At 55.1% G+C, this 55,228-nt stretch carries 62 protein-coding genes and 1 pseudogene (2 of these 63 running past the window's edge); 29 read left to right on the forward strand and 34 right to left on the reverse strand.

What is annotated here, in order from left to right; all coding sequences use genetic code 11:
* From traM to ALFI_RS01120, 10 genes are all read left to right on the forward strand, one after another.
* Positions 1 to 296 carry the 3' end of a conjugative transposon protein TraM gene (gene traM, locus ALFI_RS01070; protein ID WP_014774424.1) on the forward strand. 712 nt of this gene lie to the left of the window's left edge, so 296 of the gene's 1,008 nt are visible here — the last part of the coding sequence; its start codon lies beyond the left edge, outside the window; it ends in the stop codon at positions 294 to 296.
* Complete coding sequence (locus ALFI_RS01075) at positions 293 to 1,141, forward strand: DUF4138 domain-containing protein (RefSeq protein WP_014774425.1); 849 nt, start codon at positions 293 to 295, stop codon at positions 1,139 to 1,141. The genes traM and ALFI_RS01075 overlap by 4 nt, the downstream gene beginning before the upstream one ends.
* Positions 1,142 to 1,279: 138 nt before the next feature.
* Positions 1,280 to 1,813 (forward strand): hypothetical protein, encoded by a 534-nt coding sequence (locus ALFI_RS01080; RefSeq protein WP_042493074.1) that lies wholly within the window; start codon positions 1,280 to 1,282, stop codon positions 1,811 to 1,813.
* 130 nt (positions 1,814 to 1,943) lie between these two features.
* The gene (locus ALFI_RS01085; protein ID WP_014774427.1) at positions 1,944 to 2,150 is read left to right on the forward strand and encodes a hypothetical protein; all 207 of its coding nucleotides are present in this window, start codon (positions 1,944 to 1,946) and stop codon (positions 2,148 to 2,150) included.
* Positions 2,140 to 2,469, forward strand: coding sequence for a hypothetical protein (locus ALFI_RS01090; protein WP_014774428.1), 330 nt, complete (start codon positions 2,140 to 2,142; stop codon positions 2,467 to 2,469). Before ALFI_RS01085 ends, ALFI_RS01090 begins: the two co-directional genes overlap by 11 nt.
* A gap of 38 nt (positions 2,470 to 2,507) precedes the next feature.
* A complete protein-coding gene (locus ALFI_RS17305) occupies positions 2,508 to 2,870 on the forward strand; it encodes a hypothetical protein (RefSeq protein WP_244264991.1) in 363 nt (120 codons plus the stop codon).
* Between the two features lie 11 nt (positions 2,871 to 2,881).
* Positions 2,882 to 3,436 (forward strand): ORF6N domain-containing protein, encoded by a 555-nt coding sequence (locus tag ALFI_RS01100; protein WP_014774430.1) that lies wholly within the window; start codon positions 2,882 to 2,884, stop codon positions 3,434 to 3,436.
* 3 nt (positions 3,437 to 3,439) lie between these two features.
* Entirely contained in the window at positions 3,440 to 4,018 is a 579-nt protein-coding gene (locus ALFI_RS01105; RefSeq protein ID WP_014774431.1) for an ORF6N domain-containing protein, read from the forward strand.
* Positions 4,019 to 4,062: 44 nt separating this feature from the next.
* On the forward strand, positions 4,063 to 4,608 hold the full coding sequence (locus tag ALFI_RS01110) for a hypothetical protein (protein ID WP_014774432.1): 546 nt from the start codon (positions 4,063 to 4,065) through the stop codon (positions 4,606 to 4,608).
* A 457-nt stretch (positions 4,609 to 5,065) separates the two neighbouring features.
* The gene (locus ALFI_RS01120; RefSeq protein ID WP_014774433.1) at positions 5,066 to 5,281 is read left to right on the forward strand and encodes a hypothetical protein; all 216 of its coding nucleotides are present in this window, start codon (positions 5,066 to 5,068) and stop codon (positions 5,279 to 5,281) included.
* 283 nt (positions 5,282 to 5,564) lie between these two features.
* Here the strand turns inward: ALFI_RS01120 and ALFI_RS01125 are convergent, their stop codons facing one another.
* The 17 genes and pseudogenes from ALFI_RS01125 to ALFI_RS17215 all read right to left on the reverse strand — a co-directional run bounded on the left by ALFI_RS01125 (position 5,565) and on the right by ALFI_RS17215 (position 20,833).
* On the reverse strand, positions 5,565 to 8,072 hold the full coding sequence (locus ALFI_RS01125) for a DUF4906 domain-containing protein (protein WP_014774434.1): 2,508 nt from the start codon (positions 8,070 to 8,072) through the stop codon (positions 5,565 to 5,567).
* A 191-nt stretch (positions 8,073 to 8,263) separates the two neighbouring features.
* A complete protein-coding gene (locus tag ALFI_RS01130) occupies positions 8,264 to 9,592 on the reverse strand; it encodes a hypothetical protein (protein ID WP_014774435.1) in 1,329 nt (442 codons plus the stop codon).
* 7 nt (positions 9,593 to 9,599) lie between these two features.
* Positions 9,600 to 10,316 (reverse strand): hypothetical protein, encoded by a 717-nt coding sequence (locus ALFI_RS01135; RefSeq protein WP_014774436.1) that lies wholly within the window; start codon positions 10,314 to 10,316, stop codon positions 9,600 to 9,602.
* A 19-nt stretch (positions 10,317 to 10,335) separates the two neighbouring features.
* Positions 10,336 to 11,679: a hypothetical protein gene (locus ALFI_RS01140; RefSeq protein ID WP_014774437.1), complete on the reverse strand. Its 1,344-nt coding sequence runs from the start codon at positions 11,677 to 11,679 to the stop codon at positions 10,336 to 10,338.
* A 22-nt stretch (positions 11,680 to 11,701) separates the two neighbouring features.
* Positions 11,702 to 11,776 (reverse strand): annotated as a pseudogene (locus tag ALFI_RS01145).
* A 38-nt stretch (positions 11,777 to 11,814) separates the two neighbouring features.
* Positions 11,815 to 12,870, reverse strand: a complete 1,056-nt coding sequence (locus ALFI_RS01150; protein WP_014774438.1) for a DUF4906 domain-containing protein — start codon at positions 12,868 to 12,870, stop codon at positions 11,815 to 11,817.
* 61 nt (positions 12,871 to 12,931) lie between these two features.
* On the reverse strand, positions 12,932 to 13,810 hold the full coding sequence (locus tag ALFI_RS01155; protein ID WP_014774439.1) for a FimB/Mfa2 family fimbrial subunit: 879 nt from the start codon (positions 13,808 to 13,810) through the stop codon (positions 12,932 to 12,934).
* 4 nt (positions 13,811 to 13,814) lie between these two features.
* Positions 13,815 to 14,387 carry an ORF6N domain-containing protein gene (locus tag ALFI_RS01160; protein ID WP_009597046.1) on the reverse strand — a complete coding sequence of 191 codons (573 nt, stop codon included), beginning with the start codon at positions 14,385 to 14,387 and terminating at the stop codon, positions 13,815 to 13,817.
* A 1-nt stretch (position 14,388) separates the two neighbouring features.
* On the reverse strand, positions 14,389 to 16,173 hold the full coding sequence (locus ALFI_RS01165) for a tetratricopeptide repeat protein (RefSeq protein ID WP_014774440.1): 1,785 nt from the start codon (positions 16,171 to 16,173) through the stop codon (positions 14,389 to 14,391).
* Positions 16,170 to 16,463, reverse strand: a complete 294-nt coding sequence (locus ALFI_RS01170; protein ID WP_014774441.1) for a zinc finger domain-containing protein — start codon at positions 16,461 to 16,463, stop codon at positions 16,170 to 16,172. The genes ALFI_RS01165 and ALFI_RS01170 overlap by 4 nt, the downstream gene beginning before the upstream one ends.
* Positions 16,464 to 16,475: 12 nt before the next feature.
* Positions 16,476 to 17,018, reverse strand: a complete 543-nt coding sequence (locus ALFI_RS01175; protein ID WP_014774442.1) for a DUF3575 domain-containing protein — start codon at positions 17,016 to 17,018, stop codon at positions 16,476 to 16,478.
* Between the two features lie 20 nt (positions 17,019 to 17,038).
* Positions 17,039 to 17,665 (reverse strand): M23 family metallopeptidase, encoded by a 627-nt coding sequence (locus tag ALFI_RS01180; protein ID WP_052312770.1) that lies wholly within the window; start codon positions 17,663 to 17,665, stop codon positions 17,039 to 17,041.
* Positions 17,662 to 17,934: a hypothetical protein gene (locus ALFI_RS01185; RefSeq protein ID WP_014774444.1), complete on the reverse strand. Its 273-nt coding sequence runs from the start codon at positions 17,932 to 17,934 to the stop codon at positions 17,662 to 17,664. The genes ALFI_RS01180 and ALFI_RS01185 overlap by 4 nt, the downstream gene beginning before the upstream one ends.
* Entirely contained in the window at positions 17,931 to 18,167 is a 237-nt protein-coding gene (locus ALFI_RS01190) for a hypothetical protein (protein ID WP_014774445.1), read from the reverse strand. The genes ALFI_RS01185 and ALFI_RS01190 overlap by 4 nt, the downstream gene beginning before the upstream one ends.
* A gap of 2 nt (positions 18,168 to 18,169) precedes the next feature.
* Positions 18,170 to 18,931 carry a ParA family protein gene (locus tag ALFI_RS01195; RefSeq protein ID WP_014774446.1) on the reverse strand — a complete coding sequence of 254 codons (762 nt, stop codon included), beginning with the start codon at positions 18,929 to 18,931 and terminating at the stop codon, positions 18,170 to 18,172.
* 4 nt (positions 18,932 to 18,935) lie between these two features.
* Positions 18,936 to 20,072, reverse strand: a complete 1,137-nt coding sequence (locus tag ALFI_RS01200; RefSeq protein WP_014774447.1) for a replication initiation protein — start codon at positions 20,070 to 20,072, stop codon at positions 18,936 to 18,938.
* A 410-nt stretch (positions 20,073 to 20,482) separates the two neighbouring features.
* Positions 20,483 to 20,833, reverse strand: coding sequence for a hypothetical protein (locus ALFI_RS17215; RefSeq protein ID WP_042493080.1), 351 nt, complete (start codon positions 20,831 to 20,833; stop codon positions 20,483 to 20,485).
* A 330-nt stretch (positions 20,834 to 21,163) separates the two neighbouring features.
* Here ALFI_RS17215 and ALFI_RS16140 point away from each other — a divergent pair, with 330 nt between their 5' ends.
* The 10 genes from ALFI_RS16140 to ALFI_RS01255 all read left to right on the forward strand — a co-directional run bounded on the left by ALFI_RS16140 (position 21,164) and on the right by ALFI_RS01255 (position 31,442).
* Positions 21,164 to 21,613, forward strand: coding sequence for a helix-turn-helix domain-containing protein (locus ALFI_RS16140; protein ID WP_052312771.1), 450 nt, complete (start codon positions 21,164 to 21,166; stop codon positions 21,611 to 21,613).
* 507 nt (positions 21,614 to 22,120) lie between these two features.
* Positions 22,121 to 22,675 (forward strand): 30S ribosomal protein S16, encoded by a 555-nt coding sequence (locus tag ALFI_RS16325; RefSeq protein ID WP_014774449.1) that lies wholly within the window; start codon positions 22,121 to 22,123, stop codon positions 22,673 to 22,675.
* 212 nt (positions 22,676 to 22,887) lie between these two features.
* Positions 22,888 to 23,553, forward strand: a complete 666-nt coding sequence (locus tag ALFI_RS01220) for a ribosome maturation factor RimM (RefSeq protein ID WP_014774450.1) — start codon at positions 22,888 to 22,890, stop codon at positions 23,551 to 23,553.
* Between the two features lie 15 nt (positions 23,554 to 23,568).
* Positions 23,569 to 24,885, forward strand: a complete 1,317-nt coding sequence (mnmA, locus tag ALFI_RS01225; protein WP_014774451.1) for a tRNA 2-thiouridine(34) synthase MnmA — start codon at positions 23,569 to 23,571, stop codon at positions 24,883 to 24,885.
* A gap of 99 nt (positions 24,886 to 24,984) precedes the next feature.
* Positions 24,985 to 25,359 carry an MmcQ/YjbR family DNA-binding protein gene (locus ALFI_RS01230; RefSeq protein WP_014774452.1) on the forward strand — a complete coding sequence of 125 codons (375 nt, stop codon included), beginning with the start codon at positions 24,985 to 24,987 and terminating at the stop codon, positions 25,357 to 25,359.
* Between the two features lie 175 nt (positions 25,360 to 25,534).
* Positions 25,535 to 25,762: a helix-turn-helix domain-containing protein gene (locus ALFI_RS01235; protein WP_014774453.1), complete on the forward strand. Its 228-nt coding sequence runs from the start codon at positions 25,535 to 25,537 to the stop codon at positions 25,760 to 25,762.
* A gap of 10 nt (positions 25,763 to 25,772) precedes the next feature.
* Positions 25,773 to 26,723: an endonuclease/exonuclease/phosphatase family protein gene (locus tag ALFI_RS01240; protein ID WP_014774454.1), complete on the forward strand. Its 951-nt coding sequence runs from the start codon at positions 25,773 to 25,775 to the stop codon at positions 26,721 to 26,723.
* A 172-nt stretch (positions 26,724 to 26,895) separates the two neighbouring features.
* The gene (gene ppdK, locus ALFI_RS01245) at positions 26,896 to 29,625 is read left to right on the forward strand and encodes a pyruvate, phosphate dikinase (RefSeq protein ID WP_009598846.1); all 2,730 of its coding nucleotides are present in this window, start codon (positions 26,896 to 26,898) and stop codon (positions 29,623 to 29,625) included.
* A 189-nt stretch (positions 29,626 to 29,814) separates the two neighbouring features.
* Complete coding sequence (locus ALFI_RS01250; RefSeq protein ID WP_014774455.1) at positions 29,815 to 30,303, forward strand: porin family protein; 489 nt, start codon at positions 29,815 to 29,817, stop codon at positions 30,301 to 30,303.
* A 554-nt stretch (positions 30,304 to 30,857) separates the two neighbouring features.
* Complete coding sequence (locus ALFI_RS01255) at positions 30,858 to 31,442, forward strand: porin family protein (protein WP_009598916.1); 585 nt, start codon at positions 30,858 to 30,860, stop codon at positions 31,440 to 31,442.
* Between the two features lie 80 nt (positions 31,443 to 31,522).
* On the opposite strand, the gene ALFI_RS01260 is transcribed toward ALFI_RS01255, so the two are convergent.
* The 9 genes from ALFI_RS01260 to ALFI_RS01300 all read right to left on the reverse strand — a co-directional run bounded on the left by ALFI_RS01260 (position 31,523) and on the right by ALFI_RS01300 (position 38,932).
* Positions 31,523 to 32,410 carry an IS3 family transposase gene (locus ALFI_RS01260; RefSeq protein ID WP_117615371.1) on the reverse strand — a complete coding sequence of 296 codons (888 nt, stop codon included), beginning with the start codon at positions 32,408 to 32,410 and terminating at the stop codon, positions 31,523 to 31,525.
* Positions 32,397 to 32,864 carry a transposase gene (locus ALFI_RS01265; protein ID WP_244264992.1) on the reverse strand — a complete coding sequence of 156 codons (468 nt, stop codon included), beginning with the start codon at positions 32,862 to 32,864 and terminating at the stop codon, positions 32,397 to 32,399. Before ALFI_RS01265 ends, ALFI_RS01260 begins: the two co-directional genes overlap by 14 nt.
* 86 nt (positions 32,865 to 32,950) lie before the next feature.
* Positions 32,951 to 33,496, reverse strand: coding sequence for a peptide deformylase (gene def, locus ALFI_RS01270; protein WP_009598912.1), 546 nt, complete (start codon positions 33,494 to 33,496; stop codon positions 32,951 to 32,953).
* Positions 33,493 to 33,906, reverse strand: coding sequence for a Holliday junction resolvase RuvX (gene ruvX / locus ALFI_RS01275; RefSeq protein ID WP_009598783.1), 414 nt, complete (start codon positions 33,904 to 33,906; stop codon positions 33,493 to 33,495). The genes def (ALFI_RS01270) and ruvX overlap by 4 nt, the downstream gene beginning before the upstream one ends.
* Before the next feature lie 10 nt (positions 33,907 to 33,916).
* Positions 33,917 to 35,461 carry a glycine--tRNA ligase gene (locus ALFI_RS01280; protein ID WP_009598779.1) on the reverse strand — a complete coding sequence of 515 codons (1,545 nt, stop codon included), beginning with the start codon at positions 35,459 to 35,461 and terminating at the stop codon, positions 33,917 to 33,919.
* 422 nt (positions 35,462 to 35,883) lie between these two features.
* Positions 35,884 to 36,519, reverse strand: a complete 636-nt coding sequence (locus ALFI_RS01285) for a JAB domain-containing protein (RefSeq protein WP_009598873.1) — start codon at positions 36,517 to 36,519, stop codon at positions 35,884 to 35,886.
* Between the two features lie 93 nt (positions 36,520 to 36,612).
* Positions 36,613 to 37,311, reverse strand: coding sequence for a ribonuclease III (gene rnc / locus ALFI_RS01290; protein WP_009598778.1), 699 nt, complete (start codon positions 37,309 to 37,311; stop codon positions 36,613 to 36,615).
* A 95-nt stretch (positions 37,312 to 37,406) separates the two neighbouring features.
* Entirely contained in the window at positions 37,407 to 38,654 is a 1,248-nt protein-coding gene (gene fabF / locus ALFI_RS01295; RefSeq protein WP_009598902.1) for a beta-ketoacyl-ACP synthase II, read from the reverse strand.
* A gap of 41 nt (positions 38,655 to 38,695) precedes the next feature.
* A complete protein-coding gene (locus ALFI_RS01300; protein ID WP_014774459.1) occupies positions 38,696 to 38,932 on the reverse strand; it encodes an acyl carrier protein in 237 nt (78 codons plus the stop codon).
* Positions 38,933 to 39,110: 178 nt separating this feature from the next.
* Here ALFI_RS01300 and pepE point away from each other — a divergent pair, with 178 nt between their 5' ends.
* The 4 genes from pepE to ALFI_RS01320 all read left to right on the forward strand — a co-directional run bounded on the left by pepE (position 39,111) and on the right by ALFI_RS01320 (position 42,446).
* Positions 39,111 to 39,812 carry a dipeptidase PepE gene (gene pepE / locus ALFI_RS01305; RefSeq protein ID WP_014774460.1) on the forward strand — a complete coding sequence of 234 codons (702 nt, stop codon included), beginning with the start codon at positions 39,111 to 39,113 and terminating at the stop codon, positions 39,810 to 39,812.
* A 55-nt stretch (positions 39,813 to 39,867) separates the two neighbouring features.
* Positions 39,868 to 40,710: a prephenate dehydrogenase gene (locus ALFI_RS01310; protein WP_014774461.1), complete on the forward strand. Its 843-nt coding sequence runs from the start codon at positions 39,868 to 39,870 to the stop codon at positions 40,708 to 40,710.
* A 5-nt stretch (positions 40,711 to 40,715) separates the two neighbouring features.
* Entirely contained in the window at positions 40,716 to 41,081 is a 366-nt protein-coding gene (locus ALFI_RS01315; protein ID WP_014774462.1) for a YraN family protein, read from the forward strand.
* Positions 41,082 to 41,219: 138 nt separating this feature from the next.
* Positions 41,220 to 42,446, forward strand: coding sequence for a 3-deoxy-D-manno-octulosonic acid transferase (locus ALFI_RS01320; RefSeq protein ID WP_014774463.1), 1,227 nt, complete (start codon positions 41,220 to 41,222; stop codon positions 42,444 to 42,446).
* Positions 42,447 to 42,816: 370 nt separating this feature from the next.
* Here ALFI_RS01320 and ALFI_RS01325 read toward each other — a convergent pair whose 3' ends face one another.
* Positions 42,817 to 44,094 (reverse strand): histidine-type phosphatase, encoded by a 1,278-nt coding sequence (locus tag ALFI_RS01325; RefSeq protein ID WP_014774464.1) that lies wholly within the window; start codon positions 44,092 to 44,094, stop codon positions 42,817 to 42,819.
* Positions 44,095 to 44,105: 11 nt separating this feature from the next.
* Entirely contained in the window at positions 44,106 to 45,392 is a 1,287-nt protein-coding gene (locus ALFI_RS01330; protein WP_014774465.1) for an L-cysteine desulfidase family protein, read from the reverse strand.
* A 74-nt stretch (positions 45,393 to 45,466) separates the two neighbouring features.
* On the opposite strand from ALFI_RS01330, the gene ALFI_RS01335 reads away from it, so the two are divergent.
* On the forward strand, positions 45,467 to 46,024 hold the full coding sequence (locus ALFI_RS01335; RefSeq protein ID WP_009598887.1) for an NUDIX hydrolase: 558 nt from the start codon (positions 45,467 to 45,469) through the stop codon (positions 46,022 to 46,024).
* Here ALFI_RS01335 and ALFI_RS01340 read toward each other — a convergent pair whose 3' ends face one another.
* Positions 46,025 to 47,092 (reverse strand): acyltransferase, encoded by a 1,068-nt coding sequence (locus ALFI_RS01340; protein ID WP_014774466.1) that lies wholly within the window; start codon positions 47,090 to 47,092, stop codon positions 46,025 to 46,027. It abuts the gene before it with no gap.
* Positions 47,093 to 47,271: 179 nt separating this feature from the next.
* Complete coding sequence (locus tag ALFI_RS01345; protein ID WP_014774467.1) at positions 47,272 to 47,958, reverse strand: nitroreductase family protein; 687 nt, start codon at positions 47,956 to 47,958, stop codon at positions 47,272 to 47,274.
* A gap of 131 nt (positions 47,959 to 48,089) precedes the next feature.
* On the opposite strand from ALFI_RS01345, the gene ALFI_RS01350 reads away from it, so the two are divergent.
* Positions 48,090 to 48,998, forward strand: coding sequence for a 4Fe-4S dicluster domain-containing protein (locus tag ALFI_RS01350; protein WP_014774468.1), 909 nt, complete (start codon positions 48,090 to 48,092; stop codon positions 48,996 to 48,998).
* Position 48,999: 1 nt separating this feature from the next.
* Positions 49,000 to 49,653, forward strand: coding sequence for a GNAT family N-acetyltransferase (locus tag ALFI_RS01355; RefSeq protein ID WP_014774469.1), 654 nt, complete (start codon positions 49,000 to 49,002; stop codon positions 49,651 to 49,653).
* 175 nt (positions 49,654 to 49,828) lie between these two features.
* Here ALFI_RS01355 and ALFI_RS01360 read toward each other — a convergent pair whose 3' ends face one another.
* The 3 genes from ALFI_RS01360 to ALFI_RS01370 form a co-directional block, all read right to left on the reverse strand.
* A complete protein-coding gene (locus ALFI_RS01360; RefSeq protein WP_014774470.1) occupies positions 49,829 to 51,016 on the reverse strand; it encodes a transglutaminase-like domain-containing protein in 1,188 nt (395 codons plus the stop codon).
* A complete protein-coding gene (locus ALFI_RS01365) occupies positions 51,013 to 51,747 on the reverse strand; it encodes a copper homeostasis protein CutC (RefSeq protein ID WP_014774471.1) in 735 nt (244 codons plus the stop codon). The genes ALFI_RS01360 and ALFI_RS01365 overlap by 4 nt, the downstream gene beginning before the upstream one ends.
* Positions 51,748 to 52,045: 298 nt before the next feature.
* Positions 52,046 to 52,483 carry an Hsp20/alpha crystallin family protein gene (locus ALFI_RS01370; protein WP_014774472.1) on the reverse strand — a complete coding sequence of 146 codons (438 nt, stop codon included), beginning with the start codon at positions 52,481 to 52,483 and terminating at the stop codon, positions 52,046 to 52,048.
* Between the two features lie 221 nt (positions 52,484 to 52,704).
* Here ALFI_RS01370 and ALFI_RS01375 point away from each other — a divergent pair, with 221 nt between their 5' ends.
* Both ALFI_RS01375 and ALFI_RS01380 read left to right on the forward strand, forming a co-directional pair.
* Entirely contained in the window at positions 52,705 to 53,268 is a 564-nt protein-coding gene (locus ALFI_RS01375; RefSeq protein WP_014774473.1) for a Crp/Fnr family transcriptional regulator, read from the forward strand.
* A 74-nt stretch (positions 53,269 to 53,342) separates the two neighbouring features.
* Entirely contained in the window at positions 53,343 to 54,695 is a 1,353-nt protein-coding gene (locus tag ALFI_RS01380) for an MATE family efflux transporter (protein ID WP_014774474.1), read from the forward strand.
* A 54-nt stretch (positions 54,696 to 54,749) separates the two neighbouring features.
* Here the strand turns inward: ALFI_RS01380 and def (ALFI_RS01385) are convergent, their stop codons facing one another.
* Positions 54,750 to 55,228: the 3' portion of a peptide deformylase gene (def, locus tag ALFI_RS01385; protein ID WP_014774475.1), read on the reverse strand. It continues 112 nt past the right edge of the window; the window shows 479 of its 591 coding nt (coding positions 113-591); the start codon falls outside the window, past its right edge — the gene reads right to left on this strand; it ends in the stop codon at positions 54,750 to 54,752.

Below are 55,228 nucleotides of genomic sequence, written 5' to 3' on the forward strand. Positions count from 1 at the left end.
TCAACTCGGTGCGCATGGGCCGCGAGGTGTTCTCCCTGCCATTGGCCGTCTATGGGTCGGACGGGATTCAGGGAATACCGCTCAACTACGACGAAGTAGGGAAGATTGCCAACTCGCAGACATCCATGACGGCGGTTCAGGAGGCCAGCACGGCCGTGTCTCAGTACGGAGGAACGGTCGGCCGGGTTGTCGGATCGATGATCTCCGGAGTCGGTAACCAAGTGCGCAGCGCCAAGACCGTAGAGATAAGACTGATAGACAATCAGATCGTAATTCTTAAAATTGACGAAAGATGAAAAGATATTTATTCGTGATGGCCGCTTTGAGCCTGGCGTTTCCGGCGGCGGCGCAACAACGGATCGAGTGGCGGCGGGACAAGGTGACGCAGATCATCTTCCCGGCCGATGTTGTGAAGTTTCGAACCGGGTACACCTCCGATGATGCGATCTCGCAGAGCGACGGTCGTGTGATGTATATTCAGCCGGTGGATACGATGCCCGAAACGAACCTGAACGTGCAGACCGCCGACGGACGCTATTACGCTTTCGATGTGGTATATAATAACGCGGCTTCGGAGGTCAACTATATCGTATCTCCGTCGATGGCCATTTATCAGGAAGAGCAACTCTCCGAAGATCCGCAGACAGAGCCCCGGCCCTTCAGAGCGGAACAGTCGGCGGTCGTAGATGAGACCCCGGTCGAAAGGTTGACTCCGGAGCTGCTGTTCGCCAAAGTCCGGAAACAACCCGATTACATCGTGGCCAACAATGTGGCCCGGCTCCAGAAACTCACGATATTGCTCAAAGGCGTCTACGTGGACGAAGCGCACGTCTACTTCAAATTCCGTCTTGAGAACAGTAGTAACGTTCCTTTCGACGTCGATTATATCGCATTCTCCGTCACGGCCCGTAAGACGAAGAAGACATCGACGCAGGAGCGTTTGCAGATCCTTCCCGTCGGGGTCGATACGAAGATTCATCGCGTAGATGCAAAGTCCTCTTGTGAGGTGATCTACCGCTTTGAGAAGTTCACTATCGGTAAGGAGAAAATTCTGCTGGCCGAGGTGCTTGAGCAGGGAGGTGATCGTAATATCACGCTCAGAATCCCTGAAGACTTTATCATCGAGGCCCGTAGACTATGAGCCGGCGAAAGGGATTCCGGGCTTTCTGGAAAGCAGAAGGAGAATTGGGCCGAACGGCACTCAGGGCTGCCGGACACTTGTTCCGGGCACTTTATTGTGAGATAAAAAAGTTCATACCCACTTTTAAGCAAAAGAGAAATGAGAAAGAAAATCATGTTGTCGATGCTGGCCGTTATGACGGCAATGACCGTACAGGCACAGATCGGCTATAAGGGACAGGTGACTGCGGCCATCGATGGCGGTATCACGCACCTCGGAGGATTCGTCGGTGCTGCACGGATCGGGGCCTATCTTTCCCCGCATTCGGTATTAGGGGGCGGTGTGATGTTTGACAAGACCCGCTATGATGCCACGCTGGGAGATTCGTTCGATGCAGCGCAGTGGCTCGGTGAGATTCATTATCAATATGCTGTAGCGCTGAACAGGTTTGTGCTGCTACCGTCCGGAGGGCTTCTTCTTGGGGGTGAGAGTTGCGATAGGCTGTCACGTCAGGGTAATCTGCTGCCCTATCAGAACCAGTTCGTGTACGGCCTTTTCGCTGAATTCGGTGTGGAGTATGTGTTCGGCAGGCATTGGGCGGTAGCCGTCAACCCTCGTTTGCAATACCTGATGAAAACCAATTTCGATAGTTTGAAGTTATCCGGGAGCGTTGGACTGAAATATTATTTCTAATTGGAAAGTCGCCCGAAAATGCTCTATTCGGCTTTCTGAGTATGTTTTTCAGGTCTTTGTTGGAAAAAGAGGATAACAAATTTGTTCCCTGTGTAAGAATGATTATCTTTGCCGAAAAGATAAACTGAGTATGACGTTGAATGAAGCATTTTCGAGATTAATTACGCAGCAAGCCTGGTACAAGAATAGCGGCTATTTGAAAGAACAGGCAATCCGTGATAAACGTAATTTTTTGGCAGGCAAAATCATTCCAGAAGTACGTATAAGGGAGTATTTAAGGGCTGCCGGCTGGGAGCAGACTCAAGAAGAACAATGGGCTGAAAAAGATGGAAAATAAGGATATAGCATACCAGCTCATCGACAACGATGCGGTCAGAATGAATAACGGGGACAACATGGTCGATGTGTCTACGGCCTATCAGGCCATAGACCGTGCCCGGTCTGATGAACGGCATCAGTTGTTGGCCGGCTGGGAGCCGACAACGAAGCCAATTCCGACGACCGACCTTGTGGATGTCCTTTTTTCAGATGGTACGATCCGCGAGATTGTAGGCGATCATGTAAGTAATTGGGTGTATCCATATATTAAGGTCGGATATGCTGTGGCTTGGCGGCTGCGAGACGGTGATGTGAATGGTAATGAAATTGAAAAATAGAAGGCTTCTTCCCTTCACTATTCAACACAATAGCCCAGATGGCAGAATACGATGATAGATTGAGCCTTGCGGCATATCTGAAAGCACTGATGCGGAGCTTGGTCCCACGTCATGAGGAAAAAGAAGCGATCTGTTCAATGCTGCTGGATGAGTTGGTATTGGAGGTTGTGCCCGGTAATAAATATACAATGGCAAAAGGAAAATATACGCGCAAAGAGGCTGGAATTAAGGCTTATTTGGAGGTTACCGGAGAGGAATTACCATTGCGTGTTACAGTTGCAGAAATACGTGAGTATTCGAAGGCGCTGCCGGAGGAGCAGCGCAAGCGCTGCCACGAATTGTATCTTCACTACATGAGTATCGGCCGGCCCGAGTATCTTGAACATTATTCTAATCGCTAACCAAACAGAAGATGGACATTCAAATCATACAGAATAAAATTTACGAGATTCGTGGCCAGCGAGTCATGTTAGACCGAGATTTGGCTGAATTATACGGGGTGACAACCGGTAACCTGAATAAAGCCGTGAAACGAAATATTGAGCGCTTCCCAGAACGTTTCATGTTCCAGCTCACCGAACATGAATTCTTGAGATTCCAAAATGGAATATCAAGTTGGGGCGGAACCCGGAAATTACCTTATGTCTTTACCGAACAAGGCGTGTCGATGTTATCGGCGGTTCTTCGCAGTCCGACAGCCATACAGGTAAGCATTTCGATTATGGATGCTTTTGTTGCCATGCGTAATTACATTGTGCAATCTACCCAAGTTTCGGCCGAGTTGCTGGAGTTGCGTAGCCGGTTGCAGCTGGTGGAGCATGACTGCCGGGAGAATCTGGAGGCTGTGAATGATCTGAGCGAAGACATGCGAAAAGACATCGATGCGATTTATGAGGCCATTGGGGCATTGTCCGTGAAGTTGCCGAAGATTCAGAACCCGGCACAGAAAATAGGATTCAAAAAGTAAATTATGGATATTCAGATCATACAGAATAAGATCTACGAGATCCGCGGCCAGCGTGTGATGTTGGACTTCGATTTGGCGAATATGTACCAGATCCCAACAAAAGCTCTCAAGCAGGCTGTGAAACGTAATATCGAACGTTTCCCAGAGGATTTCATGTTTCAATTAACAGAGAAAGAGTGGCGTGAACTGGTCACAAATTGTGACCGGTTGCCATCGACGATAAAACACAGTTCAGTTTTGCCATCAGCATTTACTCAAGAAGGTGTTGCCTCATTGTCTGGTGTCCTGAAGAGTCCTATAGCGGTGAATGTATATTTGTCGATTATGAGAGCTTTTGTGGCCATGCGGAACTATATTATGCAATCCTCGGTGGTCTTGGCCGAGCTTGCCGAATTCCGCAGCCGGCTCCTACTCGTTGAACGTGACTGCCGGGAGAACTTGGAGGCCATGAACGACTTGAGCGAAGATGTGCGGAGAGATTTCGATACAGTATTCGAGGCAATCGGGGCCTTGTCTGTGAAACTACCGGAAGCCAAGAAGTCACGTCAGCCGATTGGCTTTAAAATCAGAGAAAAGGAATAAATTAACTAAAATAACAACTGCGTCAAACTTTAATTCCTAATACTATGAAAAAGTATCTCAAACTTATAGCGATTGGACTGCTGGTCGGTAGTATGATTGCTTGTAGTAAAAATGAACCGGAGGAACCCTATAATCCGGAGTATGAAACGGTCCTGTCAGCTAATCTTGGGAAAGTGTGGCAATCTGAACCTGAGTTTCCTCAGTATCCCGGCTATTTTTACTTGAATGTGGCTTTCCCGAATAAGTTTTATAATACTTTCGATGCGATTAACGGGACATTATGTGTCCATAATTACGGAGAAAAAGAGTTGCTGATAGGTAAGGGGTACGGGAAAGATGCAACAAGTAAAAATATTTATTCTTCTGCTATGCAGCCTGGTGATGGTATTGACCCTACTGCGGATTGTCGTTACTTCGATGATCTGAGTTTCACTTGTCAGGAGGGCACTTTCGATATTCGCATGGAGTTCATCACACAGCATAGTGGGTATTCGGGTGTATATTACTTATGCACCCCTAAACTCCGGCTTACGATCGGTAAAGACGCACAGGACCTTTGGACGGTAGCGATGCAGATTTTGGAAGAATAAGTTTTTCATTGTGTAAAATAAGCTTAGGGCGTCGGAGCCATGCAAACCAACCTTGCCGTGGATAGATCCACGTCGATATCAACCGCCGTTATCAAGAACTGATACAGTCGGACGGTTATGCTATTTTCGTAATGCTGAAAATGCCCCAATGGCCAAAGGTGCTCCAGTACTTCTGCCCCCCCTCCGGACGGAGGATACTCGATCTTCGGCTCGATCTCAGACGCTTGCGCAGCATGCAGGCGATCATTCGGAACTCCTGCGAACGGCATCTGTTCTATCTCGAACACGACAAAACGAAGAAGCAAATGGATCTGAGCCATCTGGATGCACAGCCGTCGGAACCTCGACGGAGGCCCCGGCTTTTACTCCGATTCCGGCTCCGGCAGAAGCGCTTGCGGTACCCGAACATACGGAAAAAGCCGGACCGACGCATCGGATAACCGTCGAGGTCGATCCGATGATCGCTCTTACGGCCATCGGTCTTGCGAAAGGCTATTTTCTGAGTATCGTCGAACATATCGAATCGCAGAGCGGGCTGCGCATGGATGAAATGCGCAAACAGCAGATGCTCGACACGCTGAACGAAATATACGAGCGCTGTATCGAAAAGACCGACGTGCGGGAGGTTGCCTACCTCTATCTGCGGTCGGAGCTTTCGGGAAAATTCAGCTGACCAAGACTCGGCATAAGGAGAATGGCGATAAGTTAAAAACAGAGTCAGGACCGCGCATAAAATTTGGGTGCTGCTCTGCGGCGGCGATCTTGTTGGGAAACAATGTCGCTGCTTTTTTGTGCTGATAAAGGGGTATTTGACATTACGGTTACGCAAAACAAATGTGTTTCGGATAACTTCCAAACCGTTATCGATGCCCCGAAATTGAAAATCACCCCTATCAGTAGTATGTGCTGACGGGGTGATTTTGTTAAGATTGGAGTTGTTGGATAGGCTTTATTTTTTATACAGCTCCATTCGTAAGAAGTTTTTTAATCGTGAGATCTATCTGTGGATCATCGAGTAGTAGAATGTCAAGGCTTGTGCCTCTAAAGTCTATTCCGTCCGATATAGTTACTGTCCAATCATAGTCCTCATATTGTTCGTCTTCATAAACTACGTACTCTCTATGGAAAAAACCATGGCCCGTAAAACGATCTCCCCAGCCGCCCGGTATTGGGTAGACCCTGATCTTTTGTTCGTTGTTTTTGAACTTTAGAGTCAGAGTCGTTTCCAGAGGTGTTACCAACCCGTTAATTAATGGAAGTTCGAGAGGGTTGGGAGGATAGTGACCCCATGTATACCCATTAAGTCCAGTTATAAAGTCGAAAGCTATTGGAGCCGTAATCTCGAATCCGGAGCCGACATAATCCAATGGTGTACTTGTGCGGATTCGTAGGCAAAGGTTAATATCTTTATAGTAAGACCCTCGTCTAATCCCTTCATAAGTTATATAGCAGTCCGGATCGATAATCAGGTCAGCATTCCATGTGCAATCTGTTTTCGAGATGGTGTTGGTCACGGTCTTGGTTACGAGTATGCTGCCTGTATCATCGCTTACAGTGATTGTGTAAGGGAGAGTTCCGCTTTTCAGAGGGACGAAAACTATGGGAAGTTGAACTTTTCCTGCTGCTGTGGTTTGTCGATATACCATGCGGTGAGTTTCTTCTGACCCGCTCCAAGTCTTTTCAGTCGAGTCAAAAGTTGCGTTGCGAAGGAAAATGCCATCGCCTTCCTTGCATTCGAGAGCAATATTGAGTACCGGGTGCGATTCGGTATCCTGCACGGTAATAGTGTTCCTGTTGAGCATATAGGTTTGGTTTTGATTCGTTTCCGAGGTTGTAATTGCAGCGGTTTCAAATCGGATAGTATAGGAACCTGTTTTATTCACGGGAAAGATACCGGTAATGGAAGTTTTTGTTGAAGCTGTCACTTGTCCGACAGCAGTCCCCGTTTCATCATCATAGACACCTGCAAAGTTTTTGATGACTGCTTCTGTGCTATTAATAACATATCTTACTGACCTGTTTGAAGCTGCTGTTTCGATGCAGATATTTTTTTCTGGGTCTGACGCGTCGATCCAACCGGCTTGGGGATTAGTTGCTGAAAGTGTAAAGGATGCTTTGGGGGAGGAGCATCGTACTGTCGCCTTGTACCCGAAGCGTGTTGTTGCATCTACGGAGGCAAGTGTTTGATACTGATTTTCGGCCACCATATATTTTGCATCCATGTGCTGTTGAATCGTTGATGCTGTACTCAGGTATGCTGTCGGGATATAGGCTCTATATTTCATGGTTGCAGTAGTGCCGGAGATATTGCCGGTGGGGATCATCAAAGCGTCGGATGATCTAATATTTTCCCAAGTTCCATTTTTGAAAGCTTGAAGTTGTCCGCCTTTGCTCTCCAGTAGCGTTCCGACATTCAGCGTGGGGAAGCAGGCTTCGGCCAATTCGGTGGCATCGGTTGCCGTATAGCTGACAGTCCCCAGATCATAATAGCCATTTCCGCCACCCGCTGGAATGATCTGCTGGCTTATCGGATAATACGTAGCCTCTGTAGATGTCACACGGGCATCCATTTCCGAATAGATCGTAATATTGTAGAGCGTGCGTGTATTGCGCTTGAGGGTAAATGACGACGGCGAGCCGTTGCCGAGATAGAGCCGTAGCGTAAAAAGACGACCGTCGGTATGGCTGCAATTCAGCTCCATGTATGTTGCGGCAGCCGGTGCATTATCCTTTGTGCGATCTTTCTCGGTAGTAATGAACGGTACATCGGGTTGGCAATTTTCGAAGATGTAGGTTTGATCGGATGCTGTTGTGCCATTTAAGGAGTAATATGCTGTCGTACCCGTACATAGCGCCGCATTGGTGTATTCCCCTGACGCCGGAGTTGCAAGAGTCGTTGTCGAAGGAACATTGTGCAGGCGATACGACAGCAGCCTACAATCGGGGAAGGAACTTGCAATAGAAAAATTGAAGGCGACATAAGCGTATGTTCTTTTCAGCGGCAGATTTATATTTGTTCCAGCGGTTGTGCTTAGTTCGCCCATGTATGTCATAACGGCATTATTATAGGTGTCGATATCGAGCTGAGCAAGTGTCGTTGTGTGCAACGTAGATACATCTGCATTTCCGAGATCTTTTCCTGCATTTCCGATTGCCACGATGTGATAATTCCCGGCGATAATCTGCATGGTGGCCACAGAAACGGATGTGTAGTACTTATGGTATGAAAAGAGGTTGTTCCAGATAAAAACATTGAGGTCTTTAATGGTGGTGCTTTCTGCTACCGAATCATCGACGCTTCCCGTAGCTCTTGTAGTTAAAATCGGGTCCGGAGTGGTATTGAATCGGAGGTATACACTTTCTTGGATTTCCAAAGATAAATTGGTGTCCTGCTCACAAGACGTTAGAAATGCTCCAAAAGCAATTAAAACCGATAATTTGAGATATTTCTTAATGGAGATCATTACGTTTTATTTTTATGAGATTTAATAAAAAACAGAGTATCTCTTGTCACGAAATTTATTCAACCCTTTTTCAACTAAATCAAGAAAGAGATACCCTGTTGTGGTAAAATGGCAGTTATTAGTCGTCTACATAACTTTTATAGACGGGTTTATTAATAGATGGTTTGATTATTCATGGCGGTGTTTCGATTCTATTTCATCATTGTAATATCCGGCGGTAAATAGTATTTCGTGTTGGCCGACTCTATGTATCTGTCGTTATAGTGGAATTTGAAACCCGGATTGTCGCCGGGGCGTATCGAGACGGAGAATTTTTCGTCGCAGCGCCAGAGGTAGGTCGAGTTCCTCGCTCCTTTGGTGATCGTCGGCATTGCTGTCGATCTCTGTCCGACGGGCGGGATCTTCGACCTATCGAGTCGGTATTCCTCATAATAGAACTTCACCGGCTCGGAAGCCTTGTAATCGGTCGAATACTGCGTGCGGTAATCGTAGGCTACCTTCGGTACGGGACGTCCGCCTTCCATGACGAGATACTGAAATTCTATCCGGGCGATTCCCTGCCGGGTTATGTTCACTGTCCGGGGCTTGAGTCTGACTTCAAGCCGCGTGATGCAGTCGCGCGAGAGCTGGAGTGCATAAGTCGCCTCGTTGGATAGGAGCTGCCCGGTGCTGTCATACCAGCCGGCCGGTTCGAAGTTGAACAACTCCTCGTTCACCAGTGCGAGCGTTACCTTTTCACCTTCAGTATTGTGCTCTCCGGCTCCCTCGATGGTGAAACAACCCTCGACGCTGCTGGTCACGACTATGTTCTTCACGACGTCCATGTATGCGCGTGCTTTTGCCGATGTCTTGCCTGCTGTGACCTCGAATTCGAGGATCTGCTCGCCGATCTCTTCGGGTGCATACTCGAATGTCGCATCCGCATCGACGGGGTAGGCCTGCCCGTTCACGGCATAGCCGTTCCGGAAGATTTTGCCTTTGCCCTGACTGAGGGTCGGTGTTACGACGAATTTCCCGTCTGCGCCCGGCACACCTTGAATGTGGAGCAGCACCGGAATCCGGGCATCGGCCGCGGGGTTTACGATCTTCGCTTCGCAGACAGCTTCGGCCGTGATTTCTGATGGCGCTGTTACCGTCACCTTCAGGTCTTGCTGTTCGCTGACTTCGCCATCAGGGGACTTGGCCTGAAAACTTACGAGCAGATCTCCCGCTTGGGCCGGGGTAATTACAAGGCGTGCATGCTTGGCCGCGAGCTGCACCCATTGGCCGGACGTGTCCATGTCGCTTCCGTCGAGCATGATTGCGGCCTGCCCCTGGCGGATAAACGCCGAGAGGGAGAAGTTCCCGCCCACACCTTCCTGAGCAACGGTCAGCGTGAGGCTTACGGCCTGTCCCAGTTCACAGACCGTTGCGACGGTAGACAGGGATAATTGCGGCTTCGGCTCGACGATCCGGTATTTCGACGGGGAGCATCCGGCCGATACGAACAGCGCCAATGCGTAAAATAAGGTCGTTCTCATGGTGTCGTCAGTTTGTTACGATGATCTCAAGAGTCTTGAATTGGGTGGTATATCCGTCCGTTGCCGAGAACTGGAGACGGTGCATGCCCCGCTCGGCGGCAGTGTAGTAGAGCGGCTGTTCGCTATTGGCCGGCACGGAGAACGCTTCGGCCGGGGTGACGGCCACGGCTCCGTACTGGAGCGTGCCGCTGCCTGCCAGTTGCGTGTAGGTTACGGGGATCGCCCCTGTCCATCCGGATTTTGTGAGGAGCATCGTCAGCTCGATCCGCTCGGTGACGGATGCCGTTTCGGGGTATTCGACTTCCAGTGCGAGTGCGGGACTCTTCTGAACGTTGAAGTTTATGAAGCTGCGGCCGGACTGCTCGCCCTCTTTGGTTTTGACCTCGAAGGATATGCGCAGCGGCCCGGCCAGCGTCGGCGTGAGCGTCAGGATCTCCGTAGTGTTGGACATCGACGCCCATGTGCCGTCGGTCGGGAGGTCGCTGCCCTGCATCGAGAGCTCGCAGGCCCCTTCGCTGAGTACGGCCGAGAGCTGAAATTCCCCGTCGTACCCCTGCTGCGAGACCTTGAGCTGGAGATACGCCGGCTGGTTGATGATGTAGACGTCCTGCAAGGCCGTCACTTCGAGCGTCGGCCGAGGCTCGGTGATCCGATATTCGGATTTTCCGCAACCGAAGGCTGCCATGGCCCAGAGGTATAGGAGTGTCGTTCTGAAAAGTTTCATAGGGTAGTCGTTTGAATTATCACAGCTCTTCCGTCTGCAAGTCTCGGACGGGATATGTCCGGTTGTCGGGTTCGTAGAGGAAAAAATATATTCGTTCGAATTGTGTGAGACTGATTGCCCAAAGGTGTGATCCGTCCGCGGCAGTGGAGGATATGTAATGCTCGTTGGCTTTTAGTTTTCGGCCACCTATCAAGCTCAGACATCGTTGTACTTCGTCCAGATTTTGACGTATCAAATACATTTGTCCCGCAGCTGGCTGGTACCATTTGCCCGGATTATCTTTATCGTAGTTGTAACATTTTTCGGTGAACTCGATTTTCCGCATAACGTCTTTGGCATTGAGTAATGCCTCTGTGTTTTTTCGGCCGTTATAATCAAATTTGGCTTCTCTCCAGTCCTGAATGACCATGAGATCAGGCACGTTCGTGAATTTATCCCCGCCCCAATCTCCGATAACGGGATCCGGGGCCATCAGAAACCTGCATTCCTCCGTGATGATTGCGACACCTTCAGCTTGTTCTTTCCATTCTTGGTGCCATGCCGAACTTGGGTAGTAGAGTGAATTGCAGTAAATATATACGCCGGGCTCGGGATTCGTGAGGCTTCCGTTAATCCCCTTGACTTCGACTTCGATGTCCACTTCGGAAACACTGATGTCGTCCTTTACTATGCAGTGGATTTTGTGTAAGCCGGTTTCATGGGGCTGGTATGAGAGCATATTATGGGAGTCTGCAGGGCAGTAGAACCGATTTCCGGCACTGCCGTCTTCGAGTATGAAAAATCCGTTGCCTTCAGTTGACAGTTGTACGAAAAAGTCACCGGCATAATTCTCTTTGGTTGCTGTTAAAATAAATTTGCACTGCTGTTCCAAATTGATTGTCGGGGTGATACATTCGACATTCGTTATGATTTCCGCAGTATTGACACTCACTGCATAAATTCTTTTTTCGACCTTTGTCCCGTCGGCCGAGATTGCATAGATACCGAAGTTGAACGGCTGTTTGGCCGTCGCCCCGGCTTGGGGCGTAATTTTCAGGTGGAGCACCTTCGAGGAGAACTCCTCGTTGACGATCTCGTAGGGAATCTGCTGTTCGGCTTGCCATTGCAGTTCATGGCCGTCTACTGTTGCCACGGCCTTACCTCCGTTGCAGGAGGTGTTCAACAGGAAATAGTCTGCTGCCGGATTCTTTTCGGTGATTGTCAGTGTTGCCTCGATTACTTCGCCTAACTCGTATTCTCGGCTCTGGTAATCGAGTGCCATGCTGATCGTAGATTCCGGGCTGAGAGTCTCCGGTTCTGTGGAGTCTTTGCTGCATGCGATGGTAATAACAAGCAGTAAGGATAGAATAATTCGTATTTTCATGGCACAATGTATTTGGTGAAAGTGCCGCCGGTGGGACTCAAACCCACAACCTCAGCTCCCGATGGGAGGTGTGCTCTTTCAATTGAGCTACGGTGGCCAGAATCATCCCCGACAATGCGGGGATGATGAAATAGATTACTTTCCTACATTCACGTTCTGCGTTGAAAGTGCTTCCCAATTGGCTATGGCGATTGACAGCGTCATGTCTTTACCGGTAAGTCCGTCGAGGTTTACATTGAGTTTATATGAACCGTTGCGAAGCATCTTTCCGTCGGTGGTGCCTGTTAGTTCGGTTTCATAGGATAACGGTACTTGGTCGGCCGTGGTCGAGAGATTTCCATCAGCATCATAGATAGCATCGAGGACTACTTTTATTCGCGATCCCGTAGCGGCTGCGGCCTTCTCGTTGATGTAGAAAAGGTTGTTGTACTTGTATGCGTTCGTTTTCGACGCTCCGGTCTTGTCGCAGTAGGCGTCCTGTGCCGAGGTGAAGGAAGAACTTACGGTTGCATATTTGCTCGCCGTCTGGTCAATCAGATAAGATTTCTCGGCTCCTTTGCTCAATGTAATTTTCTTGATCTCGATACAACCGTTGCCATATTTGCTCCGGAACGCATCCGTCATGGTGGTCTGAATCTCGACCTTCGCCACGACGCGCTTCACGGTCATGGTTACGGACGTTGTCCCTGCTGCGATTTTGGCGGTTGTAGCTCCGGTCATTACGAATCCTCCGGAGCGCATGGCCTTTGTCGTGACGTTTGCGTAGGTGCCGTTGTAGGAGGCGATGTCGCTCTCCAACTCTTCGAGCAGCTTGGCCTTGGTGGTGATGTTATCCGCTATGTTACGGTTAATAACGACATAGAAATCACACGAGGCATCGGCGCTCACGCCCGGAAGTACGAACTTGATCGGCGTCGTGGTCGAGCCGTTCATTTCGGCGGCGGTCAGTACGCGGCGCAGGATTTGCGTGCCCGAGGTGTTGTAGACGATAAGTACGGCGGAGGAGATCGACTTCTCCCAACTTTCGGTAGTGCCGGAGCCAAAGGCGCGGGTTCCGTCAGCTACACTTTCATTTTTCAGGATAAGTTCGATTTCGCCTTCCTTTCCACCGTTGGTCGGTGTAGGATTAACTTCGTCTTTCGTGCAGGCTGCAAGCAGCATCGGCATTACCGCGATTGCGGTCAGTTTCATAAAAAATTTTTTCATAGAGGATGATTAAAAAATTAAGTGAGAAAATAAGTTATTTTCGAGCCTATGCTCCGAAATGTTCTTCTTGAATGACTGTTCCTTCCCAGTCGGAGATAATCACCGTCACATTGGCTCCGTTCAGGAGAATGCGGATGTCTATCTCGACGTCGTGTCCCGGATTAGGGGCGATCTCTATGTAGCGTTGTATCGTGGCCACAAAGAGTTCATGCCCGTAAATCGAGGTGGGATCGTCGGTGTAGATGCCGATTGAGATTGGCGAGTCCGAAGGAAAGTAGGGCGTGTAAAACGATCCCGACATGGTGCCGGCCGCCGGGTCGCGGGCCAGTTGGGGACGATACATTCTGAAGCCGCCGCAGGGCTTGTTGTCAAAACTCAGAGCGGCGTAGTTGTTCAGCCCGAAATAGAAATCTTCGGGGTTGTTGATGTTCTGCATCCCTTCGACACGGACGTTGACCTTGTATACGGACTTGAACAGGTCGATGTCGAAGCGCAGCGAGTCGCCCTTTTGGATCGGCGTCTGGATGCGGTTGAAGAAAAGCGGGTCGGCACCCGTATCCGGGAAGGTGATGGCGGCATCGCCGAGGTTGTCTGCCGATACCGTGGAGCCATGCCCTACGTTCGCAAGCGTCACAATCCCATATTCTCCATTGGAAATGTAGGTCTGCATGGCTCCGGTATCGGTCAGGAATTCGTCCCGCGTAAGCGTCGTGTCGCGGTACTGCCTGCCGGTCTTCAGGTCGAAGAAGAACAGGCGCAGGGTCTGCACCTCGTCCATGGTGTCGTGCTCCCCGTCGTTGTAGTTGTAGCGCAGGTATACGATGGCCTTGCGCTTCACATCGACGTCGATGTCGTCGTGGATCTCGCAGCCGGGGAGAAGGCTTGCGAGCAAAAGTCCTGTGAACAGTATTTGGATAGGTTTCATGCTGCTATTTCTTGAATCCGATTTTTTGTGGTTCCTGCCGAATTTGCGGTAGCTTGACGGACAGTGCCCCTATGGCCTCGTAAATTGCGTCGATGTCCTTGCCGATGTCTTCGCTCATGTCGTTCATGGCTTTCAGGTTCTCCCGAACTTCATGTTCGATAAGCTGAAGACGGCTGCGCATTTCCGCAAGCTCGGCCGAATGCTGCGATGCCTGCGTGAGATAGTTGCGCATGGCGACGAATGCCCGCATGATGGCGATATTGACTTGTATCGCAGACCCGCTGCGCAACACACTCGATAACATGGCAACGCCCATTTCGGTAAAAGCGAACGGCATATACCGAATGCCGCCCTTGTTTGAGGTCACAATTTGTGACCTCAAACTGTCTTTCAAAGAGTTATACTCTTCGTTCGAAATCTCGAACATAAAATCTTCCGGAAACCGCTCGATATTTCGGCGGACAGCCTGTTTTAAAACTTTCGTCTCTACCTGATAGAGTGCAGCCAGGTCGAAGTCGAGCATCACCTGCTGTCCACGGATCTCGTAGATCTTATTTTGTATGGTTTGTAGTTCCATCTTACCAGGATGCTTTTACGTTATTCTGTTTGTATAAAATTTGGATCTCTGGATCGAGGTTACCGCGGAACTTCAGCACCGGATCTGCCTGAATCGCCTTGAGGTAATACTCCAGTCCTTCGCGCGGCCGGTTCATGCGCGAGAGTGCTATTGCAGATAGGTAATCGGTTCTTGGGTTCTTCTCGGCCGGCGGCAGCTGCTCCAGAATCTCGAAAGCCGCCTCGTCGTAACTCAGCGAGAGCAGCACGATCGCAAGGTTCTGGCACTTGTAGTCGTTCAGGGTGCGCAGCGCCCCGACATAATCCCGGTCGCGGAGCTGCTGTACGCCGCGCATGTAGGTCGTATCGAGTACGGTCAGCACGACGGTATCCTTGACCATATCGACGCGGCGGAGGTTATAGCGGAAGTCTACGGCCCGCAACTGGGGATAGAGGATCTCCTTCATGAAGGCGTAGTCCTTGGGAAACTGCTGGCGGATTTGCGGCTCCGTTACGTCGAGGTTACTGCTTTGATCGATCATGGCCATGATTTGTTCCCAGTTAGGCATATCGCTGTTGTGACGGATCAGGCGCTTGAGCAGCGTCCAGTCCTCACCGATCGAGCGGGTGCGAATGAGCGTATCGACTTCCCGGCCGAACTTGCGCACCAGGCGCTCCTTGATTGCCCGGGCACGCTCGCCGGCAATACGGTTGTTGGTCGCCATCGAGCCGTCGGGAGAGGATGAAGCGGTAATGGTGATAGAATCGACGAAAAACTCGTATTGGTTGATAAGCGTGTCCATCAGGCGCTCGATTTTGGCAAGCTGCACATGGTTCTGGCCCATCGTGTCGATTACATTGGCACGGCCGACCGGGAAGGTGATGTAGTTGCGGTCGCGTACCTCGACGTACTTGTCGATGATCTTGAGCATGTACCGCGGCTCGTTGTCAAGGAGCGACAACATGGATGTCACGGTGTAGGTAAGCGTGTCGCTGTTCGAGAGGTCGTAGCGGCTGCGGTCGATGGCGTCGACGCGGCCGCGGAAAAAGAGGTGCAGGCGCTTGGTATCCTTCGTCGGCCGGTAGGTCTGGGTGTAGTAATACCGAATCTCCCCTTTGCGGATCAGCACGGAGTCGAGCCGCGGATCGGATAAATAGGGGAACGAGATCGTTTGTTTGTAGGTGGACTCCAGTTTGTCGGCCCGGCGCTTCTGGCCGCCGGCGATGTAGCGGTTGTAGGCTTCGTAGTACTTCGCGGCCAGGCCGGTGGTGGACGTAAGCTCCGTCGAGTCGCCGAGCATGCGGTTCAGGTACTTGTTCATCTGCCAGTACTGGCGCTTCTGGATGTCGGAAAAAAGCTCACCCCGGATAGAGAGCGGTTGCAGCGCCTCTTCCATCCCATTGTTCTCTATGATCGGGGTGAGCGACAACCCCCACGTGCTGCTCTGGAGAGCAGCGGGTATGCCTACGATGAAGTCAATCGCAATCTCGCCGTTGCGTTCGGCTACGGTTTTCGACTTGGCAACGATGTAGACCGTCTGAATGTTCTCGCCTTTGATGGTGACTTCTCCCGTGGAGTCGCGTTCGACCTCGGCCAGATAGGCGCTGTCACGGCCGCCGTTCATCGAGATTTTTCGCATTTGCGTGACAGCCCGTTCGACGTCTTCTACTTCGGGTGTCTCCACGGGGCCATTGCTGGGCAGATGGATGTCGGCCGTCGGGGTGCTGCGCTGCAAGGAGTGCGTCATGGCGCAAGAGAGCATCAGGACAGTCAGAGCTATGGAAACGAGTGTTTTATATGGGTTCATTTCTTAGTTGATTTGATGTCCGATAATCCTTCGGCGATATATTCGTTTGCCTTTGCCAGATGCGAGTTCTCCCGCGGACATTGAAGTTCCTGCTTCTCCGGTGCCGTGGCATGCCACTCCTCATAGCAGTCGGGACAATACATGAGATTGACGGCTCCTACGTAGAACCCGTTTGAACTGATTTTCCGGCCACAGCGGTCGCAGGTCTTGGCACGTGGCCATACCTTGATTTCGTCGGCAGACAATGGCAGTACTTTGTATCCTTTGGAATTTTCAAAAGTTGTTGTCATGGGATCTGTGAATTAGAACAAGTAGGAAAATGACAGGTTGCATTTGATCGGGACGAGCAGGAACCGGCGGTGACGATAGGTATACTCGTCGTCGAACTCCCCGATGTGCTTCGGCCGCAGCTTCTCGGTGTAGGGGGTATAGACGATACCGGCCCCGATCTCGACGATGAAGTTCCAGCGGGTACTCAGGAGTTTCGAGTAACCCCAAGAGCATCCGATGCCGTAGGCATTGCCTTTGAAGGTGCGTTTGTCGTAACCTATGGTGTAGTTGGCATAAAACAGCGAGGGGGAGACGAACTGTCCGATGTATCGCTCGACGAACCAGTGCCGCCATCCCGGTTGCAGGACGACATGGCTCCACTGGGTGTCTCCGAACTTGAACGGATTGGCCGAGACCGGAATGTTGATCGTATTGTGCAAGTTCACGTTCAGATCGACGGCTGCGTTTATATTCCCGGCAGCCCATCCGACGATATTGGTCGAGACGGACGAGAACTGGGCCTGCGCAACCGCTGAAATAAGAATTGCGGCAATAGATAAGAAGATATGTTTCATTTGCAAACGTTATTAAAATGCTAATTTGTTAAATTGGGACCGGATCTTTTGATATACTTCTTCCCTTCACCAATCAACATTTTCTGCCATCGGAGGTATAAATAGCAATACGGGAGCGGATTTTGCTCAATGCCGTTCTTGGAAACTCCGTAGTGCAGGTGTGGCCCTGTGCTGCGCCCTGTGCTGCCGACACGTCCGATTGCCTGGCCGATATGAACACTGTCACGTTCCGCAACGTCGATCGAACTCAAATGGCCGTAAAGGGTCATGAAGCCGTAATCATGGCGCAGTCGGATGAACTTTCCGATCGTTGCAGTCCGGCCGACCTTCGCCACCATTCCTCCCGCTGTCGCATAAACCCATTCGCCCGGGTTGCCAGGCAGATCTATGCCTGCGTGGTGTTTGTATTCATTCAGGAGCGGATGGAGACGGGTTCCGTAAGCGGAGCTGATCCGGAGGTGTCGAAAATCTTCGGCCCGAAGTGGCGAGATGCAGGGTACATGGTCAATTATCGGATTCGGCCGCTTGAGCAGCAGAATCGTTTGTTCGACTTGGCGGTAGTTTTCTGCCATATTCAATAATCGCTCGATACCGGTTTGCGGTGCGAAACTGCAAACCGTCGCGGCGCATAATATAAGAAATGTCATGCTCTCGTAATTTTACTGCCGTAGTAGGTATTACATGTGTTTTTAGCAGGGATGCCGTTCTTTCGCAACGGATGATACCTGTATTGGATGGAACCGTCGAAGGGGTCGATAAAACAGCCGCAGATCACGCCGATACGTTTGTGCCAGTCGTAATCAATTTCTACAAGTGCCCCATCTGCAAATTCTCGGTCTTCGAGGTGTTCTTCGTCCAATGCAGCGATTGCCAGATCGAGCGTCTGACGACGCTCTTTATATTCTTTATTCGTCATAATTTATATCCTTCGTTTTCGGCCAAACATTTTAATCCGTCGTAAACAGCTTCCCAGACATACGATTTATGATGTTTGAATAGGTGCTGTTTGATAATGGAGTCCATTTCTGCGGTGAACTCAATAGTGGATCTTCGAACAGTCGTTCTGATCTTTTTACGCCCCTTTTTTACACCGCGACGTCTGGAGCCTTGTCCCATGTCGGTAATCAGGTTATCAAGTTCACTGGTCATAACTATTTCTTTTTGAGTCGGAGCATCACTTCTTTATAAAACGCAGCCATATCGAGAGCCGCATTGCTGCGTTTATCAAATTCATAAACGCTTTTATGTGCCAGTTCGGCCCTCCGGAAACTTTCACAATAGCGAATCCGGCAATCAAATACAGGCAGACCGCTATCGTTCAAATGCGAAATAAGATTTTGGGATGCGATTCTACCTGCGCTAAAAAGCGTTGGAAGTATTCCCAAAACCGTAACTTTTGGATTGTATTCCCGTTGAATGGTTGTTATTGCAGCAATCACGGAGTCGAGGCCTTGCGATGCGAATTCGCCGGTTGTAACCGGAATGATTACGTAATCTGCAGCTACGACAGCATTGACAACTGTTTGACCTAAACTGGGTGGGCAATCAATAATCGCGTAGTCATAAATTTCCGTATAATCCCGACTATGCAATATATCTGTGAGGATGTACAATGAATTGTTTTCCCCTTCGATCAAAGAATTAATCTTAGAGGATCTAGCATTGGATGGAATAATATGCAGATTCTTTCTGACAATAGACGGGGTAACTTTATCGCGCATGGCAAAAATCCCGAAAAAATTGTCTTGTTTGGGTACATCAGTTTGGTAGAAGTGAGTAAGGTTTGCCTGTGGGTCTGCATCAATAAGTAGTACGCGCTTTTTTTCAACCGTGGCTATATATTCTGCCAAGTTGATCGTTGACGTGGTTTTGCCAACCCCGCCTTTCAGATTGAGAATTGTTATAACTTTCATTGTGCTAAAGTATTGAAGGGTTTGAGAAATCGAATTCAGCTTGTATCTCAGCAGGTTTGAGTAGTTCGCCAAGCACTATATTTTGCATAGCCTGTCGATAATAGGCTGCATGATTCGTTATTTCGCCTTCATTATCGGCGATATATGCAAGTAATTCGTTATGTTTTCTATACACATAGCGGCTATTCTGCGGGGTGATCTTTTCTAAAATTGAGTTCATGGAGCGAGCTGTTATCCCCAAATGTGAGCCTGTGTCCTTAATCCGGCTCACTCGGTTCTTATAATCCCGTCGCTCCTGATCACTCAACTGCCCATTATGGATGATGAAATAAATTATATCAGGAATCTTCGAACGCTGGGGAAACCGCTCGTAAAATGTGAACCAGTAATTGGTTTTGTGCATTAAGGCATCGGCGCTGCTTTTCAGTATCCGTTTCCGAAAATCGTGATACGAATTGTATTTTGTTGGATCTACATTTAAAATAGATCTCAGTTCCAAATAGGGAACAGTCCATTGGCCTTTATCCGCCCAACGACAGATATTGAAATATAACTTGGCAGTATAGATTGAACTGGCTTTCTCAACGGTCTCTTTCAAGATTTGGGAGAAACCGTTTTGAGGATTAATGATTGTATGTACAATCTGTTCGTGAAAAAAGAAATGTGCATTCTGACGACGTTTATTTTTTCGTTCAATCGCAACATGACACAATCCTCCAGTTGCAGACAGTTCCGCATTTGTCAAAGCCGATCTTTGCGGAAAAGTCACACTGATACGGCTCATGTCGAGGAGAGCTCTTTCGAGTTCGTTATAATGTTCGGGCCTAACGCCAAAGTCTCGTAATGGTAATACAATCTCTACCATGTGTGATTTTTTATCCCAATAGACATTTTTTGCCTGGAGGGAAATCTTGCCATCAGGGGTATCGAAATTTGTCCGAATAATCGGTTGTAGCGATATTGCAATACGAAATAGAGCGAGGAACTGCGTGTAAGAGTACGCAGATCTCATATCAATAAACAGATTGGGATGCTTGACCTTCGTATATGACGATATATCAATAGCTGTTTCCGAAACGTTATTTCCCGGAATCGTGTAGACGTAGCCACCCCTATCTCGTATTTTTACCTGATTCGCCATCTGTAAAATTTGGGGAGACAGGGGCAACTGCCTCCCCGAAGTTTCTCTACTTTACTTCGAAAAATAGATTATTAAAAGAACCATATATGCGCTTTCTACGCATATTTGAATATCATTTTGGAATCCAATTCCCCATGATGTCTTGTTTGAATTTCGATTCATGCCTTTTCCAACTCCATTTCTCGGCTCGTGTGTGATCATAAGCCTTAATCCATTCTGTTGTTGGATATTTCGTTATAATTCTATTTTTTATTTCTCCGCTTTGAACTTGTCTTATCGAACAGTTGTGCCATTTAATTATCCGGCAGTTTGGACAATCATAGACTATCTTTTTCCTTGCCTCTGCATTATCGGAACATGCAGGACAAAGCATCTTAAACAGTACAGTGTATGTCCGCAGGCGTAGATATTCACGTTTTTCTTGTTCGTCTACGATTGCCCAGTATTCGGCCCACTCTTTTTTTGTCAATGGTCGGTTGCTCCCCATCTTGAGTTTTGATATATAGTAATTGAACTGATGATTGACAAAGAGCCTGATTGATCTCTACCCTACTCAGATAGTATCTCGCGCCATTTTTTCTCAGACTAATCAAATTAGCTTCGAGAAGTTTTCGGATTTTGGATTCTCCAAATTCCAACTCAGCTTTCTTTCGGGATAGAGTATCGGATTTTGGCCGCAACTCTTTCAGAACCGTTGAAGAACCGACTGCAATAGCCTCTTCAAGTAGTTGCTTTATTGTTTTGAGGTCCGGGATCATCATTTATCCGTGTTATAATAAACAGTTTCGGTTTCCTGTGTTTGTGTGTCTTAAATCGTAAATGAGAATATCTTGCGCTCCTTCGCAACCGTTTAATCGCGGCACGAGCATTATCTGCTGTATTATCTTCCAATTTCAGCGACCAAGCATCATTGATCTCCATTTCTGTCAGTACAGCCTGCCAGTTGGACGGCGCGGATTCTGGTCGCTTTTTTAAGATCCTCCCCATTTTTGGTTAATTCCTATTTTTTCAGTAACTTACCCCGATTTATTGGGGTATGAACGTATGGTACGTTCGTACCACGATGCAAATATCTAACTATTTTACGACACATGCAAGAAAAAGAGGAAAATATTACGAAAATTATTTATCGGCTGCAAGAGTATGTTAAGTATAAAGGCATTACACTTAACCAGATTGCTGTTGTTATTGGAGTAAGCAATAGCTATTTTAGCAAAATGGCCAGTAGTGGAGGCTCTTTAGGTGAAGATATCATCCGTAAGATATTACTATTTTACGACGATCTGAATTCTGATTGGCTTATCATCGGGCGTGGCAAAATGATAAAAGATAGAGCAATTTCTCAAAATGAGGCTCCCGATTTTGTGAATGCTAAACTTGTTCAGGCACTTGCTGATGCAAATAAAGCATTATCTGCGGCAAATGAAACCATACTTCAGCAACAGGAAATAATTGCAAATCACACAAATACAACAACTTACACCCCCCCCCATGCAGGGTCGGAGGCAAAACTTCCACTAAACCCAGTTGATAAAAAATAACACGCTTTAAGGGGTCTATAAAAAGAAATAAGATAAATCGCGCATTTTAAGCCCGAATTTTTTATCTCAGGCCGAATATGACCCCACATTCGTTTTCTTGGAGAAAATCGAAATTTGGGAACTTAAAATCGCAAATAGCGCCTATTGCGCTACTTTGTATAACCTCGCATCAGAATTGAAATCAGTTAAATAAATTCCGAATGTTGCCCAAATAAGATTTCGTACAAGGTTGCAAATTGCTGAATATGAATTGAAATAGGATAGATAATACCTTAGTCTTCTAAGCTGTCGGTCGTGGGTTCGAATCCCGCCGGGATCACTCGACGCCGGGCCGCAAATGCGGCCCGGCATTTTTTCATCCGTATCGAAAACGCCATAAAACAGCCTTCCGCGCGCATTTTTCCGCAATTTATTTTGCCGGGCGGAATATTTTGCCTACATTTGCAGGCTTAAAAGCCCAAAGTGGGTGAGCGTTTTTTATTAATTACAACAAAATTTTATAGCAAAATGGCTGTTAAAATTCGTCTGGCACGTCATGGTAAGAAGGGTTACGCCTTCTATCACATCGTTGCCGCAGATAGCAGGGCGCCACGTGATGGTAGATTTATCGAGAAGCTGGGTACCTACAACCCCAACACGAATCCTGCTACGATCGACCTGGACTTCGAGAAAGCACTGGGCTGGTTGCAGAAAGGCGCACAACCTACGGATACCTGTCGGGCAATTCTCTCGTACAAGGGCGTATTATACAAGAAGCACCTGCTGGGCGGTATCGCCAAGGGCGCATTCTCGGAGACCGAAGCCGAAGCTCGTTTCAACAAATGGATGACCGAGAAGGCCGGTAAGATCGAGGCTAAGGGCAACAAGCTCGAAGCGGATGCCAAGTCGGCCGAAAAGGCCCGTCTGGCCGCCGAAGCCAAAGTCAAGGAGGAGCGCGCAAAGGCCATCGCCGAGAAGAAGGCCGCAGCCGAAGCTGCCGCCAAGGAGGCCGAGCAGGCCGCTGCCGCAGAGGGCGCAGAAGCACCCGCTGAAGGCGAAGCCGAAGCTCCCGCCGCAGAATAAGCGCAGAACGCTTCTTTCCGGAATCCCGGTAAATTTCCCAACGCGGGAGATTTACCGGTTTTTTTCATTACTTTTGTAAACTCTTTCCGGCCGGGCGGCACGCCCCGCAGCGCCACGCCACGCATGGAAAGTCCCCCTGCCGCACCGCCGGACGAGCGAGAATCGCACGCTCCACGCGATGCGGAGGATAAAACACCGTAAACCGAACCGACATGAGCGTTTCCATACCCGCAGGCAGAATCAACAAGCTTTTCGGCACCGACGGCGGAGTGATGCTGTCGCTTTACGCCGATTTCCCCGCGGATTTCGACACCGACATCCCGCTGCTGGTCACCATCGACGCCCTCGAAGTGCCGCTCTGGTGCGAACGTTTCGAACGCCGCGGAGCCTCAGGCGCCGTCGCCGCATTCGCCGACTTCGACACCGAACGCCGGGCGCAGGAGCTGCTCGGCCTCGAATTCCGCATCCGGTTCGACGAGGAGGATGACGACGAATTCTACATGGAGGACCTGATCGGATTCGCCGTTACGGGCTTCGAGATACGGCACGGCGGCACGGAAAACGGCGGAAACGGCGGAAATGACGATGGCAACAACGCAAACAACGACACCTGCAACGACGACGGCAGCAGAGGCGGCAGCAACGATAATGCCAACGCCAACAGCGCCGGCAGCGCCGCCGGCGACAGCATGCCCCCTGCCGGACAATTCGCAGGCAGGGTCGCGGACTATTATGACAGCGAAGCCAACCCGCTCTTCGAGCTGGAAATCGGCGGCCGCCGGGTGCTGGTCCCCGCCGCCGAGGAGTTCATCGCCCATATCGACTTCGAGGGGCGCACGATGAAGATGATCCTGCCCGAAGGGCTGATCGACCTATAAGATTTTCAAGACAATATGGCACACGTAGTAATCGGATTATCGGGCGGCGTGGATTCGTCCGTCGCGGCGTATCTCCTCAAACGGCAGGGGCACGACGTCACGGGGCTTTTCATGATCAACTGGCACGACACCACGGGCACGCTCGAAGGCGACTGCCCGTGGCACGACGACCGGGTTTTCGCCGAGCTGGTCGCCAAACGGCTCGACATTCCGCTGCGCATCGTGGACCTCTCGGCCGACTACCGTACGCGCGTGGTCGATTACATGTTCGCCGAGTACGAAAAGGGCCGCACGCCCAACCCCGACGTGCTGTGCAACCGCGAAATCAAGTTCGACGTCTTTCTGCGCGAAGCCCTCAAGCTGGGCGCGGACTTCGTCGCCACGGGCCACTACTGCCGCAAGGCCGAAGAGTTCCTTCCCGACGGACGGACGGTCTTCAAGCTGCTCGCCGGCGCCGACCCCAACAAGGACCAGAGCTATTTTCTCTGCCAGCTTTCGCAGGAACAGCTGCGCTACGCCCTGTTCCCGATCGGCGATCTGCTGAAACCCGAAGTGCGGCGCATCGCCGCTGAGCAGGGACTCGCCACCGCCAAGCGCAAAGATTCGCAGGGCATCTGCTTCGTGGGCAAGGTGGACCTGCCCGCTTTCCTCCAGCAGAAACTGGCTTCGAAAAAGGGCAACGTCCACGAGATCCTCCCCTCGTGGCCGAAATACGACCGGGCTTTGGCCGCAGCCCCGGCCAAAGCCGAAAACGCCGCTGGCCCCGGTACGTCAGACGCCCGGACGAACAGCACGCTTTCGACCGAAAACCGGGCTATACCTGCTGAAGCGGATGCCGAAGTCGCCCGAACCGACGGCGAACCCTCGACCGAACGCCTTACCGCCCTCGCCGCCCCGTGGCGCTACACCGTACGCGACGGCAAGAAGATCGGCGAGCACAACGGCGCGCATTTCTACACCATCGGCCAGCGCAAGGGGCTGGGCATCGGCGGCCGCCGGGAGTCGCTCTTCATCCTTGCGACCGACACCGCGCAGAACGTCATCTACGTGGGCGAGGGCGACGCCCATCCCGGTTTGTGGCGCCCGGCGCTGCACATCGCTCCCGGCGAAATCCACTGGGTCAATCCCGCACGCGCCCTCTCGCCCGGACAGAGCGCCCGCTTCAGCGTCCGCATCCGCTACCGCCAGCCGCTTCAGGACGCAACGCTCTTCATGCGCGACGAGGGCGCCTACATCCTCTTCGACCAACCCCAGCGGGGCATCACGCCCGGACAGTTCGCCGCATGGTACGACGGCGACGAACTGGTCGGTTCGGGCGTAATCTCCGAATGACCGCGTTCCCGCAGCCGCCAAACGCCGCTGCTTGCCGCACACCGGAAAAACACCGGAAAAACATCGGGATAATTCCGACTCCAATCAAACGTTCAGCCTATGAATATCGAAGATTTCAGGACCTACTGCCTTTCGTTCAAGGGGGCCTATGAAAAGATGCCGTTCGAGAAAGCGGCTTCCGCATACGACCGGAACCTGCTCGTCTTCTGCGTCGCGGAGAAATGGTTTTGCTTCGTAAACGTCGAGACATTCGATTTCTGCAATATCAAATGCGCTCCCGACCGGATCGTGGATTTGCAGGAGCGTTACGAAGGAGTGACGCCGGCATACCATATGAATAAAAAACACTGGATAAGCGTACATTTCGACAAAGACGTACCCGACAGAACGATCGAAGACCTCGTGAAGCAATCGTACGATCTTGTCGCGGCTTCCCTGCCGAAAAAGGAAAGAGCGGCTTTGCAGACCCCGTAATCGGCATCGGGGAACGGCATCAGGGAGATATACGGCGACGGAGGAAAAAAACTCCGTCTTTTTTATGCCCCGGCGAGAGCCGGAAGGTCACTTAGACATAGATAAGTATTGCTTAGGTATAAGCGGTCATTCACAATGGCACGTTTTTTAGTTTTACATCCGAAAAACGTACATTGTGAAAACAGCGATCGACCTATACGTAATCGACGCCATTCGACGCGAACGAAGGGCTCAGAAAGTATCTCAGGCCATGTTGTCCTTTGGGATCGGCGTTTCGCGCGGTTTTGTCGGTCAGGTCGAAAGTCCGAAGTATAACACAAAATACAACATAATCCACATCAACGAGATCGCCAAATTTCTGGGTTGTTCGCCGCGCAAGTTTCTGCCCGAAGAACCGATCTGACCTTCGGCCCATGTTCCCGCACCGCACGGCATCAGCCACCAAGCACCGTCCCCGGACCGGACCGAAATACCGATCCGGGAAACGTCCGCTCCTGCCGTTCCGCACGCTTCTTCTCGCAGCGCTCCTCCTCTCCGGCATCCGCTGCGCCCTCGCCCAGCCCCGCATCGGCATCGCCTACTGCGACCTCGACCACCTCTACGACACCATACCGGCGCTCTTTTACGACGACAGCGACTACACGCCCGGCGGGCGTCTCGCGTGGGACACGGAACGCTACCGCCGCAAGATAGCCCGCGCGGCCGCCGTCATCGACTCGATGCGCATGCCGCTCGTCGCGCTGTGGAGCGTCGAAAACGAAGCGGTCGTGCGCGACATCGCGGCGGCCTGCCGGGGCGACTACAGCTACCTGCACTGCACGCTTAACTCGCTCGACGGCATGGATTTCGCACTGCTCTACTACGGCGACCTCTTCGATCCCCACTACGAGGAGCCGGGACGCCGCTATCTCTACATCGAAGGCACCCTGCGCTTCCCCGCCCCGCGCACCCGCCGCACAACCGGCCGCCCGGTCCGCCCGTCGCGCACCGACACCGTGGGACTGGTGTTGTGCAGCGACACGCGCATGGCCGAATGGGTCGTCCGCGACCTGCGCGAAGAACGCCCCGGCGTGAAGCTGATCGTTCTGGGGCGCACCGCCTCGCTCGACGCGGCGGCATACGGACTGCGCGACGCCCTCGAACGTCCGGCCCGGCTGGGCCGGGGCAACGTCCGCCGCCGCGGAGGCTGGCTCATGCGCGACCGCATTCTGGCCGACACCGCGCTGATATGTTCGGGCGGCGACGTTTTCGCCCGCCGCTATCTGCTTGATCCCAAGACGGGTAACCCGCTGCCGACCTACGAGAGACGGCGTTACCGGGGCGGCTTCGGCTACGCCCTGCCGGTATTCGTTTACTTGGAGTAGAATTTTTTGGAATTTCAGAAAAGTTTTCCTATATTCGCATTCCCAACGGCAAATAGGATTCTTCGACGAGGCGGTAACAGCGATGTCACCGCAATTTTCGTCTGTAGGGGAAGAGATTAGCTAAAAATTTTTATAAATTTACATATCATTAAATTAACCAAGAAAAAAAATTATGGCAGACGTAAAACGAGTCTATACCTTCGGCAACAAGGAAGCCGAAGGCAACGGCAAAATGCGTGAACTGCTCGGCGGCAAAGGTGCCAACCTTGCGGAGATGAACCTCATCGGCATTCCCGTTCCTCCGGGATTCACCATCACCACCGAAGTATGTGCGGAATATTATGCCCACGGCAAGGAGGCGGTCATCAAGATGCTCCGTCCCGAAGTCGAGCGGGCGATGCAGAATATCGAGAAACTGACCGGCATGAAGTTCGGCGACAAGGAGATGCCGCTGCTGGTTTCGGTCCGTTCGGGCGCACGCGCCTCGATGCCCGGCATGATGGACACGATCCTCAATCTGGGTATGAACGATCAGGCCGTGGAGGCTGTCGCCAAGCGCACGGGCAACCCCCGCTTCGCATGGGACTCGTACCGCCGTTTCGTACAGATGTACGGCGACGTGGTGCTGGGCATGAAGCCCGAATCGAAAGAGGACCACGACCCGTTCGAGGTCATCATCGAGGAGCAGAAGGAGAAGCGCGGCGTCAAGAACGACACCGACCTGACGACCGACGACCTGAAGGAGCTGGTGCAGAACTTCAAGGCCGCCGTCAAGAAGCAGACCGGCGAGGATTTCCCGGCATGCCCTTGGGATCAGCTCTGGGGAGCCGTATGCGCCGTGTTCGGCTCGTGGATGAACGAGCGCGCCATCCTCTACCGCAAGCTCAACAACATCCCCGCAGAGTGGGGAACGGCCGTTACCGTGCAGGCCATGGTATTCGGCAACATGGGCGCCAACTCGGCGACGGGCGTAGCCTTCTCGCGCGACGCCGCGACGGGTGAAAACCTCTTCAACGGCGAGTACCTGATCAACGCGCAGGGCGAGGACGTCGTGGCCGGCATCCGCACCCCGCAGCAGATCACCATCGAAGGCTCGAAGCGCTGGGCCGTGGCCCAGAATGTCTCCGAGGAGGAGCGCCGCACGAAATACCCTTCGCTCGAAGAGGTCATGCCGACGGTTTACAAGGAGCTGGACGAGATTCAGCGCCACTTGGAGCAGTACTTCAAGGACATGCAGGACATCGAGTTCACGATTCAGGACGGCAAGTTGTGGATGCTCCAGTGCCGCAACGGCAAGCGCACCGGCGCCGCCATGGTCAAGATCGCGATGGACATGCTCCGCGAAGGTCTGATCGACGAGCGCACCGCCGTGCTGCGCTGCGAGCCGGCCAAACTCGACGAGCTGCTGCACCCCGTATTCGACAAGAAGGCCATCGCCAATGCGCAGGTCATCACCAAGGGTCTGCCCGCATCGCCGGGAGCCGCTACGGGTCCGGTGGTGTTCTTCGCCGAGGACGCCGAGAAGATCCTCGCAGAGTCGGGCCAGAAAGCGATCCTCGTCCGCATCGAGACTTCGCCTGAGGACCTCAAGGGCATGCTTGACGCGGCAGGTATCCTGACCGCACGCGGCGGCATGACGTCGCACGCGGCCGTCGTCGCACGCGGCATGGGCAAATGCTGCGTATCGGGCGCCGGCGAGCTGGAGATCGACTATAAAACCCGCACGATCCGCGTGAACGGCTTCACCGTGAAGGAGGGCGACTGGATTTCGCTCAACGGCTCGACGGGAGAGGTTTATCTGGGTCAGGTAGCCACGATGGCCGCCGACCTGAGCGGCGATTTCGGCCAGCTGATGGAGCTTGCGGGCAAATACGCCGTGCTGAAGGTTCGCGCCAACGCCGACACCCCCAAGGACGCCCTGCAGGCATTCGCATTCGGCGCCGAGGGTATCGGCCTCTGCCGCACGGAGCACATGTTCTTCGAAGGCGACCGCATCAAGGCCATCCGCGAGATGATTCTGGCCGACGACGAAGCCGGACGCCGCGTGGCGCTGGCCAAGCTGCTGCCGATCCAGCGCGGCGACTTCGAGGGTCTGTTCAAGGCCATGAACGGCTTCCCCGTGACCGTACGTCTTCTCGACCCGCCCCTGCACGAGTTCGTGCCGCACGACGAGAAGGGACAGCAGGAGATGGCCAAGGAGATGAACGTACCCCTCCAGAAGATCGTCGCCAAAGTCGAGTCGCTGGCCGAGTTCAACCCGATGCTGGGACACCGCGGCTGTCGTCTGGGCAACACCTACCCCGAAATCACCGAGATGCAGGCGCGCGCCATCATCGAGGCCGCCATGAACGTCAAGGCGCAGGGCATTCCGGTACACGTCGAGATCATGGTTCCGCTCGTAGGCAACCACAAGGAGCTGCGCTACCAGAAAGGCATCATCGACGCGACGGCCGAGCAGGTGTTCTCCGAGCGTAACGACAAGATCGACTACATGGTCGGCACGATGATCGAGGTTCCGCGCGCCGCCGTGACGGCCAACCAGATCGCCGAGGTCGCCGAGTTCTTCTCGTTCGGCACCAACGACCTGACGCAGATGACGCTGGGCTTCTCGCGCGACGACATCGGCAAGTTCCTGCCCGTTTACCTCGAAAAGGGCATCCTCAAGAACGACCCGTTCCAGATCCTCGACCGCAACGGCGTGGGCCAGCTGATCCGCGAAGCCGTTTTCAAGGGCCGTTCGACCCGCGAAAAACTCAAATGCGGCATCTGCGGCGAACACGGCGGCGAACCTTCGTCGGTCGAGTTCTGCCACTACGCAGGGCTGAACTACGTGAGCTGCTCGCCGTTCCGCGTGCCCATCGCACGTCTGGCGGCCGCACACGCCGCGCTCAACGAGAAGTAGCGTTCCTCCGGTTACGGCCGAAATATCCGAAAACGAAAGCCTGCGGCACGAAAGCCGCAGGCTTTCGTTTTCAGCGAAAAAAAAGTCCGGTTCGTTGAATATGTTTGGCGAAAGCGGATAAGTTTTGTATATTTGCTATCGGCAAACAGTATAACACGCAACTTTTTTGTTGAATTAAAATAACAGAACATGAAGAAGATGTTTTTTGCGGCAATCGTCGCATTATTCGCAGTGACAACCGTATCAGCACAAACTCCGGGCAATTGGGCCGTAGGACCCAAAATCGGCATATATACGAACGCAGGCGCCGAGGGTGCTATTTTTGGTATCGGCGCAACCGGATTTTACAGTTTTACGGATAATTGGCGAGTAGCTCCAAGCATTGTCGCCCTATGCAAAACAGGCTGTTCGGTAGACATCAGCGCCGACGTGCAGTATCTCTTCAATATCGCCCCGGACTGGCATATCTATCCACAGGCGGGTCTGAGCGCCAACGATCTCTTCGGCTGGTCGTGCGGCATCAATCTGGGCGGCGGCGCCGACTTCTCGGTAGCCCGCAACTGGGACCTTTCGGCAGGCTTCAAATGGATGATTCAGACTGCTAAAGATTATATTCCCGGATACGTTAAACGCAGAAATCCAATCGTTATCAATATCGGCGCAACCTACAAGTTCTAATCCGGCGCAACCCGGAAAACGATATCCCGGAGACCTCGACGAGGTCTCCGGGATTTTTCATGTCCGGCCGCGAACGCCCCGCACCCCACTGCCGCCCGCCACGAAAGCCAACGCGCAACGAAGTGCGGCGAGCAACAACGAGCGACGGTGACTGCTGCGACGGCAGTAAAGACAGCAACGGAGACAGCGAAGACAGCAACGGAGACAGCAGCGGAAACGACGAGCTACAGCGGCGGAGAGCCGTACATTTTTCAACACCCGGCCAAAAGCCCCCGCAAGCAAAACAGAACGCACGGCCCGTCCGCCGTAAAATACAGCAAATCGGCCGGATTCCGCGACCTGAAAACCCTTCCGGAGAGCTTCGCAGCCCTCCGGTGCGGGACGGTTTTTCACCTCCGGTCGCGCACAAATTCCGGCGGCAACCGATCGCGGCACGAGTGTTGCACGCCGTTAAGGCAATGGAACAAAGGCGGTTCGGGAAGCTTTCCGAATCCGGAGATATGAATTAAATGACTGACAACCACTTATTAATACATAAAATTTAACTGAAAATTATGAAAAAAATTCTTCTCATCTCGGTTGCGGCATTGTTTGCTTGGGCAGCGTCCGCTCAGGACAACACCTACCGCAACACTCAGACCAACAACTACCGCAATGCGGCTCAGACAAACAACTACCGCAACGCGGCTCAGACCTACAACAACAATGCGGCTCAGGCCGGCAATTACCGCGGCACGCCCTCCGATTACCGCAGTGCGGTGGGTCCGCGTGTCAATTTCTACACCAACACGGACGACGCCTCGGTCGGTATCGGCGCCTACTACCGCTACAGCTTCAATTCGCACTGGCGCATCGAGCCGTCGATCTATGTACTGACGGAAAAAGACAGCTCCGTAGACATCAACTTCGACGCACACTACGTATTCCAGATCGCCGACTGGTGGGGCGTATTCCCGCAGGTAGGTATCGTGGCCAATGACATCAAGGACTGGGCGGTCGGCATGAGTGTCGGCGCAGGTTTCGACTTCAACGTCGCCCACCGCTGGAACATCTCCGCAGGTCTCAAGTACGAGCCTATGTTTGACAGCGACCGTTCGAACCCGTTGGTGGTATACGTCGGCGCCGCGTACAGATTCTGACAAACGCACCTGCATAACACATGCAAAAAGCGGATCCCGATGTGAAGTGCACCCCAAATATTGGACGGATTAGTATTTGTTTAGATGGCATGAGTTCGGTATTGTACCGGGCTCATGTTGTTTAAGTATTTCTTTATCCGCTTGTTATTGTAGTAGTCGATATATTCTTCCAATTCTTTTCGGAAATGGTCTATGGATGAGAATTTTTGCAAATATAATAATTCGGACTTCAATAATCCAAAGAAACTTTCCATAGCAGCGTTATCCAGACAGTTACCCTTGCGCGACATGCTCTGTGTAATACCTTTCTGTCTTAAACGGAGCTGATACTGCTTCATCTGATACTGCCAGCCCTGGTCGGAATGCAAGACAATACCCGGAGAATCCGGTATTCTGGCAAACGCATCGTCCAGCATCTTCATGATCTGCATAAAGTTAGGGCGTTCAGCTATTTTATAGCTAATAATCTCCCGGTTATATAAGTCCATAATCGGCGATAGATATAACTTTACGCCGCAAACCGAAAATTCCGTAAGGTCAGTAACCCACTTCTGATTCGGTTTTTCGGCTGCAAAGTCGCGTTGCAGAAGATTGGGCGCTATCCGTCCGATCTGTCCTTTGTATGAACAGTATTTACGGAGCCTGACCTGACTTTTTATCCCGCAAATATTCATCAGCTTAAGTACGGTTTTGTGATTTATCGCATATCCGATCTTATTCATTTCAACGGTAATGCGCCGATAACCATAACGCCCCTTATGTTCGTGATATAACCTTATAATACTCTCTTTTTCGCGAGCATATTTATCGGGTTGTTTTGATTTTCTGAAGTGATAATAAAATGTGCTTCGCGCCATCCCTGCGGCTTTGAGCAATACTGAAAGCCGGCACTGCGGCCTTAGTCCTTCGATGGCTTGGGCTCTTTCCCGCTCTCGCGGACAATGCGCTCCTCGACTAAGGCCTGCAATTTTTTAAGTAAGCATTCTCGGCACGAAGATACTCCAGTTCCTTAAGCAACTCTTCGTGCGGAGTCGTTTTGAGTTTGACTTTTTTAGTCTTCGATTTACTCATGGCCGGCCTCCTTCTTTGCGGTTTACGCCGCAGGCCTTCAGCACCTTGGTTTTGATAGAGCCGCTCCCATTGACGAATAACAAAAGGGCCCGGAATGCCGAAATGCACTGCTGTCTCCAGCAAAGATAGATGATTTTGGTGCATATGCTTCAAAACTGACAACTTAAATTCTGCACTGTAGCTACCGTGGCGCAGCTTAAGGCCGGCAAGGCCATGGCGCTCGAATAATGTTACCCACAAGTGAACTTGCGAGCGGCCACAGCCCAAGTGACATCCGGCTTCCCTAACCGAAAGTCCGCCTTCGAGTACCAGTTTTACGGCCTTTAAACGAATCTCATAATTATATTTCATAAAAAACACCCCAAAAGTGTCCAACTTTTGGGGTGCAGTACAATGTCGGGATCCGCTTTTTCATGCGGTACGGCACAATGCCGGAATCATCTGGTCTTATAGGCCGCACGGTACTTTCCCTTGGCAAGGTTCAGCAACTTGCCTTTCAGCAGATTGCGACGCAGCGGCGAGATGCGGTCCGTGAAGACCACGCCTTCGATATGGTCGTATTCGTGCTGAATGACCCACGCCTTCAGTCCGTGGAACTCCTCGTCGTGCTCGACGAAGTTTTCGTCGAGATAACGCATCCTGATGGCCAGCGAACGAGGCACATCGGCATGGATGCCCGGAAAGGAAAGACACCCTTCGTTATAGGTCTTCTTCTCCTCCGAAAAAGCGTAGATTTCGGGATTGATAAAGGCACGCTTGTAGTCGGCGCATTCGGGATCGTCCTCGCCCCACGGCGTGCAATCGACGATGAACAGACGAATGGCCTTGCCGATCTGCGGCGCGGCCAGTCCGACGCCTTCGGCTTCGCCGAGCGTCTGGAACATGTCCTCGACAAGTTTTTTCACTTCGGGATAGTCGGGCGCAATCTCCTCGCACTGTTTGCGAAGCACCTCGTTCCCGTATATGACAATCGGATAAATCATTTGTTAAACTCCATATAACTTTGTAAAATAATCGTGGCGGAAATCTTGTCCACCAACGCCTTGTTGCGCCGGGCCATCCTGCCGATACCGCTTTCGAGCATCGTGCGGTGCGCCAGCACCGAGGTAAAACGCTCGTCGTAAAAGACCACCTCCTTATCGGGATAGGCCCTGCGCAGCCGGGCTGCCAGCGGCTCGACGAAACGCCACGTTTCGGAAGGCGTGCCGTCCATCTGCGTCGGCTTGCCCACTACTATCGTAGTAACGTCTTCCGCGGCGAAATATTTTGCCAGCCACGCTTCGAGTCCCTTCGTTTCGACGGTTTCTAGCCCCCCGGCGATCAGCCGCAGGGGATCGCTCACGGCGATTCCCGTACGCTTCGTCCCGTAATCTATGGCGAGGATGCGGCCCACGGATCAGCGATTACAGATTCAGCTTCCGGAAAAGCTTGCGGTAGGAGCACTCCTCCTCGACCAGCGCGGGCAGCTTGTCGATCGCAACACGCTCCTGCTGCATGGTGTCGCGGTGACGCACCGTCACGGTGTTGTCTTCGAGCGTCTGACCGTCCACGGTCACGCAGAACGGCGTGCCGACGGCGTCCTGACGGCGGTAACGCTTGCCGACGGAATCCTTCTCGTCGTAAACGACGTTGTAATCGTATTTCAAGAGGTCCACGATCTTCTGCGCCACTTCGGGCATGCCGTCCTTCTTCACCAGCGGCAGAACGGCGACCTTCACGGGGGCCAGCGCCGCAGGCAGACGCAGCACGACGCGCGAGTCGCCGCCTTCGAGCTGCTCCTCGGTATAGGCTGCAGACATTACCTGCAGGAACATGCGGTCCACGCCGATCGACGTCTCGACCACGTAGGGTACATAGCTCTCGCCCGTTTCGGGATCGAAGTACTGGATCTTGCGGCCTGAGAACTTCTGGTGGTTGCCCAAGTCGAAGTCCGTGCGGGAGTGAATGCCTTCGACCTCCTTGAAGCCGAACGGGAAGTTGTACTCGATATCGGTCGCGGCATTGGCATAGTGCGCCAGCTTCTCATGGTCGTGGAAACGGTAGCGGTCGTCGCCGAAGCCCAGCGCGCGGTGCCATGCCATACGGGTCTCCTTCCATGCCTGCCACCACTTCATCTCCTCGCCGGGGCGCACGAAGAACTGCATCTCCATCTGCTCGAACTCGCGCATGCGGAAGATGAACTGACGGGCGACGATCTCGTTGCGGAACGCCTTGCCGATCTGCGCGATACCGAACGGCAGTTTCATGCGTCCGGTTTTCTGCACGTTCAGGAAATTCACGAAGATGCCCTGCGCCGTTTCGGGACGGAGGTAGATCGTATTGGCGCCCTCGGCCGTGGAGCCCATCTGGGTCGAGAACATCAGGTTGAACTGACGCACCTCGGTCCAGTTGCGCGTACCTGAAATCGGGCAGACGATTTCACAGTCCACGATGATCTGGCGCAGCTCGCCCAGATCGCCGCTGTTCTGCGCCTCGACGAAACGCTTATGCATCTCGTCGCGCCGGGCGGCCGTCTCGGCAACACGGGGCGAAGTTTCGCGGTACTTGGCTTCGTCGAAAGTCTCTCCGAAACGCTTGCGGGCTTTCTCCACCTCCTTCTCGATCTTCTCGTCCTGCTTGGCGAGCCAGTCTTCGATCAGCACGTCGGCACGGTAACGCTTCTTCGAGTCCTTGTTGTCGATCAGCGGGTCGTTGAACGCGCCGACATGTCCCGAAGCCTCCCACGTACGGGGGTGCATGAAGATCGCGGCGTCGATGCCCACGATATTCTCATGCAGCTTGACCATCGAATCCCACCAGTAGCGCTTGATGTTGTTTTTCAACTCCACGCCGTTCTGTCCGTAGTCGTACACCGCAGCCAGACCGTCGTAGATTTCGCTCGACGGGAATACGAATCCGTATTCCTTGCAGTGGGCGATCAGCTTTTTGAAGAGTTCTTCCTGTGTCATCGTATTTGGTTTTTAAATTATTTTCCGAATTACAAAAGTACAAAATAAATGGAAATTAAGCCGTTCTGTTGCGATTTTATTTCTATATTTGTCACGGCGGCCTGCGAGGGCGGCCGACATACGAGACATAAAAAGCGCATCGGCTTTTTTCTTGCAGGTGAAAATTGGACACTTTCGCGTAAGGTAAGGAACAAAGGTTGATGCTCTCGCTGTTTTTCAGCGCGGGCATATTCCATCATTCTACCTTACGGGTCGTCCAATACCCCACTTGCGGATGTGGAAACAGGTCCGCGCTTTTGTGTCCGGCAACAGGTGAAAAGACCCAAATCAACCAATGACGGGAATCGTAAAACTTCTGATTGCGCTCATTGCCGTCGCCATAATAGCGTTGTGCGGCAGTATCGGAAGAGACAAATAATGCGTCACGAAATCAGTCCCTCGCGCAGGAACGAGAAATCTCCTTCACGGGCGATGATGATATGATCCAGCAGCCGGATGTCGAACAGCGCGGCCGCCTGCGCGATCCTTTCGGTCAGCACCTTGTCCTGCGGACTGGCTTCGGCGGCGCCGGAGGGGTGGTTGTGAATCAGGATAAGCTGTGTGGCAAGCAGTTCCAAAGCCCGTTTGATAATCAGCCGGTGATCGACGACCGTGCCCTGCACGCCGCCCTGACTTACCCGCTGGCGTTCGATGATCCGGTTCGAAGAGGTGAGGTAAACGGCCCAGCACTCTTCATGCGAGAGCGTTTCGAGCTGCGGGCGGAAGAGCCGCACCACGTCGTCGCTCGACGAGACGACGTCGGTTTCGGCGGCGCGCGCAGCGGTGATGCGACGGCCGAGTTCGGCCGCGGCGAGCAGCATGCGGGCGCGCCGGAGTCCCAGACCGCCGATCATCCTCAGACGGGCGGCCTCCTCCGAGCCGACACGCGCAAGCGATCCGCCGTAAGCGGCAAGCAGCGCTTCGGCGCTCTGTTCATCCTCGGTAAGCAGGGAGAGCAATTCCCGGTCGGTCAGCGCATCGACGCCACGCGCCGCCATCTTATCGGCTATCGTCTTCATTCGGAAATGTTATAGGGAAGCTATCCCGCCATGCGTCCGGCGGCCTCCGGCAGAGACCGCACGCAATACAGGCGCACGGGAAATAACCAAAAGTTATTGCGTCAGCCTGTCCACCCGGTCCAGCAGCGTGGCGCACTGCTCGTCGCTCATGTACTGCGCCACCGAGAAAGCCGCATGCTGCTCGGCCTCCTTCTTCGAATCGCCGGACCCGTGGCCGACCTCCATGCCGTCGACCAGCACCGTGGAGTAGAAAACCGGATGGTTCGCCGAATACTCCTTGTCGTAACCGGTGCGGAAAGCGATCTTGTGACGGTTTTTCTGGCACCACTCGATCAGCCGGCTCTTGAAGTCGGTCTCCGATTCGGTCAGCTCGTCGAGACTCAGGTGTCTGAAATAAATCCGGTTGATGAGCAGCCGGTTCACGAATTCATAGCCCTGATCGAGGTAGACCGCGCCGATCATGGCCTCGAAAGCGTCGCCGTAGATATGTTTCTGCGTGACGCTGGTGCTGCCGTTCGAAATGACGTGACGGTCCAGCCCGATATTCACGGCCAGCACGTTGAGCGACTGGCGGGAGACGATTTTCGACCGCAGCTGCGTAAGGAAACCCTCGTCCCGGTCGGGATACTCGATAAAAAGGTAGTCGGAGGTGACCGCCTCGATGACGGCGTCGCCCAGAAATTCGAGCCGCTCGTTGTTGATAGCGCGGCCGTCCTCCAAAACCAAAGAAGCTGACTTGTGAATCAAAGCCAGCTTGTAAAGCTCGATGTTGTTCGGGATGAACCCGAACATGTCATCGATAATTCTGTAATACGCCTTATCCCGCCCGAAGTTCCTTCTAAGGGGGCGCAGTATGAAATCAAACACGGCCCGGACGGTTTAAAACGTTAGAGTTTACGGAAAATGATCGAGGAGTTGTGACCGCCGAAACCGAACGTATTGCTCAGCGCGCATTTCACGTCGCGCTTCTGCGCCTTGTTCAGCGTCAGGTTCAGGTTCGGGTCGATCTCCGGATCGAGATTCTCGCAGTTGATGGTCGGGGGAACCACGCCGTGCGTAATGGCGAAGATGCAGGCCAGCGCCTCGGCGGCTCCGGCGGCACCCAGCAGGTGTCCCGTCATCGACTTGGTGGAAGAGATATTGATGTTGTAGACGTGATCGCCCAGCACGCCGGCGACAGCCTTCAGTTCGGGAATGTCGCCCGCGGGAGTCGAAGTGCCGTGAACGTTCACGTAGTCAATATCTTCGGGTTTGATGCCGGCGTCCTTGATGGCGTCGCGCATCGATTTCATGGCGCCCTTTCCTTCGGGATGGGGAGCCGTGAAGTGGTAGGCGTCGGCCGAACAGCCGCTGCCGACGACTTCGCAGTAAATCCTCGCACCGCGCGCCTTGGCGTGCTCGTACTCCTCGAAAATCAGGGCGCCGGCGCCTTCGCCGATCACGAATCCGTCGCGGTCCTTGTCGAAAGGACGCGAAGCGTGCGTGGGATCGTCGTTGCGCGTGGAAAGCGCCTGCATGGAGTTGAAACCGCCGACACTCGGCTCGTTGACCGCAGCTTCCGAACCGCCCGTCACCATCACGTCGGCCTTGCCGTAACGGATGGCGTTCATGGCGTCCATCATGCCGTGGTTCGAAGATGCGCAGGCCGACACCGTGCAGTAGTTCGGCCCCATGAAGCCGTACTTCATGGAGATGAAACCGGCCGCGATGTCGGAGATCATGCGAGGAATAAAGAACGGGCTAAACCGCGGGGTTCCATCCCCTGCGGCCCAGCCCAGACACTCATCGAAGAAAGATTTGATTCCTCCGATGCCCGAACTCCATATTACACCCACCTGCTCCTTGTCCACGGTCTCCAGATCGAGACCCGAATCCTCGACGGCCTGCGTGGCCGCGATCAGAGCGTACTGTGTAAAAAGGTCGTACTTGCGTACTTCCTTACGGTCGAAATAGAGGCTCGAATCGTAATTCTTTACTTCACAAGCAAACTTCGTCTTAAACTTTTCAGCATCGAAATGAGTAATCGGTGCGGCACCGCTGACTCCCTTCTCCAAATTCGAAAAATACTCTTCAATATTATTACCGAGCGGGTTGATCGTACCGATGCCCGTAACAACTACTCTTCTTTCTGTCATAAATTTAAGGCTATAAGAGGCTGTGAAAACCTTTGGTAAAATTATTTCTTGTGCTCCTCGATATAGTTGATCGCGTCACCTACGGTAGCGATCTTCTCAGCGTCCTCGTCCGGAATCTGGATATCGAAAGCCTTCTCGAATTCCATGATCAGCTCCACGGTGTCGAGCGAGTCTGCACCCAAGTGGTTGGTAAAGCTTGCTTCGGGCACTACCTCCGACTCCTTAACACCCAGTTTGTCGACAATGATTTCGACAACTTTTGATTGAACTTCTGACATAATTTTAATTTTTTAGTTAAACAATTATTTGGAAATAGTTCTTTCTTATTTCCGAGGTAATTTTGCGCAAAAGTAACACTTTTTTTATTACTTTTGACAAAACGAACCTTTTTTTTATTCACAACTTTTTCGACATTTAGCACATTTTCACAATTAACCGATTCAAAACCATATTCTTATGAAACTGCTTCTGATCTCTAATTCGACCAATGCCGGGGAGGAATATCTCCGTTATCCGCTGCCGGAAATAGGCCGGTTTCTTCAGGGCGTGCGCGAAATAGTCTTCGTTCCCTACGCCGCCGTGACTTTCTCGTACGCCGAGTACGAAAAGAAGGTGCAGGCGCGCTTCTCGGAGCTGGGCATCCGCGTGCGTTCGGTCCACCGCGCCAAGGATCCGGCGCGCATGATCCGCGAGGCCGAAGCCGTGTGCGTAGGCGGGGGCAACACCTTCGCACTGGCAAAAAAGATGCAGGAGCAGGGGCTTATGACGGCCATTCTGCGTAAAATCAAAGCCGGAACGCCCTATGTAGGGTGGTCCGCAGGCAGCAACGTCGCCTGTCCGACCATCTGCACAACAAACGACATGCCCATCGTGGAACCCGAATCGTTCAGGGCCATCGGCGCCGTGAAATTCCAGATCAACCCCCACTACCTCGACGCCAATCCCGAAGGACATGCGGGCGAGACGCGCGAACAGCGCATACTCGAATACATCGAAGCCAACCCGCGCCGCTGGGTGGCCGGACTGCGCGAAGGCTGCATGCTCCGCTACGAGGAGGGCAAACTGGAACTGATCGGAAAACGCCCGATGCGCATGTTCCGCAAAGGCACGGAAACTTTCGAAATCGAACCGGGCGGCGACCTGTCGTTCCTGCTCTGATTTCCCCGCCCGGAGTGCGCTGCGGGCGGTAAATGAATATATATTATATATAGGTATGAAAATTCTGATCGCGGGTCTGGGACTCATCGGAGGCTCCTTTGCCCTCGCATTGCGCGACCGCGAAATAGCGGACGAAATATTAGGCGTCGAGAAGTCGGACGAAAACGCCGCCGAAGCCCTGCGTCTCGGTCTGGCCGACCGCATCGTGACGCTCGAAGAGGGTGTTCCGCAGGCCGACCTCGTGGTGCTGGCGACGCCCGTCGATACGATTCCGCTGATGGCCGTAAAAGCGCTTAATCATGTGACTGACAGGCAGGTGGTGATGGACATGGGGTCGATCAAGGCCGAGCTGTGCGAGGTGATCTCGATGCACGCGCGGCGCGGACGCTTCGTGGCGGCGCATCCGATGTGGGGCACCGAGTACAGCGGGCCGCGGGCCGCACAGCACGGAGCCTTCACGGGCCGCAACGCCGTCGTGTGCGAGGCGGAGCGCAGCGACGCCGACGCACTGGCGACGGTCGAGCGCATCTTCCGCGCGCTGGACGTCCCCGTAGTCTACATGGGAGCCGAGGAACACGACCTGCATGCGGCTTACGTGTCGCACATCTCCCACGTGACCTCGTTCGCGCTGGCGCTCACGGTGCTCGAAAAAGAGCGCGAGGAGCGGCACATCTTCGACCTTGCGGGAGGCGGTTTCGAGAGCACCGTGCGGCTGGCCAAGAGCGCCGCCGCGACATGGGTGCCGATCCTGCTGCGCAACAAATACAACGTGCTGGACGTCCTGCGCGAACATATCCACCAGTTGCAGATCATGCGCAGGATGATCGAACGCGACGACGCCGAAGGGCTGACCGGCGCTTTCAAGAAGGCCAATTCGATCCAGCGCATCATTCACTGACCGCAATGAGCACGACGGCCGAGACGGGACGCATGGGCGAACGCGCGGCGGCGGAGTTCCTCCGGCACGCAGGGTATGAAATCTGCGCCCTCAACTGGCGGAGCGGCCGTTACGAGCTGGACATCGTGGCCCGCAAAGGGGATTTCGTGCACTTCGTGGAGGTCAAGACCCGACGTGCGGACGGACTCACGCCGCCCGAAGCGGCCGTAACGCCGCAGAAATTCCGGGCGCTGACACGGGCCGCACTGCGTTACATGGCCTGCACGGGCGAGGAGCGCGAAGCGCAGTTCGACCTGATCGCCGTGGAGGTAATGCCCGGCGGAGAGACGGAGGTGCGCCTGATTCCGCAGGCCATGGAATACAATTGGTAATTTTGCATTTCCGACAAATTATACTACCTTTGTCGGACTGAAAAACCAATGTTCCGGACCAAAGCCCGAAACGAAGCCGGTTTGTCCGGCAACAGATAAACCGTAAAAATACTTCAACACCGCAAACCGTAAATACCGATGTGGTTATATAATTTCGGCCTGACATGCTACGTCTGGATCATCCGGTTAGTCGCCCCAAGACATCCGAAGGCCCGGCTATGGATCAACGGCCGCAAGGACCTCTATAAACGGATGGCCGAAACCATCGACCCCGCGGCCCGTATCGTCTGGATACACGTGGCTTCGCTCGGCGAATTCGAACAGGGACGGCCCATCATCGAACGCATCCGCAAGGAGCATCCCGAATACAAAATCCTGCTCACGTTCTTCTCGCCTTCGGGTTACGAGATCCGCAAGAACTATCAGAGCGTGGATTACATCTTCTACCTGCCGATCGACACACCGCGCAACGCGCGCCGGTTCCTCGACGCGGCGCATCCAGAAATCGCCGTCTTCGTGAAATACGAATTCTGGCTCAACCTGCTCTACGAACTGCGCCGCCGCAAGGTGCGCACCTATATCGTCTCGGCCATCTTCCGCCGCAACTCGATCTTCTTCCGCCCCTACGGCGGCATGTGGCGGCAGGCGCTGGAGTCGTTCGACGTAATGTTCGTACAGAACGAGGAGTCGAAGAGACTGCTGGCGGGGCTGGGCTTCGACAACGTGATCGTAGCGGGCGACACGCGCTTCGACCGTGTCGCCGAGATCGCCAAGGCCGCCAAGCACATCGACGTGATCGAGCGGTTCAAGGGCGACAAGCGGGTCTTCGTGGCCGGCTCGACGTGGGGTCCCGACGAGGAGCTGCTGATCCGCCTGATAAACGACAATCCCGACATCAAATTCATCGTCGCGCCGCACGAAATGGACGAAAGCCGCATGGCACGTCTTGCGGCCGAGATCAAAGGCGGCACGCTGCGCTATACCCAGTGCACCCCGCACACGAGTTACGGTCCGAAACAGCTGCTGATCCTCGACACGGTAGGCATTCTGTCGTCGGTATACAGCTATGCGACGTGGAGCTACATCGGCGGCGGATTCGGCGTGGGCATCCACAACACGCTGGAGGCCGCAACGTTCGGACTTCCGGTGGCGTTCGGTCCCAATTACCAGAAATTCAAGGAGGCGCGCGATCTGGTGACGCTCGGCGCGGCCCGGTCGATCAATGATTACGACGAACTGCGGGCGTGGTTCGTTCCGCTGCGCGACAACGAGGAGTTCCTCCAGAAAACCAGCCGCATCGCCAAGGACTACACCACACGGCATCAGGGCGCGACGGGCATCATCGTCAGAACGATTTTCAATTAAGCGGAGCGGTCCCGGCCCGGAAAAGTCCGAAAAAAAATCTCCGGGGAAAATCTTCCGGAAAGTCTCCCGGAAAAAATCCCCACCCGGATAAATTCCTCCTAAAAACAGGAAAGGCCGGAAGGACAAGGACAGGAGCAAGGACAAAGGCCGGCCACACAAGAAAGCCGGACCGGGAACGACAACGAAACAACAACGAAACAACAACGAAACAACAACGAAACAACAACGAAACAACAGCGAACGGGATCAAGGAAAGACGGCGGCCGTGAAAAGTCAGCCCCCAGCAGGTGAACAACAAAATAAAATGCGCGGACATCGAAGAGTCCGCGCATTTTCGTTGACGCCACTCCGGCCGGCGGCAAGCCGGGCGTTATTCGTACAGCGATTTGCAGTAATCCCGGAAGGTTTCCCAGCGGTAATAGGGACCGCCGCCAAGGGGCAGTCCGGCATCGCGCTCGTTGTGCAGGATGCGCACCAGAACGTCGCCCGCCGGGTTGCGGAAGAAGATGAACTGCACGTTGGCCGCCATGGGCGAAACGCGGTGGACCTGCCACACTTCGGCAGCCTCTTCGGGCGTCGAAACGCGGGCCGAAGCGCCCTCGACGCCCAGCAGCGCCAACAGCGGGATGACATTCACGTCGTGGCCGAAGCGCAGCGACGCGGCCAGCTCCTTTCCGCCGCCGATCACCTCTTCGGCCGTCTCGACGATGTTGCGCAGCAGGGGTTTGGCGTCGGCGATGATCGGATCGCCGAAACGCTTCGAAGGACCGAACATCACATAACGGCGGAAGTTCTCGTCCTCCCATGCGGCATATATCTCCTCCCCGGTGAAGAGGTCGTACAGCGAAATGCCCAGATAATCGACGTCCTGCATGATCGCGGCCTGCAAAAGCAGCTGCTCCATCAGTTTGCGGGGCTTTTTGACCTCGCGTTTGACGAATTCGGGATCGGAGAAAAGCGACTTCATCAGCCGGTCGGGAATCAGGCGCGCGGCGCGCACGCTGTCGGCCGTTTTCAGGGTCCGGTCGCGCTGGGCATCGAGTCCCTTGTTGTTGCCCATATAGGGCATGTAGCGCGCGCTCGACTCGCGCGTGGTCCGGATCGCGGGATTCAGCTCCTTGAGCCGCTCGTTGAAAGCCGCCATGCTCAGGATGCAGCGCGGCACGAGGGTCGAGCGGCTCTCGATACGGCATTCGCGGCCGTCTGCCGTAGAGAAAACTTCGGGATAAGCCTTGTACATGCGCTCGGCGATGCCCCGGTGTTCGGCGACCCCGCGCGGCGAAAGGTCGCCGTAACGTTTGTCGGCGTCGGCCGCGATGATCTCGACGCGGCCCAGCACATCACGACCCAGCGGCGTCAGCGCACCGGCTTCGGCGGCTTTGCGCAGGATTTTCAGCGGCCCGGCATAGACGCTTTCAGAGGCATGCCAGCGGCTGCCGTGGCGGCCGTAATGGCTGATGTAGAACGGCGTGTACCCGTCGGGCGCCGGAGCCGCCGCAGCGGGCCGGTATTCGTATGAATGGTAGATTCCGCCCGCGCGTTCGGGAACGGCCGCGATCTGTTCGCGGGCCGTCTGGGCGTCCGCTCCCCACAAGCCGAGCAGCAGGAACGCCGCGCAGAACCTCAGTTTCAATGCAAGTCTGTTCATTGGTCGGTATTTTAACATTTATGCGTCATGATTCCCAGCACGAGCCGGTCGGTCTCGTTCATGCCGTCGCGGCCGATGGCCGTCAGGTTGCGGATGCACTTGTCGACGTCCTCCTCGATAATTCCCTCGACGGGCGTCACGCAGTGACCGTCCATCGCCATCATGGCCGAGAGCACGGCGGTCGAGACGCCGCTCGTGAGTTTCATCGAACAACTGGGCTTGGCCCCGTCGCAGATCATGCCGGTGAGGTTGGCGATCATATTCTTGACCGCCGCGGCGACCTGCTCGTAGGCGCCGCCCATCAGGTAGGTGATGCCGCAGCTCGATCCCGTCGCCGCCACGACGCAGCCGCACAAGGCAGACAGACGGCCGAGACTCTGTTTGATATAGATCACCGTGAGGTGGCTCAGCACCAGCGCACGGATCGTATGTTCCTCGTCGGCCGCGGTCTCGTCGGCATAGACCACCACGGGGAGCGTCGCGGCGATGCCCTGATTGCCGCTACCCGAATTGCTCATCACGGGGATCATGGCCCCGGCCATGCGGGCGTCGCAGGCCGCGGAGGTATAGGAGAGGATGCGCGAGAAGATGCTGTCGCCCATCACCCGCCGCTCCCGCTCGCAGCGCAGCGTGCGGCCGACGCAGTGCCCGAACTCCCCGGCGAAGGCCCGCTCGGCGGCGGCTTTGTTCACGCGGCGGGTTTCGAGGATGAAGCGCAGTTCATCGAGCGGCGCCGTCATGGCGAAATCCCAGACGCGGCGCAGGGTCAGGGGCACCTCGCCCGCCTCCTCTTCGGCGACGGATGCCGTGCGTTTGTCGAGCAGCACCTCGCCGTCGCGTTCGAGATAGACGAAGGCGGTATGTCCGCCTGCGATCACCGCCACGGCGCGGCGTTCTCCGGCCGAAGCTTCGACCTCGATATAGAGTTTTTCGGCGATATCCTCCTTCAGCGAGATGCAGACGCGCTTTTCGTCGATATAACGGGCGCCCCGCCCGACGGCTTCGGGCGTCACGTCGCGCAGGACCTCCAGTTGATATTCCGAACGGCCGACCAGCGCACCCAGCGCCACGGCGATCGGCAGGCCGATCATTCCCGTGCCGGGAATGCCCACGCCCATCGCATTCTTGAGGATATTGGCGCTCAGGCGCACCTCGATCTTTTCGGGCTGCGTGTCGAGCAGTTCGGCGGCGCGCGCCGTACACAAAGCCACGGCGATCGGTTCGGTACAGCCGATGGCGGGCACAACTTCGCGGTTGATAAGGGCGATGATTTTCGCTCGTTCGTTCGGGGAAAACATATTGGCTCGTTTTTAGAGATCATACAAAGATAACTATTTTTCGCTATTTTTGCGGCATCAAAACAGACGCCGATATGGAAAATCCGAAAAGCCGCGCATGGAAAGTCGTGAAGAGCGAGTACCTCGCCCGCAAACCGTGGTTCACCGTACGCCACGAGCGCATCGAACTGCCCGACGGGCGCAGCATACCCGACTATTACGTCTTCGAGTACCCCGACTGGGTGAACGTGATCGCCATAACCAAAGAGGGTAAATTCGTATTCATCGACCAGTACCGTCACGGGCTGGGCGAAACGAATTACGAAATCCCGGCGGGCGTGGCCGAGCCGGACGATGCGTCGATGCTGGCCGCGGCGCAGCGCGAACTGGCCGAGGAGACCGGTTACGGCGGCGGCGAATGGCGCGAACTGCTGGTCGTGGCCCCGAATCCCGCCACGCAGAGCAACCTGACGTACTGCTACTTGGCGACGGGCGTGGAGCGGCTCGGCGCCCAGCGGCTCGACGCCACGGAGGATATCCGCGTGCATCTGTTCACGGCCGCCGAGGTGCGCGAACTGCTCACGGGCGGCGGCATCCGGCAGGCGCTGATGGCCGCACCGCTATGGCGTTACGCCGCGGAGTACGGGTTGTAGCTACCCTACGACGTATTTGCTGCCGGGCAGCAGCGAAATCAGCTTTACGACCGCATAGGACGAGACGAAGGTGCAGAGCGCCAGCACGGGGATCTTGATCCCGGCCGAAACGATCAGCGGATCGAGCCAGCCGTGGAAGAAGTTGAGCAGCATGATGTGTATCAGGTAGATGCCGTAGCTGAGTCTCGAAATGTCGGTAACGACGCCCGTAAAACGGCCCGCCCCCGGCCTGACGTCTTTCAGCAGCAGGAACAGCCCGACCGACATCGCGGCCACGTTGATCGTCCCGAAGCCCCACGAAAGTTCGAGGTCCGCGACGAGCCGCTGCGTCGCCAGCCGTGCGTCGAAAATCCATGCCGTCGCGAAATACCCCGCGACGACCAGCAACGCACCGCCCCACTTATGCCATGCGCGCGGCGCGGCGTGGTAGCGGCGCAAATAGGCGGCCAGCACCATGTAGCCGAGGAATCCCGAAAAGTAGTAGAGCATCGGCGTGTCGTTCCAGAAACATTCGCCGAGCAGCTCCGGGAAAACGAGGTGCACATAGGGGATGCACAGAGTGAAGGCCCAAAGCGCGAGATAACCCTCCATGGCGCGGCGCGAAGCCGTCTCGATCCACGGCGAGACAACCGGGGCGAACAGGTAGAGTCCCAACAGCATGTAGACGAACCAGAGGTGTCCGATCTCGACGCCGAAATTGACCGGGATGCGGCAGACGCCGAGCAACGCTCCGGCGGCATCGGTCCGTCCCGTCAGGAACTGGTAGATTGCGTAGAGCACGCACCACACCAGAAACGGCACCACCACGCGCACGAAACGCCGGGCGAAAAAGTCGCGCATGCGCTCCCGCACCGGAAGCAGGAAAAATCCCGACAACATGACGAACAGCGGCACGGCGGTGCGGCACAACGAGTTGAGCCAGCAGGCCCAGACAGGTTCGCCGCCCGCGGCGACCAAGCCGCCGTCGGCAATATAGTAGAATTCTCCGGCGTGCACCTGAAGCACCATGTAACAGGCCAGCACACGCAACAGGTCGAGACCGTAGTTTCGGGATTGAAGTTTCGTCATAAAAGTCAGGCGGTTTTGATTTCGAAAACAAAGGTAACAAAAAACCCGGAAATCCGCAGCCCGACACTCCATCCGGTAAAAAAAACTCTTCTCCGGCAAAGACCGACTGTCCCGGTCCCACGGAGATGAAAAAGGAGCGGTTCAAAGCCGCTCCTCCGATTCGGGTTTCGCCGCCCGGCCTATTTGCCGACCGTCTGCGCCAGCGCCATGAAATAGCGCTTAGGGTCGAGACCGAGTGCCTTGAGCAGTTCGGCTTCGGGGGCGCTGCCGCGCGTGATCGACTTCAGCCCGTGACCTGCCGTATAGAGGTTCACATTCTCGGCATATCCGGCGGCATCCTGCCCGCAGAGGTAGCGGACATGTTCAGCCGGAATACTCTTTCCTTCGTAGACCGACATATCGGCGATATAGACCAGATTCAGCGGTGCGGCATAGACGAAATCCTGCGCGCCGGCCAACCTGCGCAGGTCGCCTTCGGCGACGCGCACGAGTTTCCGCGCCTTGGCGTCATAGCTGTAGACACCTTCGGCGAAAAAGGCATAGACGCGGACCGGATAGAGCGCCAGCGCCGAAGGAGCCGTCAGACGGCCGTCGGCGGGACGGTTGACACCCCCTGCGGCCCACATGACGCCCGAAAGCTCTTCGAGCGAAAGCGCCTCAGGAGCGTATTCTCGCCATGAACGGCGGTTTTCTAATGCTTCGTTTACGGTCATGCCCGCCTTGGAATCGGGTTTGAGAAGGGCGATCTCCGCGCCGTGCTTCACTTCGGTTCTGGTTTCGGGGGCCTTGGCCTCCTCTTTAGGCGGCTGCGTGCCGCCGCATGCCGCGAGCAGCAAAGCCGCACAGGTAATGATCTTCACAGTCATCGTTTCTGAAATTTAGAGGTTTACATGCAAATATAAAGAATATTTTCCAAAATACGGAATGCAATTCCGCTGCCGGATACCTGCGGGCTGGCGATTTTTCGTACCTTTGTGCAACACACAACATGGAGCCTATGAATCCGACAGCAGTCTACACCGTCGTCTTTTCACCGACGGGAACTTCGAGAAAAATCGCCGCGGCGGTTGCGCAGGGAGTGGCCCGGCACGGCGGGAGCTGCAATGCAACGGCAAATACGGCGGCCGGAGCGGACGCTGGTACAAATGCCGCCACAGGCAGCGCGGCAAAGGCGTTCACGACAATCGACCTGACGCATGCGGCGGGAAAACCGCCCGTGCTGCCGGCCGATGCCGCGGCGGTATTCGCCGTGCCGGTATACGGGGGCCGCGTGGCGCCTGCGGCATTGGAAAGGCTGCAGGAGATTCGCGGCGAGGGAACGCCGGCCGTAGTGCTGGCGGTCTACGGCAACCGGGCTTTCGGAACGGCGGTCGCACAACTGGCGGCGTTCGTCGCCGAGCGGGGATTCGTTCCCGTGGCGGCCGGGGCTTTCGTGGGCGAACACTCGTACAGCACGCCCGGCACGCCGATCGCCGAAGGACGTCCCGATACGCAGGACCTCGCCGAAGCGGCCGCTTTCGGAGCGCGCATCGGCCAAAAGCTTGCGCACGGAGAGACCGGCCCGATCGACGCCGCAAAACTCCGCGAGCCGCATACGCCGCTGTTGTCAAAACTGCGGTTCATCCGTTTCGTGCTGGGGTACCGCAGGCGGCAGAAACGCAATCCGGTCGCACTGCTCCCCGCGGGCGACGCCGCACGGTGCACCCAATGCGGCCGCTGTGTCGCACTCTGTCCCACGCAGGCGATCGCGCGCGGCGACGAACTGCACACCGACCCGGCGCGCTGCATCCGCTGCTGCGCATGCGTCAAAGGCTGCGCGTTCGGCGCACGCACGTTCGAAACGCCTTTCGCTGCCGTTCTGTCGCGCAACTTCGCCCGGCGGAAACCGCCCGTAACGCTTATGTAATATGACAATCGAACGACTGAAAACCCCGTCGGCAGGCAAGCTGAACGCCCTGACCGACCTCTGGGAAGCCTCGGTGCGGGCGACGCACGACTTTCTCGCGCCGGAGGATATTGCGTTTTTCCGGCAAATGGTCCGGCAGGAAGCGCTCCGGGGTGTAGAATTATACGTCATCCGGAAGCCGGACAGCAAAGCGCCTGAAACCGGAACATCCGCAGGACAGGAGAACCGGCACGAGTCCCGGACATCCGGCAAGACAGGAGAATCCCGCCGACCGGAGGGCTTGGACGAGAACGGGATGTTCGGGGGATTCGCCGCGTTCGCAGGTATCGACGGCGATATGCTCGAAATGCTCTTCGTCGCGCCCAAAGCGCGCGGCAAAGGAGTGGGCCGGCAGCTGGTGGAATATCTCGTCCGCGAACGCGGCATAAGGCAGGTCGATGTCAACGAGCAGAACACGCAGGCGGCGGGATTTTACGCCCGGCTGGGATTCCGCGTCACGGGGCGCGACGCGACCGATCCGTCGGGCAGGCCCTACCCTATCCTCCATCTGTCGCTGGGCGAAACGCCGCAGCGGATCGTGCCGATCCCGAACCTGCAGACCGACCGGGTCGATGTCGATTTCGAATCAGAGCCAACCGGGGACGAAGGAAAATAACCGGAGCCGGCGGGTAGTAACCAGCGGATGCGGGCCGAAACGAGCCGCCGAGCAACGCTTCCGCGGAAACACCGGGTATAATAACAAGACGGCAGAGCGAAAATCCCTGCCGTCTTGTTGTGTTGGAAACATATCGGTTGGCGCCCGGCCTCGGCACACGCCCCGCTTCCGGTCGCTATTCCATATAACCGGTAACGGTCAGCGGAGCGTCGCCCACTTCGGCGGTCACCTGCGCCGCTTCGCCGCGGGAGTTTTCATAGCGGAAGGTATAGGTTTTTCCCTTTTCCAGCAGAAAGCGCAGGGCGTCGTTCATGTCCTGCCGGGGACCCGCCGTACGGCCGCCGCCCATCTGCTCCGAACCGCAGAAAACATCGACGTTGGCCGCCACGCGCGCATCGGAACGCCCGGCATGCGCCGCCTTGTCGTACATCATGAAGGTCACGGTCGCATGCCGCCCCCGCTCGGCGAGGTCATCGGCATAGGCGGCATAGAGGTCGCGGTAACGCTGCGTGACGTTCACGCCGTGGACCTCGCGCGAATCCTCGCTCCACACCATCGGAAACCAGTCGCCCGCGGGCCGGAACGAAACGGCGAAAATGCCGTGAGCCCGGTCGTCGGGCGACGCCTGTCCCGCATCGGCAAAAAACCATGCGTAATCGAGTCTTCCCGGAAAATAATACTCCGTGAAATGCCAGCGGCCGTCGATCCACACCTCGACCCAGCTGTGGTTGCCCCGATCGTCGTGCCATGCGGGAGTTCCGGCAAAGCGCGCGGGAATGCCCGCAGAGCGCAGGGCATCGACCAGCAGGACCGAAAGGCCCGTGCAGGAGGCCATATGCTGACGCATCGACTCGGAGGGACTCTGGTTGGTCTTTTCGCGGGCGGTGTTGTATTCTACGGCGACATCGGCGGCAATATGCCGGTTGATCGAGTCGATGGCGGCGCGGACGTCCGCGGCTCCGGCCGCACGGCGGGCGAAGCGGGCGTAAAAGTCGGGCCGCCAGCTGTCGCGCACCTCGTCCACGACGGCATAGGGAAGCACGTCGTTCAGGAAGACCGAATCGGGCAGCGCGCGCGTCCACGGATACTCGGCGCGTGCGCGGTAGGCATACTCGACATTCTCGCGCAGCAGGTCGAGCCGCATCGTATCGCGGTCGCCCTGCGGCATATAGGCTACAAGGAAAGCCATCCCCGCACGCCGATTGCGCGGAGTTTCGCGCAGCAGCTGCCGCAGGCTGTCGGCGCGCGGACAGTCGGCCAGCGCAGCGTCGAGCAGGGGTTCGTATTCGGCGGGAACGCCGCAGCCGTAACGGCCGCAGGCGCAGAGGAAAAGTCCCAGAAGCAGGAGGAAAATGCGTTTCATCGGTTTAATTCGTTCAGGATTTGTCGGATGGTCTGTTCGTCGGCGCAGGGCGAAGCGTACTCCGGCACGCCGGGACAGCCGCCCATCGAAATCTGCGGATTGCGGTATGCCATGCCGCTCGGCCGCATGCCGCGCGCGCTGAAATGGAGGGCATCGACACCCGTCGCGGCCAGTTGCCGCACGTTCGACGGATTCACGCCGCTGCCGGCCATGATCTCGATGCGGCCCGCAGCCCGCACGACGAGCGCGCGGAGGTCGCCGATGCCTTCGGACGCCGTATTGCGGCCGCCGGAAGTCAGGATGCGGGTGCATCCGGCGCGGACGATCTCCTCCAGCGCATCGGAAAGGTCGCACGTCATGTCGAACGCCCGGTGGAAGGTGGTCTGCATCGGCCCGGCTTCGGCCACGAGGGCCGCCGTACGCGCCGTATCGACCCGTCCGTCGGGCGTCAGCAAGCCGAAGACCACGCCGTCGGCGCCGCATTCGCGGGCGAAGCGCACCTCTTCGAGCATCTGCCGGAATTCGGCGTCGTCATAGAGGAAATCTCCGCCGCGGGGACGGATCATCACACTGAGCTGCAAGCCTTCGATGCGGCGCACCATACGGATGGCCGCGGCCGAAGGGGTCGTGCCGCCCTCGTAGGGCGAGGCGCAGAGTTCGACGCGCGCGACACCCGCACGGCGGGCGGTCTCGCACGCTTCAATGGAATAGGCACAAAGTTCGGTCGTCATACGGCAAAGATAAAAAAACGGCGACGGAAATGCAAGTCCCGGAGCACCGCAGAACAGTTGCAAAAAAACGGAACGGGACCGTTCATACGTTACGGCAAAAAAACATCGCCCCAGCCGGAGAGCCGACGGTTCGGCCGCACGCCGCAAAGCCGAACGCACGCCGTAAAACCGGACGCACACCGCAAAGCCGGACACCCACTGCAAAGCCGAACGCCGACGGCAAAGCCGGACGCCGACGGCAAAACGAAAGCAGAGCGCCCTTACGGACGCTCTGCTTATCTTCAGGCTGCGCAAGCCCCTATTTAACCTCGATCTGGCGCGTGGCGGCGGCAGTCTCCTCGATCTTCTTCTTGGGAATGTCGATGGTCATCACACCGTTTTCGACCTTGGCCGAAATATTCTCGCGCTCGATATTGTCGGGCAGCAGCAGGCTCTGCTGGAACTGCGTGTAGGAGAATTCGCGGCGCAGGTAGGTGCCTTTGCGCTTGGCGTCCTCCTCCTTGTTCTCGGTCTTCTTCTCCAGCGAGATCACCAGCTCGTTGTCTTCGTTGATGTGGACCTTGAAGTCCTCCTTGGTCATACCCGGAGCGGCGACCTCGACCTTGTATTCGTTTTCACCGTCGATGATGTTGACGGCGGGAGCCGTGGTGCTGCGGCGCTCGGCCAGCCAGTTGTCGCCCAGAATCTCGTTGAAAATTCCCGGCAGCCAGTTCTGATTCGTTCTTGCAGGTGTCATAATTTTGTCCTCCTTGGTTTTATTCGGTTTAACTGTTTTCCTTTTTATCGCCCTCTCTCGGAGCGGTTTCATCCGTAGAGGGTCAAATCCTGTGCCAGCGCCGAATAAATGCAAAAATGTCACGAATTGTCACAAAACCTGCAAATACGACATGACAGACCGGCAGGCCGGGAGCGGACGGCGCATTTCATAAGTACGGGAAAAATACGTAACTTCGCGGCATGGAATTCACCGAAATACTGCGCGGCCGTTACGGGCTTTCGGAGCGGGCTGCCGGAGTGCTGATGCGGCATGCGTCGCAAAGCGTCCACGCCCGCAAGGAGATCATCGTCGAGGAGGGACAGCGCGATCAGGAGATCCGCTTCGTGACGGAAGGTTCGGCGCGCTCCTACGTCATGCGCGAGGACAAGTGCGTGATCCTCTCCTTCGCGTTCGAGGGCGATCCGACCTCATCGACGCTCGGAGCATGGCCCGGCGGCATTTCGGGCCACACGATCGAGACCATGGAGCCGACGACGCTCGTGCGCCTGCCGCGCGAGGAGATCGACCGGCTCTTCGCGGCGGACGCCGAACTGGCCGACTGGGGCCGCCGCATGGCCGAAGAGCAGCTGCGCCGGCACGAGGAGTATTTCGCCGACTTCGCATGGCGCGACAAGAGCGAGCAGTACAAGCGCGTACTGCGCGAATATCCCCAATTATTGCAGCGCATCGCGCTGAAAGACCTCGCGGCCTACCTCTTCCTCACGCCCCAAAGCCTGAGCCGCATCCGGGCCGAAATCAAATGACGAAATTATCATAAGGTAACTTTTCCCCGCGCCGAAAGCCTTACTTTTGCACCACTTCGAAAAAAGTAAGGAATATGCAACGAGACAGTATCGATTTCAGCAGTTCGGACGTCGGAAAACTTTTCCGGCGCTTCCTCTTTCCCACGGTCATGGGCATGGTCTTCTCGGCCGTGTTCGTCATCACCGACGGCATCTTCGTAGGGCGGGGCATAGGCAGCGACGCCCTCGCCTCGGTCAATATCGTCGCGCCGCTCTTCACGCTCGGCACGGGGCTGGGACTGATGTTCGGCATGGGCGGCTCGGTCGTGGCGTCGATCAACCTCGCGCAGGGCAAACGACGCGTGGCGGAGATCAACATCACGCAGTCGCTGGTGCTTCCGGCGCTGCTGATCGCCCTGCTCAGCGCCCTGCTGATCCATTGGCACGAACCGCTGCTCCTGCTGCTGGGCACCCCCGGCGAACTGATGGTCCCGGCGCGCGAATACCTCGTATGGTTCACGCTGTTCCTCGCACCGCTGGCCGTCTTCAACATCCTGATGTTCATCGTGCGGCTCGACGGGGCGCCGGGATTCGCCATGGCCTGCAACATCATGGCGGCGTGCATCAACATCGTACTCGACTACCTCTTCATCTTCGTATTCGAATGGGGGCTGGCGGGCGCCGCCGTCGCCACGGGCATCGGTTACGTCGTCGGTTCGGGCGTGATACTTTGGTACATGTTCCGCCGCAGCCGGACGCTCCGGTTCGTGAAGCTCAAGATAAGCGGCAAAAGCATGCGGCTCACGGTGCGCAATCTCTGGTACATGAGCTATATCGGATTCCCGGCGCTGCTGAGCGAGCTGGCCATTTCGAGCCTGATGATCGTCGGCAACTACACCTTTATCCATTACGTCGGCAAGGACGGCGTGGCGGCGTACAGCATCGCCTGCTACATCTTCCCGATCATCTTCATGGTCTACAACGGCATCATCCAGTCGGCGCAGCCGATCATCAGCTACAACTACGGCGCAGGGCTGATGCGGCGCGGCCGGAAAGCGCTGCGAATGGCGCTCGGCACGGCGGCGCTGTGCGGCGCGGCGGCGTTCGGATTCACGTGGCTATGCAGTCCGTGGATCGTCGGGCTGTTCCTGACGCCCGACGCCCCGGCGTACGCCATCGCCGTGCAGGGACTGCCGTGGTTCGCGGCGGGCTATCCCTTCTTCGGGATCAACGTCGTGACGATCGGCTACTACCAGAGCATCGAACGGGGACGGCTCGCAACGGGACTCACCGTTCTGCGCGGCATCGTGCTGATGACGTTCTGCTTTCTGCTCCTGCCGCGTATAGCGGGCGTGACGGGTATCTGGCTCGCGGTGCCTGCGGCCGAGGCGCTCGAAACACTGCTGCTCGTCTATCTGCTGCGCAGCAGACGCTTCGCATTCGCATAAGGGAAAGCGGAAAAACCTTCGGTAGGGTTTTCCCGCTTTCCGCGTCGGAATGGACTAATTCCCGCGCTGCATCCTGTCGATGAACAGCACCCCGTCGAGGTGGTCGATTTCGTGCTGGAAAATCACGGCGGTAAATCCCTCGACGGTATCCGTCACCGGCCGCATGGTCGTTTCATCCAGATAGCGGAGCACGATGCGGTCAGCACGCAGAACCGTCCCCGACGTTTCGGGAACGGAGAGACACCCCTCCCTGCCGGCGGAACGGGTCGCCGAGCGACCGACGATTTCGGGATTGACATAGCATTCGAACGGTTCGCCGGGCTTGTCGAAACGCTGCACGGCGATCAGCCGGCGCGAAACGCCGACCTGCGGCGCGGCGATTCCGACACCTTCGTCGGCCGGATCCCGCGCGGTGAGCAGCATGCCCTGCTTCAGCAGGCGGAAATACTCCGACCTCAGTTCCTCCGCACCCAGCGGCGCGGCCTTCCGCCGCAAAAACAGCGAATCGGCACGGTCGCCGATCCGGCACAAGC

The sequence above is a fragment of the Alistipes finegoldii DSM 17242 genome, from assembly GCF_000265365.1.
Taxonomy (GTDB): domain Bacteria; phylum Bacteroidota; class Bacteroidia; order Bacteroidales; family Rikenellaceae; genus Alistipes; species Alistipes finegoldii.

Excerpts from the sequence above, each read along its gene's own strand:
- ALFI_RS01075 (WP_014774425.1), top strand. The coding sequence starts at position 293 with ATGAAAAGATATTTATTCGTGATGGCCGCTTTGAGCCTGGCGTTTCCG.
- ALFI_RS01080 (WP_042493074.1), top strand. The coding sequence starts at position 1,280 with ATGAGAAAGAAAATCATGTTGTCGATGCTGGCCGTTATGACGGCAATG.
- ALFI_RS01085 (WP_014774427.1), top strand. The coding sequence starts at position 1,944 with ATGACGTTGAATGAAGCATTTTCGAGATTAATTACGCAGCAAGCCTGG.
- ALFI_RS01090 (WP_014774428.1), top strand. The coding sequence starts at position 2,140 with ATGGAAAATAAGGATATAGCATACCAGCTCATCGACAACGATGCGGTC.
- ALFI_RS17305 (WP_244264991.1), top strand. The coding sequence starts at position 2,508 with ATGGCAGAATACGATGATAGATTGAGCCTTGCGGCATATCTGAAAGCA.
- ALFI_RS01100 (WP_014774430.1), top strand. The coding sequence starts at position 2,882 with ATGGACATTCAAATCATACAGAATAAAATTTACGAGATTCGTGGCCAG.
- ALFI_RS01105 (WP_014774431.1), top strand. The coding sequence starts at position 3,440 with ATGGATATTCAGATCATACAGAATAAGATCTACGAGATCCGCGGCCAG.
- ALFI_RS01110 (WP_014774432.1), top strand. The coding sequence starts at position 4,063 with ATGAAAAAGTATCTCAAACTTATAGCGATTGGACTGCTGGTCGGTAGT.
- ALFI_RS01120 (WP_014774433.1), top strand. The coding sequence starts at position 5,066 with ATGATCGCTCTTACGGCCATCGGTCTTGCGAAAGGCTATTTTCTGAGT.
- ALFI_RS01125 (WP_014774434.1), bottom strand. The coding sequence starts at position 8,072 with ATGATCTCCATTAAGAAATATCTCAAATTATCGGTTTTAATTGCTTTT.
- ALFI_RS01130 (WP_014774435.1), bottom strand. The coding sequence starts at position 9,592 with ATGAGAACGACCTTATTTTACGCATTGGCGCTGTTCGTATCGGCCGGA.
- ALFI_RS01135 (WP_014774436.1), bottom strand. The coding sequence starts at position 10,316 with ATGAAACTTTTCAGAACGACACTCCTATACCTCTGGGCCATGGCAGCC.
- ALFI_RS01140 (WP_014774437.1), bottom strand. The coding sequence starts at position 11,679 with ATGAAAATACGAATTATTCTATCCTTACTGCTTGTTATTACCATCGCA.
- ALFI_RS01150 (WP_014774438.1), bottom strand. The coding sequence starts at position 12,870 with ATGAAACTGACCGCAATCGCGGTAATGCCGATGCTGCTTGCAGCCTGC.
- ALFI_RS01155 (WP_014774439.1), bottom strand. The coding sequence starts at position 13,810 with ATGAAACCTATCCAAATACTGTTCACAGGACTTTTGCTCGCAAGCCTT.
- ALFI_RS01160 (WP_009597046.1), bottom strand. The coding sequence starts at position 14,387 with ATGGAACTACAAACCATACAAAATAAGATCTACGAGATCCGTGGACAG.
- ALFI_RS01165 (WP_014774440.1), bottom strand. The coding sequence starts at position 16,173 with ATGAACCCATATAAAACACTCGTTTCCATAGCTCTGACTGTCCTGATG.
- ALFI_RS01170 (WP_014774441.1), bottom strand. The coding sequence starts at position 16,463 with ATGACAACAACTTTTGAAAATTCCAAAGGATACAAAGTACTGCCATTG.
- ALFI_RS01175 (WP_014774442.1), bottom strand. The coding sequence starts at position 17,018 with ATGAAACATATCTTCTTATCTATTGCCGCAATTCTTATTTCAGCGGTT.
- ALFI_RS01180 (WP_052312770.1), bottom strand. The coding sequence starts at position 17,665 with ATGACATTTCTTATATTATGCGCCGCGACGGTTTGCAGTTTCGCACCG.
- ALFI_RS01185 (WP_014774444.1), bottom strand. The coding sequence starts at position 17,934 with ATGACGAATAAAGAATATAAAGAGCGTCGTCAGACGCTCGATCTGGCA.
- ALFI_RS01190 (WP_014774445.1), bottom strand. The coding sequence starts at position 18,167 with ATGACCAGTGAACTTGATAACCTGATTACCGACATGGGACAAGGCTCC.
- ALFI_RS01195 (WP_014774446.1), bottom strand. The coding sequence starts at position 18,931 with ATGAAAGTTATAACAATTCTCAATCTGAAAGGCGGGGTTGGCAAAACC.
- ALFI_RS01200 (WP_014774447.1), bottom strand. The coding sequence starts at position 20,072 with ATGGCGAATCAGGTAAAAATACGAGATAGGGGTGGCTACGTCTACACG.
- ALFI_RS17215 (WP_042493080.1), bottom strand. The coding sequence starts at position 20,833 with ATGATGATCCCGGACCTCAAAACAATAAAGCAACTACTTGAAGAGGCT.
- ALFI_RS16140 (WP_052312771.1), top strand. The coding sequence starts at position 21,164 with ATGCAAGAAAAAGAGGAAAATATTACGAAAATTATTTATCGGCTGCAA.
- ALFI_RS16325 (WP_014774449.1), top strand. The coding sequence starts at position 22,121 with ATGGCTGTTAAAATTCGTCTGGCACGTCATGGTAAGAAGGGTTACGCC.
- ALFI_RS01220 (WP_014774450.1), top strand. The coding sequence starts at position 22,888 with ATGAGCGTTTCCATACCCGCAGGCAGAATCAACAAGCTTTTCGGCACC.
- mnmA (WP_014774451.1), top strand. The coding sequence starts at position 23,569 with ATGGCACACGTAGTAATCGGATTATCGGGCGGCGTGGATTCGTCCGTC.
- ALFI_RS01230 (WP_014774452.1), top strand. The coding sequence starts at position 24,985 with ATGAATATCGAAGATTTCAGGACCTACTGCCTTTCGTTCAAGGGGGCC.
- ALFI_RS01240 (WP_014774454.1), top strand. The coding sequence starts at position 25,773 with ATGTTCCCGCACCGCACGGCATCAGCCACCAAGCACCGTCCCCGGACC.
- ppdK (WP_009598846.1), top strand. The coding sequence starts at position 26,896 with ATGGCAGACGTAAAACGAGTCTATACCTTCGGCAACAAGGAAGCCGAA.
- ALFI_RS01250 (WP_014774455.1), top strand. The coding sequence starts at position 29,815 with ATGAAGAAGATGTTTTTTGCGGCAATCGTCGCATTATTCGCAGTGACA.
- ALFI_RS01255 (WP_009598916.1), top strand. The coding sequence starts at position 30,858 with ATGAAAAAAATTCTTCTCATCTCGGTTGCGGCATTGTTTGCTTGGGCA.
- ALFI_RS01265 (WP_244264992.1), bottom strand. The coding sequence starts at position 32,864 with ATGAAATATAATTATGAGATTCGTTTAAAGGCCGTAAAACTGGTACTC.
- def (WP_009598912.1), bottom strand. The coding sequence starts at position 33,496 with ATGATTTATCCGATTGTCATATACGGGAACGAGGTGCTTCGCAAACAG.
- ALFI_RS01280 (WP_009598779.1), bottom strand. The coding sequence starts at position 35,461 with ATGACACAGGAAGAACTCTTCAAAAAGCTGATCGCCCACTGCAAGGAA.
- ALFI_RS01285 (WP_009598873.1), bottom strand. The coding sequence starts at position 36,519 with ATGAAGACGATAGCCGATAAGATGGCGGCGCGTGGCGTCGATGCGCTG.
- rnc (WP_009598778.1), bottom strand. The coding sequence starts at position 37,311 with ATGTTCGGGTTCATCCCGAACAACATCGAGCTTTACAAGCTGGCTTTG.
- fabF (WP_009598902.1), bottom strand. The coding sequence starts at position 38,654 with ATGACAGAAAGAAGAGTAGTTGTTACGGGCATCGGTACGATCAACCCG.
- ALFI_RS01300 (WP_014774459.1), bottom strand. The coding sequence starts at position 38,932 with ATGTCAGAAGTTCAATCAAAAGTTGTCGAAATCATTGTCGACAAACTG.
- pepE (WP_014774460.1), top strand. The coding sequence starts at position 39,111 with ATGAAACTGCTTCTGATCTCTAATTCGACCAATGCCGGGGAGGAATAT.
- ALFI_RS01310 (WP_014774461.1), top strand. The coding sequence starts at position 39,868 with ATGAAAATTCTGATCGCGGGTCTGGGACTCATCGGAGGCTCCTTTGCC.
- ALFI_RS01315 (WP_014774462.1), top strand. The coding sequence starts at position 40,716 with ATGAGCACGACGGCCGAGACGGGACGCATGGGCGAACGCGCGGCGGCG.
- ALFI_RS01320 (WP_014774463.1), top strand. The coding sequence starts at position 41,220 with ATGTGGTTATATAATTTCGGCCTGACATGCTACGTCTGGATCATCCGG.
- ALFI_RS01325 (WP_014774464.1), bottom strand. The coding sequence starts at position 44,094 with ATGAACAGACTTGCATTGAAACTGAGGTTCTGCGCGGCGTTCCTGCTG.
- ALFI_RS01330 (WP_014774465.1), bottom strand. The coding sequence starts at position 45,392 with ATGTTTTCCCCGAACGAACGAGCGAAAATCATCGCCCTTATCAACCGC.
- ALFI_RS01335 (WP_009598887.1), top strand. The coding sequence starts at position 45,467 with ATGGAAAATCCGAAAAGCCGCGCATGGAAAGTCGTGAAGAGCGAGTAC.
- ALFI_RS01340 (WP_014774466.1), bottom strand. The coding sequence starts at position 47,092 with ATGACGAAACTTCAATCCCGAAACTACGGTCTCGACCTGTTGCGTGTG.
- ALFI_RS01345 (WP_014774467.1), bottom strand. The coding sequence starts at position 47,958 with ATGACTGTGAAGATCATTACCTGTGCGGCTTTGCTGCTCGCGGCATGC.
- ALFI_RS01350 (WP_014774468.1), top strand. The coding sequence starts at position 48,090 with ATGAATCCGACAGCAGTCTACACCGTCGTCTTTTCACCGACGGGAACT.
- ALFI_RS01355 (WP_014774469.1), top strand. The coding sequence starts at position 49,000 with ATGACAATCGAACGACTGAAAACCCCGTCGGCAGGCAAGCTGAACGCC.
- ALFI_RS01360 (WP_014774470.1), bottom strand. The coding sequence starts at position 51,016 with ATGAAACGCATTTTCCTCCTGCTTCTGGGACTTTTCCTCTGCGCCTGC.
- ALFI_RS01365 (WP_014774471.1), bottom strand. The coding sequence starts at position 51,747 with ATGACGACCGAACTTTGTGCCTATTCCATTGAAGCGTGCGAGACCGCC.
- ALFI_RS01370 (WP_014774472.1), bottom strand. The coding sequence starts at position 52,483 with ATGACACCTGCAAGAACGAATCAGAACTGGCTGCCGGGAATTTTCAAC.
- ALFI_RS01375 (WP_014774473.1), top strand. The coding sequence starts at position 52,705 with ATGGAATTCACCGAAATACTGCGCGGCCGTTACGGGCTTTCGGAGCGG.
- ALFI_RS01380 (WP_014774474.1), top strand. The coding sequence starts at position 53,343 with ATGCAACGAGACAGTATCGATTTCAGCAGTTCGGACGTCGGAAAACTT.